This window comes from Streptomyces sp. JHA26 (assembly GCF_002005565.1).
GTDB lineage: Bacteria > Actinomycetota > Actinomycetes > Streptomycetales > Streptomycetaceae > Streptomyces.
Genome location: NZ_BDJC01000008.1, coordinates 114,145 through 162,194 on the forward strand (window position 1 = coordinate 114,145; position 48,050 = coordinate 162,194).

At 74.2% G+C, this 48,050-nt stretch carries 48 protein-coding genes (1 of these 48 running past the window's edge); 20 read left to right on the plus strand and 28 right to left on the minus strand.

The annotated features are described in order from the left end of the window. Nucleotides 1-335, plus strand: partial view of an ABC transporter substrate-binding protein gene (locus tag JHAT_RS07465; protein ID WP_077797240.1) — the end only. Its footprint begins 946 nt before the window's first position; 335 of the gene's 1,281 nt are visible here — the last part of the coding sequence; its start codon lies off the left edge, out of view; its stop codon occupies nt 333-335. Between the two features lie 146 nt (nt 336-481). Then, a complete protein-coding gene (locus JHAT_RS07470; protein ID WP_077797290.1) occupies nt 482-1,300 on the plus strand; it encodes an SAM-dependent methyltransferase in 819 nt (272 codons plus the stop codon). 277 nt (nt 1,301-1,577) lie between these two features. Here the strand turns inward: JHAT_RS07470 and JHAT_RS07475 are convergent, their stop codons facing one another. Both JHAT_RS07475 and JHAT_RS07480 read right to left on the minus strand, forming a co-directional pair. Beyond that, nucleotides 1,578-2,498, minus strand: coding sequence for a helix-turn-helix transcriptional regulator (locus JHAT_RS07475; protein WP_077797291.1), 921 nt, complete (start codon nt 2,496-2,498; stop codon nt 1,578-1,580). Nucleotides 2,499-2,639: 141 nt separating this feature from the next. Beyond that, nucleotides 2,640-2,867, minus strand: a complete 228-nt coding sequence (locus tag JHAT_RS07480; protein ID WP_077797241.1) for a DUF397 domain-containing protein — start codon at nt 2,865-2,867, stop codon at nt 2,640-2,642. Between the two features lie 226 nt (nt 2,868-3,093). Between JHAT_RS07480 and JHAT_RS07485 the strand changes: the two genes are divergently transcribed. From JHAT_RS07485 to JHAT_RS07505, 5 genes are all read left to right on the plus strand, one after another. Further along, complete coding sequence (locus JHAT_RS07485; RefSeq protein ID WP_253195432.1) at nt 3,094-3,618, plus strand: ATP-binding protein; 525 nt, start codon at nt 3,094-3,096, stop codon at nt 3,616-3,618. Nucleotides 3,619-3,646: 28 nt separating this feature from the next. Next, complete coding sequence (locus JHAT_RS07490) at nt 3,647-4,192, plus strand: hypothetical protein (RefSeq protein ID WP_171990788.1); 546 nt, start codon at nt 3,647-3,649, stop codon at nt 4,190-4,192. 158 nt (nt 4,193-4,350) lie between these two features. Then, complete coding sequence (locus JHAT_RS07495) at nt 4,351-6,120, plus strand: ABC transporter ATP-binding protein (protein ID WP_077797243.1); 1,770 nt, start codon at nt 4,351-4,353, stop codon at nt 6,118-6,120. Between the two features lie 167 nt (nt 6,121-6,287). Beyond that, nucleotides 6,288-6,548 carry a DUF5133 domain-containing protein gene (locus JHAT_RS07500; protein ID WP_077797244.1) on the plus strand — a complete coding sequence of 87 codons (261 nt, stop codon included), beginning with the start codon at nt 6,288-6,290 and terminating at the stop codon, nt 6,546-6,548. Between the two features lie 218 nt (nt 6,549-6,766). Then, nucleotides 6,767-6,982, plus strand: coding sequence for a hypothetical protein (locus JHAT_RS07505; RefSeq protein WP_077797245.1), 216 nt, complete (start codon nt 6,767-6,769; stop codon nt 6,980-6,982). 26 nt (nt 6,983-7,008) lie between these two features. Here the strand turns inward: JHAT_RS07505 and tgmB are convergent, their stop codons facing one another. The 3 genes from tgmB to JHAT_RS07520 form a co-directional block, all read right to left on the minus strand. Further along, nucleotides 7,009-7,992 carry an ATP-grasp ribosomal peptide maturase gene (tgmB, locus tag JHAT_RS07510; protein ID WP_077797246.1) on the minus strand — a complete coding sequence of 328 codons (984 nt, stop codon included), beginning with the start codon at nt 7,990-7,992 and terminating at the stop codon, nt 7,009-7,011. 16 nt (nt 7,993-8,008) lie between these two features. Beyond that, a complete protein-coding gene (tgmA, locus tag JHAT_RS07515) occupies nt 8,009-8,200 on the minus strand; it encodes a putative ATP-grasp-modified RiPP (protein WP_031048724.1) in 192 nt (63 codons plus the stop codon). 119 nt (nt 8,201-8,319) lie between these two features. Beyond that, a complete protein-coding gene (locus tag JHAT_RS07520; RefSeq protein WP_077797247.1) occupies nt 8,320-8,625 on the minus strand; it encodes a YkvA family protein in 306 nt (101 codons plus the stop codon). Nucleotides 8,626-8,830: 205 nt separating this feature from the next. On the opposite strand from JHAT_RS07520, the gene JHAT_RS07525 reads away from it, so the two are divergent. Then, complete coding sequence (locus JHAT_RS07525; RefSeq protein WP_107481854.1) at nt 8,831-10,261, plus strand: hypothetical protein; 1,431 nt, start codon at nt 8,831-8,833, stop codon at nt 10,259-10,261. A 59-nt stretch (nt 10,262-10,320) separates the two neighbouring features. Here the strand turns inward: JHAT_RS07525 and JHAT_RS07530 are convergent, their stop codons facing one another. From JHAT_RS07530 to JHAT_RS07545, 4 genes are all read right to left on the minus strand, one after another. Further along, entirely contained in the window at nt 10,321-12,450 is a 2,130-nt protein-coding gene (locus JHAT_RS07530; RefSeq protein WP_077797248.1) for a xanthine dehydrogenase family protein molybdopterin-binding subunit, read from the minus strand. Between the two features lie 25 nt (nt 12,451-12,475). Then, nucleotides 12,476-13,468 (minus strand): xanthine dehydrogenase family protein subunit M, encoded by a 993-nt coding sequence (locus tag JHAT_RS07535; protein ID WP_077797249.1) that lies wholly within the window; start codon nt 13,466-13,468, stop codon nt 12,476-12,478. Next, entirely contained in the window at nt 13,465-14,031 is a 567-nt protein-coding gene (locus JHAT_RS07540) for a (2Fe-2S)-binding protein (protein WP_077797250.1), read from the minus strand. The genes JHAT_RS07535 and JHAT_RS07540 overlap by 4 nt, the downstream gene beginning before the upstream one ends. A 202-nt stretch (nt 14,032-14,233) precedes the next feature. Then, nucleotides 14,234-15,448 carry a hypothetical protein gene (locus tag JHAT_RS07545; RefSeq protein ID WP_077797251.1) on the minus strand — a complete coding sequence of 405 codons (1,215 nt, stop codon included), beginning with the start codon at nt 15,446-15,448 and terminating at the stop codon, nt 14,234-14,236. 194 nt (nt 15,449-15,642) lie between these two features. Between JHAT_RS07545 and JHAT_RS07550 the strand changes: the two genes are divergently transcribed. Then, nucleotides 15,643-16,437: an SDR family NAD(P)-dependent oxidoreductase gene (locus JHAT_RS07550; RefSeq protein WP_077797252.1), complete on the plus strand. Its 795-nt coding sequence runs from the start codon at nt 15,643-15,645 to the stop codon at nt 16,435-16,437. Between the two features lie 46 nt (nt 16,438-16,483). On the opposite strand, the gene JHAT_RS07555 is transcribed toward JHAT_RS07550, so the two are convergent. Both JHAT_RS07555 and JHAT_RS07560 read right to left on the minus strand, forming a co-directional pair. Then, nucleotides 16,484-16,819 carry a hypothetical protein gene (locus tag JHAT_RS07555; protein WP_077797253.1) on the minus strand — a complete coding sequence of 112 codons (336 nt, stop codon included), beginning with the start codon at nt 16,817-16,819 and terminating at the stop codon, nt 16,484-16,486. Nucleotides 16,820-16,857: 38 nt separating this feature from the next. After that, on the minus strand, nt 16,858-17,937 hold the full coding sequence (locus JHAT_RS07560) for a YihY/virulence factor BrkB family protein (protein WP_253195433.1): 1,080 nt from the start codon (nt 17,935-17,937) through the stop codon (nt 16,858-16,860). Nucleotides 17,938-18,305: 368 nt separating this feature from the next. Between JHAT_RS07560 and JHAT_RS07565 the strand changes: the two genes are divergently transcribed. From JHAT_RS07565 to JHAT_RS07580, 4 genes are read left to right on the plus strand one after another with little or no spacing between them, the layout of a single operon-like run. Further along, nucleotides 18,306-18,704, plus strand: coding sequence for a hypothetical protein (locus JHAT_RS07565; RefSeq protein ID WP_077797255.1), 399 nt, complete (start codon nt 18,306-18,308; stop codon nt 18,702-18,704). After that, on the plus strand, nt 18,701-19,486 hold the full coding sequence (locus tag JHAT_RS07570) for a hypothetical protein (RefSeq protein WP_077797256.1): 786 nt from the start codon (nt 18,701-18,703) through the stop codon (nt 19,484-19,486). The genes JHAT_RS07565 and JHAT_RS07570 overlap by 4 nt, the downstream gene beginning before the upstream one ends. A gap of 38 nt (nt 19,487-19,524) precedes the next feature. Further along, nucleotides 19,525-20,055, plus strand: a complete 531-nt coding sequence (locus tag JHAT_RS07575; RefSeq protein WP_077797257.1) for a roadblock/LC7 domain-containing protein — start codon at nt 19,525-19,527, stop codon at nt 20,053-20,055. Nucleotides 20,056-20,099: 44 nt separating this feature from the next. After that, complete coding sequence (locus JHAT_RS07580) at nt 20,100-20,474, plus strand: hypothetical protein (RefSeq protein WP_077797258.1); 375 nt, start codon at nt 20,100-20,102, stop codon at nt 20,472-20,474. Nucleotides 20,475-20,555: 81 nt separating this feature from the next. On the opposite strand, the gene JHAT_RS07585 is transcribed toward JHAT_RS07580, so the two are convergent. Then, nucleotides 20,556-21,920: an FAD-dependent oxidoreductase gene (locus JHAT_RS07585; RefSeq protein WP_077797259.1), complete on the minus strand. Its 1,365-nt coding sequence runs from the start codon at nt 21,918-21,920 to the stop codon at nt 20,556-20,558. A 220-nt stretch (nt 21,921-22,140) separates the two neighbouring features. Here JHAT_RS07585 and JHAT_RS07590 point away from each other — a divergent pair, with 220 nt between their 5' ends. After that, on the plus strand, nt 22,141-23,607 hold the full coding sequence (locus JHAT_RS07590) for an MFS transporter (protein WP_077797260.1): 1,467 nt from the start codon (nt 22,141-22,143) through the stop codon (nt 23,605-23,607). A gap of 10 nt (nt 23,608-23,617) precedes the next feature. Here JHAT_RS07590 and JHAT_RS33780 read toward each other — a convergent pair whose 3' ends face one another. Continuing rightward, nucleotides 23,618-23,764, minus strand: coding sequence for a hypothetical protein (locus JHAT_RS33780; protein WP_107481856.1), 147 nt, complete (start codon nt 23,762-23,764; stop codon nt 23,618-23,620). Between the two features lie 176 nt (nt 23,765-23,940). Here JHAT_RS33780 and JHAT_RS07595 point away from each other — a divergent pair, with 176 nt between their 5' ends. Then, a complete protein-coding gene (locus JHAT_RS07595) occupies nt 23,941-24,114 on the plus strand; it encodes a CsbD family protein (RefSeq protein ID WP_052841170.1) in 174 nt (57 codons plus the stop codon). 85 nt (nt 24,115-24,199) lie between these two features. Here JHAT_RS07595 and JHAT_RS07600 read toward each other — a convergent pair whose 3' ends face one another. Further along, the gene (locus JHAT_RS07600; RefSeq protein WP_077797261.1) at nt 24,200-25,039 is read right to left on the minus strand and encodes a chitosanase; all 840 of its coding nucleotides are present in this window, start codon (nt 25,037-25,039) and stop codon (nt 24,200-24,202) included. A gap of 42 nt (nt 25,040-25,081) precedes the next feature. Next, complete coding sequence (locus JHAT_RS07605) at nt 25,082-27,817, minus strand: SpoIIE family protein phosphatase/ATP-binding protein (RefSeq protein WP_077797262.1); 2,736 nt, start codon at nt 27,815-27,817, stop codon at nt 25,082-25,084. A 339-nt stretch (nt 27,818-28,156) separates the two neighbouring features. On the opposite strand from JHAT_RS07605, the gene JHAT_RS07610 reads away from it, so the two are divergent. Further along, entirely contained in the window at nt 28,157-28,534 is a 378-nt protein-coding gene (locus JHAT_RS07610) for an ATP-binding protein (protein ID WP_253195434.1), read from the plus strand. A 46-nt stretch (nt 28,535-28,580) separates the two neighbouring features. On the opposite strand, the gene JHAT_RS07615 is transcribed toward JHAT_RS07610, so the two are convergent. Beyond that, entirely contained in the window at nt 28,581-28,946 is a 366-nt protein-coding gene (locus JHAT_RS07615) for an STAS domain-containing protein (protein WP_077797264.1), read from the minus strand. Nucleotides 28,947-29,109: 163 nt separating this feature from the next. Between JHAT_RS07615 and JHAT_RS07620 the strand changes: the two genes are divergently transcribed. Then, complete coding sequence (locus JHAT_RS07620; protein ID WP_171990792.1) at nt 29,110-29,388, plus strand: hypothetical protein; 279 nt, start codon at nt 29,110-29,112, stop codon at nt 29,386-29,388. A 202-nt stretch (nt 29,389-29,590) separates the two neighbouring features. Here the strand turns inward: JHAT_RS07620 and JHAT_RS07625 are convergent, their stop codons facing one another. Next, nucleotides 29,591-31,174 carry a glycerol-3-phosphate dehydrogenase/oxidase gene (locus JHAT_RS07625; protein ID WP_077797266.1) on the minus strand — a complete coding sequence of 528 codons (1,584 nt, stop codon included), beginning with the start codon at nt 31,172-31,174 and terminating at the stop codon, nt 29,591-29,593. Further along, entirely contained in the window at nt 31,171-31,788 is a 618-nt protein-coding gene (locus JHAT_RS07630) for a TetR/AcrR family transcriptional regulator (protein ID WP_077797267.1), read from the minus strand. Before JHAT_RS07630 ends, JHAT_RS07625 begins: the two co-directional genes overlap by 4 nt. 71 nt (nt 31,789-31,859) lie before the next feature. Here JHAT_RS07630 and JHAT_RS07635 point away from each other — a divergent pair, with 71 nt between their 5' ends. Both JHAT_RS07635 and JHAT_RS07640 read left to right on the plus strand, forming a co-directional pair. Then, the gene (locus JHAT_RS07635; RefSeq protein ID WP_171990790.1) at nt 31,860-33,455 is read left to right on the plus strand and encodes an FAD-binding oxidoreductase; all 1,596 of its coding nucleotides are present in this window, start codon (nt 31,860-31,862) and stop codon (nt 33,453-33,455) included. A 112-nt stretch (nt 33,456-33,567) separates the two neighbouring features. After that, a complete protein-coding gene (locus JHAT_RS07640; RefSeq protein WP_077797268.1) occupies nt 33,568-34,449 on the plus strand; it encodes a YegS/Rv2252/BmrU family lipid kinase in 882 nt (293 codons plus the stop codon). A 54-nt stretch (nt 34,450-34,503) separates the two neighbouring features. Here JHAT_RS07640 and JHAT_RS07645 read toward each other — a convergent pair whose 3' ends face one another. From JHAT_RS07645 to JHAT_RS07690, 10 genes are all read right to left on the minus strand, one after another. After that, nucleotides 34,504-36,783 carry a catalase gene (locus tag JHAT_RS07645; RefSeq protein ID WP_077797269.1) on the minus strand — a complete coding sequence of 760 codons (2,280 nt, stop codon included), beginning with the start codon at nt 36,781-36,783 and terminating at the stop codon, nt 34,504-34,506. A gap of 322 nt (nt 36,784-37,105) precedes the next feature. Beyond that, nucleotides 37,106-38,995 (minus strand): DUF2264 domain-containing protein, encoded by a 1,890-nt coding sequence (locus JHAT_RS07650; RefSeq protein ID WP_077797270.1) that lies wholly within the window; start codon nt 38,993-38,995, stop codon nt 37,106-37,108. Continuing rightward, nucleotides 38,992-39,972 carry a hydroxyacid dehydrogenase gene (locus JHAT_RS07655; protein ID WP_077797294.1) on the minus strand — a complete coding sequence of 327 codons (981 nt, stop codon included), beginning with the start codon at nt 39,970-39,972 and terminating at the stop codon, nt 38,992-38,994. The genes JHAT_RS07650 and JHAT_RS07655 overlap by 4 nt, the downstream gene beginning before the upstream one ends. Nucleotides 39,973-40,031: 59 nt before the next feature. Next, nucleotides 40,032-40,895 (minus strand): carbohydrate ABC transporter permease, encoded by an 864-nt coding sequence (locus JHAT_RS07660; protein ID WP_077797271.1) that lies wholly within the window; start codon nt 40,893-40,895, stop codon nt 40,032-40,034. After that, on the minus strand, nt 40,892-41,881 hold the full coding sequence (locus JHAT_RS07665; protein WP_077797272.1) for a carbohydrate ABC transporter permease: 990 nt from the start codon (nt 41,879-41,881) through the stop codon (nt 40,892-40,894). Before JHAT_RS07665 ends, JHAT_RS07660 begins: the two co-directional genes overlap by 4 nt. Before the next feature lie 25 nt (nt 41,882-41,906). After that, complete coding sequence (locus tag JHAT_RS07670; RefSeq protein ID WP_077797273.1) at nt 41,907-43,238, minus strand: sugar ABC transporter substrate-binding protein; 1,332 nt, start codon at nt 43,236-43,238, stop codon at nt 41,907-41,909. A 124-nt stretch (nt 43,239-43,362) separates the two neighbouring features. Next, complete coding sequence (locus JHAT_RS07675) at nt 43,363-44,466, minus strand: substrate-binding domain-containing protein (RefSeq protein ID WP_077797274.1); 1,104 nt, start codon at nt 44,464-44,466, stop codon at nt 43,363-43,365. A gap of 171 nt (nt 44,467-44,637) precedes the next feature. Further along, nucleotides 44,638-45,333, minus strand: coding sequence for a bifunctional 2-polyprenyl-6-hydroxyphenol methylase/3-demethylubiquinol 3-O-methyltransferase UbiG (locus JHAT_RS07680; RefSeq protein ID WP_077797275.1), 696 nt, complete (start codon nt 45,331-45,333; stop codon nt 44,638-44,640). Nucleotides 45,334-45,495: 162 nt separating this feature from the next. Next, nucleotides 45,496-45,948: a hypothetical protein gene (locus JHAT_RS07685; protein WP_077797276.1), complete on the minus strand. Its 453-nt coding sequence runs from the start codon at nt 45,946-45,948 to the stop codon at nt 45,496-45,498. 103 nt (nt 45,949-46,051) lie between these two features. Further along, on the minus strand, nt 46,052-46,642 hold the full coding sequence (locus tag JHAT_RS07690) for a TetR/AcrR family transcriptional regulator (RefSeq protein ID WP_077797277.1): 591 nt from the start codon (nt 46,640-46,642) through the stop codon (nt 46,052-46,054). 112 nt (nt 46,643-46,754) lie between these two features. On the opposite strand from JHAT_RS07690, the gene JHAT_RS07695 reads away from it, so the two are divergent. Beyond that, a complete protein-coding gene (locus tag JHAT_RS07695) occupies nt 46,755-47,768 on the plus strand; it encodes a zinc-binding dehydrogenase (RefSeq protein WP_077797278.1) in 1,014 nt (337 codons plus the stop codon). Nucleotides 47,769-48,050 lie beyond the last annotated feature (282 nt).

Here is a 48,050-nt window from a genome sequence, read left to right on the forward strand (position 1 = left end):
AGATGGTCGCCTCCTACGCGAAGAAGTACCCGGGGTCACCGGCCGACTCGGGCGTGCTCTCCGGGTACAACGCCGCCCGGTTGATCGGTGCCGACCTGAAGAAGGCCTGCGAGGGCGGCAGCCTCACCCGCGAGGACGTGGTCGAGGCGCACCGTTCGCAGCACGACGCCGACACCGGCCTCGGCACCCCGCAGGACTTCACGGACGTCTCCGTGCCCGCGAGCCGCTCCACCTACGTGCTGAAGCCCGACGCCGAGGCCGTCGGCGGCCTGGTCGGCGTGGAGGAGGCCCACCAGGCACCCGGCGTCGACGCGTACCTGGCCGCACGCGGCTGACAATGGTGATGGACCGTCAAGTAGCGCCTCACAAAGCCTCCTTGACGGTCCTTCGGCCTGACCCCTGGTTCGCCTGACCACCGGGTCTCTAGGATGTACTCTCTGTCATGCCGGTGCGGTGGGCGCGGTACGGAGCTGGGGGAATGATGCAAGCCGACAAGCAGCTGTCCACGGAGATCGACGCCAACGTGCCAACGGCCGCACGTATGTACGACTACTACCTGGGTGGCAAGGACAACTACGCGGCCGACCGGGCGGCGGTCGAGCAGCTCGACAAGGTCGTCCCCAGCACGCGCCGGCTGGCCCTGAACAACCGGCGTTTCCTGCAGCGCGTCGTCAGGGTCCTCGCGGAGGACTACGGCATACGGCAGTTCCTCGACCACGGGTCCGGCCTGCCCACGCAGGACAACGTCCACACCATCGCGCAGCGCGTCGACCCCGAAGCCCGCGTGGTCTACGTCGACAACGACCCGATGGTGCTGGTCCACGGCCGGGCGCTGCTCGACCAGAACGACCGCACCGCGGTCATACACGCCGACATGCGCTCGACGGAGGAGATCTTCTCCCACCCGGACACGCAGCGTCTGATCGACTTCTCGCAACCGGTGGCGGTGCTGTTCAACTCGGTCTTCCACTGCATCCCGGACAGCGAGACCGACGGGCCGATGGCCGTGGTCCGCCGCGTGACCGAGCGGCTCGTGTCCGGCAGCTACGCCGTGATGTGCCAGCTGGTCAGCGAGGACGCCGAAGTGCGGAAGTCCGTCACGGAGTTCATGGACGAGGCGACGCAGGGCCGCTGGGGCCGTGTCCGCGAGCCGAAGGACGTCGCGGCCTGGTTCGAGGGCATGGACATCCTGGAGCCGGGCCTGGTGGAGGTCTCCACCTGGCGCCCGGACAGCGAGGTGGTTCCCCGCCAGCTCACCGACGAGTGGATCGAGTTCGGCGGCCTCGGCCGCATCCGCTAGGGCCTGTTGCGAAAGTGGCCTCTGCCGCGCGACGCCCGGCACGCACTCTCGCCGCACCGCCCGGAAGCCCGAGTACGCCCAGTACGAGGGCTTCCGGGCGGCACGCCGAGAGCACGCACCGGACGCCGCGCGGCCGCCCTTCGGGCGACGAGGCCACTTTCGCAACAGGCCCTAGCCGGCACGGAACACCGGGCCGTGCACGACGGCGGAAACGCGACGCTCGGCCCCTCCGCGGCCGAGCCCGCCGGGTGTCGTCGCCCCACCCGCCCCCGTACGCTCACCTCGCGGCGTAACGCCCCGACACCGTCTCGCGGAGCATCTCCAGGGACTCGCGCGGAGTCAGCGCCTCGTCGGCCAGGCGGTCCAGGGCGACCCGGTACTCCTCGGTCTCGTCGAGGTCCTCGAGGAAGTTGGCGCTCCTGATGTGCTCCAGGTAGACCACGTCGGGCAGGTCGCTGCCGCCGAAGCGCAGGTACGTCACCGGGATCGCGGGCGCCGACGCGTTGGTCACGTCCAACGGCACGATCTGCAGGGTCACATGGGGCTGCCCGGCCATCGTGATGAGGTGTTCGAGCTGTTCCCGCATGACGTCGCGGCTGCCCAGCACGCGGAGCAGCACCGACTCGTCGATGATCGCCCACAGCTGTGGCGCGTCCGCGCGGTGCAGCAACTCGGCCCGGCGCATCCGCAGTTCGACACGCCGCTGCACCTCGCCGGCCGGGGCGTTCGGCAGGCCGCGCTCGACGACGGCACGGGTGTAGTCCGCGGTCTGGAGCAGTCCGGGAACGTACTGGATCTCGAAGGTGCGGATGGTCGCCGCGGCCTCCTGGAGGCCGACCAGGCGGTCGAACCACTCGGGCATCAGGCGTTTGTCGTACCGCTGCCACCAGCCCGGCTCGCCCGCGCGCTGCAACAGCTTCAGCAGCACCGACGCCTCGTAGGGGTCGGTGCCGTAGAGCTCCAGCAGCGCGCGGACGTCGTTCTCCGTCGGGGGCCTGCGCCCCTTGCCGGACTCGATGCGCGACAGCTTCGCCGGGCTGAACCTCAGCTCCCGCGCCGCCTGGTCCTGGGACAGGCCGGCGTCCTCGCGGTAACCCGCCAGCTGCACGCCGACGAGCATCTTCAGCAGGGTGGGAGCCGGCGCGGTCCGTTCCAGATAGGGTTCGAGACGGGAGATGCGGGGCGGCGCGGCGGACATCCTGACTCCCAGCAGACCGGCAGACTTGATGAACACACTATCTCACCCTTCCGGTCGCCACCGCATGAGCCCGCGAAAATCGGGTAGTTGGCCTCCGCTTCGCCGTCGGCGTGCGCTACGGCGGCCACGGCCCGCCCGTCGTCACAGAAGGTGGTCGAACTCGCCGTCCTTCGCGCCGGCGAGGAAGGCGGCGATCTCCGCGGAGGTGTAGACGAGCGCGGGGCCGTCCGGATCGCGCGAGTTGCGCATCGCGACGCCCCCGTCCACGAGGGCGACCTCGACGCAGTTGCCCTCGGCGTTGCTGTGCCGGCTCTTCTTCCAGCGGACGTCCAGCGAACTGGCGCGCACTCCGTTCCGCACTGGTGGCACCGCAGCCTCCTTGCTGTCCGGGGGAGCGGGCCGCGTCACGTCGGCCCTCACGCGCTCCCGTCCGATTTTTTTCTGCGCAATTTCTCGTGCAATTGCACGCGATCACGTTCTGCGTGGATAATAGCCGTGGCGTCAACCCCCTGGCTGTCGCCCCTCACTGACGTCGCATCAGGGAGATGTCGTGTCGTCACCTGCACACTTAACGCTCCGATCACCCGGCGGACCCGTGCCGGAGACGGAGACGGCGAGCCGGTTCGACGGGCTCCCGCGCACGACACGAGCGGCCGCCCGCCCCGCCGGGCGGCCGTCCCCCACCGCCCACGCGGCACCGCCCGTCCGTCCCGCGCCCGCGGTGCTGCGCATCGCCTGCAGCGGGGAGGGCTTCGCACGTGCCCGGGCGTTCACCCGGGAGACACTGCACCGGTGGTCCCTCGACCACCGCGGTGACGACGCGGTCCTCGTGGTCACCGAACTCGCCGCCAGCGCCGTGGCGCACACGGTGCCGCCGGCCGCGACGGGCCGGCCGGAGATCGGGCCGGCGCTCACCCTGGGCCCCGGCCGTCTGACGCTGAGCGTCTCCGACCCCGGGGGCGGCGCGCCCGTGCGCACCTCACCCGACGACCACGGCCTGCGTGAGCACGGACGCGGTCTGTGCATCCTCGAGGCCCTGGCGGAGGAGTGGGGCTGGACCCCGAGACCTCCGGCGGGCAAGACCGTCTGGGCCGCGTTGTCGACCCACCCCCTGACCTGACCCGACTGCCGCGGAAGGGCCCCACGCCATGCGCAGCGCTCCGACACCTCAGCCGCTCACCCGGCACGCCGACCGCCACACGTCGCCGGCCGGTTCGCTCCGTACCGCGCCCCTCGCCGGTCTGGACCAGGTGCCCTGGAGCGAGATCCAGGACTCCACCGGTTCGGCCACGGCCATCCCCCGACTGCTCGACCAGGTCGCCCGGGGTGACGCCGAGACCGCCCGGGCCGCCCTCGCCGATCTCCGGAAACGGATCTGCCAGTACGGCTTCGTGGTCGAACAGGCCACCGCCGCGACCGTGCCCTTCCTCTGGGAGCTGGCCCAGTGGCCCCAGGTGAACTGCCGGGCGCAGATCATCCAGTTGCTCAAGAACATCGCCGACGCCAGGCAGTGGGAGACCACCGCGGCCGCCTACCCCAAGCTCCTCAACCACCGGGAGAACCCGGTGGCGTGGGAGCGCGCCGCACGCCAGGCCGTCCGCGCCCGGCGGGGCGAGCTGAAGCGGCTGATGGCGGAGGGCGACAGCGAGATCACGCGGGCCAGCACCGAACTGGCCCGCACGCTCGGAGACTGAGACCCGCGCCCTCCACGGGGGAGAAGGCGCGGGTCTCCTCCCGGCGCACGCCTTCCCGGTCCGCGGGACGGTGTGGCGCGGACCCGGCCGAAGAGGTAAGAAAGCGCGATGCGGAAAGCGCTTGCTCCGCCCCTTCGGTCACCAGGAGGACCACGCCGATGGCGTCGTCGTTGGAAAAGCCGCTCGACCACCGCTACCGGGGCGAGCACCCGATACGCACGCTCGTCTACCTGCTGCGCGCCGACCGCCGCCGACTGGCCGGGGCGGTCGTCGTGTTCACCGTCAAGCACAGCCCCGTCTGGCTGCTGCCCCTCATCACCGCGTCCATCATCGACACCGTCGTCCAGCACCGGCCGATCGGCACCCTGTGGACCAGCACCGGGATCATCATGTTCATCCTGGTGGTCAACTACCCGCTGCACCTGCTGTACGTCCGCCTCCTGTACGGCAGCGTCCGCCGCATGGGCACCGCGCTGCGCTCCGCGCTGTGCACACGCATGCAGCAGCTCTCCATCGGCTACCACGCGCGCGTCAGCGCCGGCGTCCTGCAGGCCAAGGTCGTGCGGGACGTGGAGACCGTGGAACAGATGGTGCAGCAGACCGCCGAGACCGGCCTCGGCGCGCTCACCGTCCTCACCGGGGGCCTCGTCATCATCGCCGTCCGCACACCGGAGTTCCTGCCCGTCTTCCTCGTCGTGGTGCCCGCCGCCTCCCTCCTCGTCGCACGCCTGCGCGCCCGGTTGCGCGCCCACAACGAGCACTTCCGGCACGAGGTGGAGACCCTCTCCTCCCGTGTCACGGAGATGACCCGGCTCATCCCGGTCACCCGCGCCCACGGACTGGAGGGCAAGGCGCTGCGCCGCATGGACGGCACCCTGGAGCGGCTGCTCACCTCCGGCATGCGCCTGGACCTGGTCAACGGCCGCTTCGGCTCGCTGTCCTGGGTCGTGCTCAACGTCGTCGGCGTCCTGGTCCTCGCGGGTGCGGCGCTGATCTCGTACTACGACGTGTGGGGCGTGAGCGCCGGCGACGTCGTCATGCTCAGCGCCTTCCTGACCACGCTGACCAACTCCACGACCACGCTGGCGGGCCTCGCCCCGGTCATCACCAAGGGCCTGGAGTCCGTCCGTTCGGTCGGCGAGGTGCTCCAGGCGCCCGAACTGGAGGACAACGAGGGCAAGGCGGAGCTCACCTCCCTGCGCGGGGCCGTCACCTTCGAGAACGTCGGCCACGTCTACGAGGGCGACGGGCGGCCCGCTGTACGCGACTTCATCCTCGCGGTCGAGCCCGGCGAGACCGTCGCGCTGGTCGGCGCGTCCGGGGCGGGCAAGTCCACCGTGCTCAACCTGGTGATCGGCTTCCTGCGCCCCACCAGCGGCCGGCTGCTGCTCGACGGCGCCGACATGGACACCCTGGACCTGCGCACCTACCGGCGCTTCGTCTCGGTGGTGCCGCAGGAGTCGATCCTCTTCGACGGCACGATCCGGGAGAACGTCGCCTACGGCATGGACGACGCCGACGAGGGGACGGTGCGCGCGGCGCTGCGCGACGCCAACGCGCTGGAGTTCGTCGAGAGGCTGCCGCAGGGCCTGGACACCCTGGTCGGGGAGCACGGCGCCCGGCTGTCCGGCGGGCAGCGTCAGCGCCTGGCCATCGCGCGGGCCCTGATCCGCGACCCCAAGGTGCTCGTCCTGGACGAGGCCACCTCCGCCCTGGACACCCGTTCGGAGGCGCTCGTCCAGCAGGCTCTCGCCCGGCTGCTGAAGGGACGGACCACCTTCGTCGTGGCGCACCGGCTGTCCACCGTGCGGGGCGCGGACCGGATCGTGGTGATGGGGGAGGGCCGCATCCTGGAGACCGGCACCCATGAGGAGCTCCTGCGCAGGGGAGGGGCCTACACGGCCCTGCACAGCGGGCAGGTCGCCTGACCGCCACCCCGGAGTTCTGCACCTTTTCCCGCTTGTTGTCGACGTGTCGGGACGCCGGTCGGACACGGACCGAAGGAATTTCGTCAACTGCGGACAGGAGCGCTCACGATGTGAATGTTTCGTCAGGGTTCGGGCATACGCAGCGAAAATCGAGAGAGGGGCGCTTCGTGCTCGAACCGGACCCGAAGGTCGTCAGGGAGTTGCTGACGCGGTACGCGTCACTGCGGATCGCTCAGGCGGAGAGGGAGCGGCCGGCGACGGCGCGCGAACTGGCGGACGTCAGCTACACGCTGTGCGTGATGATGGCGACGACCGGCATCCACGACGCGGTGGCCAAGGCGGACGCGCTGCTCGCCAAGGGGCGGGCCCCGGACGCCGTCCGGACGGCGGACCCGGACGGGGAGAACGGACTGCCGCTGGCCGTGTGACACCGTCGTACGCGGGGCCCGTCCCGCGGGGGGCCGGGTCCGTCGGGTCCCCGCGGGACGGGCCCCGCCGCGTGACCGGCCGGGACGACGGGTGGCCCCCGCCTCCGAACCCCCTGTCCCCTGCTCGGGGGGAAAGCGCACCACCGACGGTCCGGACGCCTAGACTGCACAGTCGCGCCTCCGTACGGGGGCGGACGACACGAAAGGCACGTTGACGGGTGTTCCAGGATTCCCCCATCTACGACCGACTCGTCGCCGAATGCGGTGACGTCCCCACGCAGGTGCGCCGGGAGGCCGAGCGAGTGAACAGGGAACTGGAGGTCGTCATGCGCCCCCTGCGTTCGCCCGGTCACCTGCCCGGCGCGGAGCGCACCCCGTCCCCCGGCGCGGGCTGGCAGCGCACCGCACTCCTGCCCGGCCCGCGCCCGCACTGACGGGGCTCACCCCACGACGACGGGGCTCACCCCACGACCGCCGGATCCGCGCCGTCCGCCGCCTCCGTCTCCGCACCGCCCGGACGGGCCAGCCACTCGGCGATGGTGCGGGCTATCGGCTGGCCCGTGTCCACCTCGACGAAGCCGAACTGGCCCGACTGGTTGCACTCCAGGAACCACCAGGTGCCGTCACCGTCCTCGGCGAAGTCGAAGGCCCCGTACGCCAGGCGCGCCCCGCGCATGTAGGCGAGCACGGCCCCGGCGACGCGGCGCGGCACCTCGGCCGGCCGCCACGGCTCACCGGACGAGGAGAAGCGGACGTCCACCTCCGTGTCCCGGTCGGCGAGGACCGCCCTGCGGGCGGCGAGCAGCCGGTCGCCGACGGCGGTGAGACGGACGTCGGCGCGCTTGGCGACCCGGCGTTGCAGCAGCGTCGGACCGTGGGCGACGGCGGAGAAGTCCGCCTCGGGCGGAACCCGGCTGGTCGGCACCGCCAACGGCGGATCCTGCGGGTGCGCGCCGGAGACGGGCTTGACCACGAGGTCCGGGTAGCGGTCGGCGAACTCGCGTGCCGCCCGCGGGAACGTCGTGATCAGCGTGGCCGGCACGGGCAGCCCGCACTCCTGGGCGAGGCGCAGTTGCCAGGGCTTGTACCGGGCCCGGTGGGCGGCGTCGGGCTGGTTCATCCACCGTGCCCCGCAGCCGCGGAGCATGCCGTAGAGCGCCTGCGCGGACTCCTCGGTCAGCCACGTCGAGGGCTCGGCGGCCCGCGCGGCCGCATCGCCCGGTCTGCGCACCCAGACGGACCGCAGCCCGCCGATGCTCACCAGGCGGCCCCCCGACGAGAGGTGGCCGCGGAAGGAGCCGTGCGCGAACTCGCCGGAGAGTGCGACGGAGCGGGTCAGGTCGGCGGGGTCCAGACGGACCACCGGCACGCCCGACGCGTTCAGGTGCACGACCACCATGTCCGCGGTGACGTCCTCTTCACAGGTCAGGATCAGCACGGTCATTCTCGACGGCCCGTGTTCAGTCGTCGAAGTGAGTCTTCGACCCCGCCGTGGAGGTCGTGGTCCCCAGTTCTCTCAACAGCGCGTGGTCACAGGCGGCCACACGCCCGTCGAGGAGCACGTTCAACTGCAGCCCGGAGTCGTAGACGTACGGAGTGGTGGCCTCCAACTCCACTGCGGGCCGTGCGTAGTCGAGCGCGAACGGTTGCATCGTCTCTCCCTGGTCGGTGCTGCGCCGATCAAGCGATGGTTCCTGTGCGCCGTCGCCTGGTCCGCCGACTTCCTTCGGCTTCCAGAGACTTATACGAGTCGAACGCGTGAATGGTTTCCTCACGCAGCGTAGTCGTGGGGCGGGCCCGCGCCCCGGTCCCGCCGGCCGGGGGAGCCGCGCAGGGAGCGCAGGGCGAGGAGCAGGACGCCGACGTCGTCCAGGTACACCGGATCGGGCACGAGGTCCGCCGGCAGCACGAAGTAGAGGACGGCGCCCCAGAAGACCCACCGGGGGCCGGCGGGCAGCCCCGCCCTCCTGAGGGCCCGTCGGGTGCGGACCAGCCGCACCAGGACGCCGACGGCCACGCAGAGCGCGACGGCCGCGAGCGCCACCGCCGCGGCGATCACCACCGTGGTCGTGTCCACCCCGCCCCTCCTTCCGGTACGCGGCACACGCCTCGTCCGTCGCCTTCCCGCTCGGCGCGGGGACAAGGCCGCCCGCCGGGTTCCTCATCCCCGTGGCCCGCCCGAGTGGCAGCGCGCGGTGGACGCGCCTAGTAATGGCACCACCCATCGCGTGTCGCACGTCGGGGACGCAGGGCGGCCGCACCCCCATCCCACGGAGAAGACCATGACCACCGGCTCCTCATCACCCCGTACACCCGAGTACGCCATATCCGCCGTGGACCCGCCGACCGCGGAGACGACCACGGTCACCGGCACGCACACGGTCCGGTCCTCGGCCGCCCGCTCGCCCGACCCACGGGATCCCGGCCCCCGGGAACCCGTCCCGCGGGGGCGCGGGGCCCGGACGGCCGGCACCCACCCGTCGGCCCTGCACGAGCGGGTCCACGACCTCGACGACGAAGACCTCTTCACCGACGAAGACCTCTTCACCGACGAGGACCTCCTCGCCGACGAATCCGCGGGCCGTGAACCCGCCGGCCACGCGACCCCCGGCCACGGGCCCGCCGCCCGCGGTGACGCGGCGCGGTCGTACGGCGACCCCGTCGGCGACCTGGTGCGCGCCGCCGTGGCGGACCGGCCGCTGGAAGAGGTCGTCGACCTCATCACGATGCTGGAGCAGTCCCCCCGGTACGCGCAGGCCACGGGCGACGCGCTCCGCGCGGTGGGCGTCAACCGCTCGGTGGAGGACGTCACCCGGCTGGTCGGCCTGCTGACCCGGCCGCCCCGCCATCCGGACAGTGCGGACGAGGCGATCCGCGCCGCGGCGGAGCACCGCTCGGTGGAGGACGTGACCCGGCTGATGACCCTGCTGCACCGAACCCCCCTGGAGCCGCACTGCGGGCAGGAGGCCGTACGGGCCGCCGCCACCGGCCGCCCGGTGGAGGACCTGGTCGAACTGATCGGCCGGCTCGCCGAGGAGCAGCGGACGCACGCCGGCCGGCCGGACCCCCGGCTCGCGCAGCCGGTCGCGGAGGACCCGTACGGGACCGGGGCTCCGGCACCCGCCGACGGACCGGTGGCGCCCGCCGGAGCCGGACCCCGCGGCCGCGAACGGCGCCGGTTCCCGCGCCCGGCCCGCAGGGACCGGACCCGCGACCGCACGCCGCGCGGCCGCAGGGCCCAGGACGCACCGCGCGACCGCGACCGCGTCCCCGGGGCCCGACGTGCCGCCCGGCGGGCGCTCTGGCCGGCCTGGCTCACCGTCGTCGCGCTCACCGGCTGCGGTGTGGCCTACTTCCCGCTGCACCACAACGACGCGTCCGTCCGCGGCTACGCGTTCGCGCTCGGGACGTCGGCGCTCTGCCTGGCCGTCGCCCTGCTCCTGACCGTGCGCGCCGCCGTGCCGGTGCTCGCCGTGGCGGTCGTGCTGCCGGCGGCACTCGCCGCGGCCAAGCTCTACGGCACCGTGACCCCCTCGGTGGAGATGTCCCGGACCGTCGACCTCACCCTCGCGCCCACCTGGATCGCCGTGGGGGCCGCCGTACTGGCGTCACTGGTCGCGCTGACGGCCCTGTGCGTACGGGTCGCCTCGCAGGCGCCCGCCAGGAGCCGGCCGGTCCACCCGATCACCGGAGCACGCCGCGTCGCGGACTGACCGTCCCTCCGCCCCCCGGGTCCGCGCCGCACGCCCGCGCGGACCGCGGGGGGCCGCCGTCACGCCCTCAGCATGCCCGCGGGGTGCTCGTGCTCGAGCAGCCCGGACAGCACCCGGTCGGGGGTCAGCGGGAGCTTCCGGAAGCGGATGCCGGTGGCGTGGTGGACCGCGTTGCCGACGGCCGCCGCCGAACCGACGATGCCGATCTCGCCGATCCCCTTGCTGCCCATGGGGTTGAGGTGGGCGTCCTCCTCGTCCACCCAGTACGCCTCCACGGACGCGACGTCGGCGTGCGCGGGCACGTGGTACGACGCCAGGTCGCGCTCGACGAAGTCGCCGGACACCGGGTCCACCGTGCTGCCCTCGGTCAGCGCCATGCCCAGCCCCATCGTCATCCCGCCGACGAACTGCGAGCGCGCCGTACGGGCGTTGAGGATGCGCCCGGCGGCGAAGACGCCCAGCATCCGCCTCACCCGCACCTCCCCGGTCACCGTGTCGACGGCGACCTCGGCGAAGTGCGCCCCGAACGCGTGCCGCGCGTACGGTGTCTCGGCGTCGGCGGTGCCGGTGGTGTCGGCCTCGGCCACGAGGCCCTCGTCGGGCAGCGGACCCACGGGACCCTCCAGACGTCCGGCCAGCCGCGCGCACGCCTCGTGCACGGCCCAGCCCCAGGAGGCGGTGCCGGCCGAGCCGCCCGCCACCGGCGCGAGGCCGAAGTCGCTGTTCGCCACCTCGATGCGGATCCGTTCCAGGGGCACGCCGAGCGCGTCGGCCGCGATCTGCGCGCACACCGTCCGGGCCCCGGTGCCGATGTCCGTGGCGTTGACCCGCACCAGGAAGCCGCCGTCGGGCAGCGCCCGGGCCGAGGCGCGGCAGGGCGCGGCCATCACCGGGTACGTGGCGGCGGCCACCCCGCTGCCCACCAGCAGGGGGCCCTCGGCGCGTGATCCCGGGCGCGGATCGCGCTCCGCCCAGCCGAACCGGCGCGCGCCCTCGCGCAGACACTCCACGAGGTGCCGGCTGCTGAAGGGCCTGCCGCTGTCGGGTTCGGTCTCCGGCTCGTTGCGGATCCGCAGCTCCACCGGGTCGACGCCGAGTTCGGCGGCGAGCTCGTCCATCGCGGACTCCAGCGCGTACATGCCGGGACACTCGCCCGGGGCGCGCATCCAGGACGGCGTGGGCACGTCCAGGGGCGTCACGCGGTGCAGCGTGCGCAGGACCGGAGTGCCGTACATGACGCGCGCGGGGACCGCCGCCTGCTCCACGAACTCCTTCACCCGCGAGGTGTGCGTGGTCGCCTCGTGGGAGAGCGACGTGAGCCGCCCTTCGGTGTCGGCACCCAGGCGCAGCCGGTGCAGGGTCGGCGCGCGGTGGCCGACGGTGGTGGGCAGGTGGCGGCGCGGCAGCGCGACGGTGACGGGCCGGCCGGTGTGCAGCGCCGCCATCACGGCCAGGACCACGTCGGGGCGAGGAGTGCCCTTGGACCCGAAACCGCCGCCCACGTGCTCGGCGAGGACCGTGATCCGCTCCTCGGACAGCCCGAACAGCGCGGCGAGTTCCTTCCGCACGGCGGTGCTGCCCTGGCTGGAGGAGTGCACGGTCAGCCGCTCGCCGTCCCACACCGCGGTGCTGGCGTGCGGCTCCATCGGGTGGTTGTGCAGCGGAGGCACCTCGTACGCGACGTCCACCCGGACCGGCGAGGACGCGAAGGCGCCGTCGGCGTCGCCCCGTTCGGTGACGGCCGGGAAGCCCCCGTTGGCCTTCTCGGGGACGTAGGCCCCGGAGTGGTCGACGGTGAGCGTCACGTCGTGGCCCTCCGTCTCGTAGGTGACGCGGACGGCGGCGGCGCCCGCCCGGGCCGCCTCCGGCGTCTCGCCCACCACCAGGCCCACGGACCAGCCCCGGTGCGGCACGCGCGGGCTCTGCAGCAGGGCGAGCGTGGGATCGTCGGGCTCGCCCAGTCGGGGCGCGTTCTCGTGCGTGAGCACCGCGAGCACGCCGGGCAGCGCGAGCGCGGGCCCGGGGTCGACACCGGTCACCCGGCCGCGTGCGACCGCCGCGGGCACGGGCCGGGCGTGGGCGCGGTCGGGGAACGCGTACTCGGCGGCGTACCGGGCGGTGCCGGTGACCTTCTCCCGTCCCTCCCGGCGCTCGGCGGGAGCGCCCAGGACGGTCTCGGTGCCGGTCATGGAGTCCTCCTCGTGGACGCCGGTGTCAGGTGATGGCCGGCGGCGCCAGCCGGCCCAGTACGTCCAGGGCGAGCCGACGGGCCAGCGGCACCTTGTAGGCGTTGTCCCGCAGCGGCTCGGCCGCCTCCAGCTCCAGGTCGACGGCGTGCTCGAACGCGGCCGTCGTGGGCGCCGCGCCGAGTAGCGCCTCCTCGGCCCGCCGGGCCCGCCAGGGCCGGTGCGCGAGCGCGCCGAACGCGATGCCGGCCCGGTCCACCACACCGTTCTCCATGTGCAGCACGACGGCCACGGAGGCCAGCGCGAAGGCGTACGACGCCCGGTCCCGGGCCTTGCGGTAGGCCGACGGCAGCCCGGCCGTCGCGGCGGGCAGAACCACGCCGGTGATCAGCTCGCCGGGGCGGATCTCGGTGTCCCGCTCGGGGTGCTCGCCGGGCAGCCGGTGGAACTCGGCGGCGGACACGCTCCGGGCGCCCTCGGTGCCGTACAGCTCCACGCGGGCGTCGAGGGCGGCCAGCGCCACCGCCATGTCCGAGGGGTGGGTGGCGATGCAGAGCGCCGAGTGCCCGAGCACCGCGTGGTCGCGGTGCACCCCCTCCAGCGCGCCGCAGCCGGTGCCGGGCTCGCGCTTGTTGCAGGGCTTGGTCACGTCCTGGAAGTAGGGGCAGCGGGTGCGCTGCAGCAGGTTGCCGCCCGTGGTCGCGGCGTTGCGCAGCTGCCCCGAGGCACCCGACAGCAGGGCCTGGGACAGCGCGGGCCAGCGGTCGCGGACGGCGGAATGGGCGGCGAGGTCGCTGTTGCGCACCATCGCGCCGACGCGCAGCGAACCGTCGGGCAGCTCCTCCACCGCATCCAGCGGCAGCCGCGTGACGTCGACGAGCGCGGTGGGCGCCTCCACGCCGAGCTTCATCAGGTCGACCAGGTTGGTGCCGCCGCCCAGGTAGCGGGCGCCGGGGTGGGTGGCGAACGCGTCGGTGGCCTCCTCGACGCTGCCCGCCCGTACGTAGGCGAAGGGCTTCACGGGATCACGTCCTCGACCGCGTCGACGATGCGCGGATACGCCCCGCACCGGCACAGGTTGCCGCTCAGCCGCTCCCGGATCTCGTCCCGGTCCAGCGGCACGGGCTCGCCGGAGGGTGCCGCCGGGTCGGTGACGTGGGAGGGGTGACCGGCCTCGGCCTCGGCGAGCGCGCCGATCGCGGAGCAGATCTGGCCGGGGGTGCAGTAACCGCACTGGAAGGCGTCGCGCTCCAGGAACGTCCGTTGCAGCGGGTGCAGTTCCTCGCCGTTCCCGGCGAGGCCCTCGACCGTGGTGACCTCGCATCCGTCCAGGGCGACGGCCAGTTGGAGGCAGCTGTTGACGCGCCGGCCGTCCACCAGGACCGTGCAGGCGCCGCACTGGCCGTGGTCGCAGCCCTTCTTGGCGCCCGTGAGCCCGAGGTCCTCCCGCAGGAGGTCCAGCAGGACGCGGCGGTGGTCGACGGAGAGGGTGTGGGGTTTGCCGTTGACCCGCAGGGTGGTGTCCGAGCGGGACGACTCGGGCGGGAGGGAGGCGGGGGAGGCGTTCCGGTGCTGGCTGTCCATGGCGTCGGTGACCTTCCGGGACGGGCCGTGCTGCTGTGCAGACCGCGTATCCAGGCTGGGCCGCCTGACACATGGGGGCGCCCTCACCGGGCCACCGCAGGCCGCCGGGGCGCTTTCCCCCTCCGGCCCCCGGCCCCGCTCCGGCCGCTTGCCCTCCACGACCCGGAGCCCGCCCGTCCCGACCGCCTCGGCCGGGCCGTCGTCAGCCGTCGGCCGCGGGCCTGTCCGCCTCTCCCGGCTCGCGTGCCCCGGCGGGTCCGGTCGTCTCTCCCGGCTCGCTCGTGCCCTCCGGCTCCCCGGTGCCCGGGGCCGGCGCGGGCCGGGACACCCTGCCGGGGATCCTGAACCGCTCCAGCGTGCGGCTCAGCTGCCGCAGCGGCGAGACGGCGGGGGAGACGGACGGCGACGGCCGGGCGGGGGCGGCGGCGGACTCCCGGTACGCGGCCAGCGCCTCGGCCGCGCGCTCGGCCGCCTCCCGGTACAGGTCGCGGGACTGCGTCATGGCCTCCAGCGCCTCGGCGTACATGGCCACCAGCTTGCGCTCGCGGGCCAGTTCCTCCTCCAGGGTCAGCAGCCGCCAGTCCTCCCGCAGCGCCGTGAGCGCCTCCTCGGCGCCGTCCGCGAGCGGCCGGGGCAGCGCCGCGAAGGCCGTCACCGCCGCGATGAGATCGGTGGGCTCGGTGCCGTCCAGGAAGACGCTGCGGACGGAGAACTCCCGGGCGTCGTAGTCGGCGGGGGCCGGAGTGCCGGGCAGGATCACCGCGCCGCCGCGCGGCACCTGGACGCCGAAGTCCTCCAGGGCCCAGTTCACGACCCGCAGCTGCTGCGGTGCCGCGCGGTGCTCGACCACGCGGTGGCGCAGGCTCGCGGGCAGCCGCTCCGCCAGCGGCACCCGCCCGCGGTGGTCGGGGGTCATCGCCTCGTGCACGACGACGTGGATGTTCCACGCGCCGCGCCCGGCCTCCTTGATCAGCCGCCGTACGGCCTTGTCGTCGTCCGGCAGCGTGTTGATCCCGCGCAGCCGCAGGCCGGTGGCGACGTCGCGGTCCCAGGTGACGTCGGGATCCTCGGGCCAGAACATGGTGGCGGGCGACGGCCAGGCGGGATCCCAGGCGTCCTCGGCCTCCGCGAGCAGGGTCCACTCCTGTCCGCCCGACGAGCGGGGCGCCAGCGTCAGCCGGGCGCGCACGGTGACGGCACCGCCGGCCTTCCAGCGCGCTTCGAAGATCCGCGCACCGGGCGTGCCGTCCCCGGCCGGGTCGTCGGGCAGTTCCTGGAAGTCGTCGAGGACGTGGCCGTCCTTGAGGCGTCGCAGGGTGCGCCGGACGGTGTCCTCCGCGGCGGATCCGACGTGGCGGCCACGAGCCGGCCACACCGTGGGCGGGATCGTGGGGCGGGCGGTGGGAGAGGTCGGCATGAGTCCATCTGTGAGGCGGGGGTACGGGCGGAAGGCCAGTATCGTCGCCGCGGGCCGTCCGAGATCACCCGGGGTCCGCCGTCCGGGCGTGCCACGCGCCGCGCCCGGCGCGGTCCGCCGGGACCGGAAGCGGGTCGTGGGCGAGGCTGGCGGGAGGACGACGGAAGACCGTACGTACGACAGGGAGTGACCCGATGAACCTCGACCTCGGCGGCCGGACCGCGCTGGTGACCGGCTCCACGCAGGGCATCGGAGCGGCGATCGCCGCCCAGCTGGCCCGGGCCGGTGCCACGGTGGGCGTCAACGGACGTGACGCCGCCCGGCTGGAGGAGAGCGTCGGCGAGCTGAGGGCCGCCGTGCCCGACGGCGAGTTCGTGGCCGTCGCCGCCGACCTCGGCACCGAAGAGGGCGCGGACCGGGCCGTCCGGACGCTGCCCGACGTGGACATCCTGGTCAACAACCTCGGCATCTTCGGCGCCGTACCCGCGCTGGAGATCAGCGACGACGAGTGGCGCCGCTACTTCGAGATCAACGTCCTCGCGGGCGTCAGGCTCACGCGCGCCCACCTCCCCCGGATGAGGGAACGGGGCTGGGGCCGGGTGCTGTACATCGCGAGCGACTCGGCCGTGGCGATCCCGGCGGAGATGATCCACTACGGGGTGTCCAAGACGGCCCTGCTCGCGGTGGGCCGCGGCTTCGCCAAGGAGGCGGCCGGCAGCGGCGTCACGGTGAACTCCGTCATCGCCGGTCCGACCCGCACCGAGGGCGTCGAGGACTTCGTGTACCAGCTGGTCGACCGCGACCTGCCCTGGGAGGAGGCGCAGCGCGTCTTCATGCGCGAGCACCGCCCGCAGTCGCTGCTCCAGCGGCTGATCGAACCCGAGGAGATCGCCAACCTCGTCGTCTACCTGAGCTCGGACCAGGCGTCCGCCACGACGGGCGCGGCGGTCCGCGTCGACGGGGGCTACGTGGACTCCATCCTCCCGTAGCCCGTAGCCCGGGAGGCGGGCCGGGCGGGAGCGGCGCCCGCGGGCGCTACTCCCGGTCGGTGCCGCCGCTGCGGTTCGGGCGGTCGGCACGGGGCTCGCGTCCGCCGACGATGTCGGTGACGCCGGACTCGTCGGCGGTGTCCTCGTGCCGGCGGGGTGTGCTCCGCCCGCCCGCCTGTCCGCCGCCCGTGGTGCCGTAGCCGCCCGGCACGCCGGGCACGCTGTCGGCGTCGGCCTCCTCACGGCTGATGTGCCGGGTGGCGCGCACACCGGCGCGCCGTTCCGGATAGGGGTAGTCGAAGGGGCGGGCCGCGGCGCGCTCCTCCTCACTCCGCTCCGTCCGGTTCCTGTCCTGGGGATCTGGGGTCTTGCCGTCGGTCATGGCCTCCGCGTACCCGTGCGGGGCCGGACCATGTGGCGTCACGCGTCCGGGTCCGCCGCCCGCCGCCGGTCCGCCTCGTCCCAGGCGCGGGTGTCGCGCGGCTCGACGTACGGTTCCTCGTCGGGCGGGTAGCCGCCGTCGATGACGCGCTGCCGGGCCATCTCGGCGTCGAACTCCAGACCGAGCAGGATGGCCAGGTTCGTCACCCAGAGCCAGACCAGGAAGACGATGACGCCCGCCAGGGTGCCGTACGTCTTGTTGTACGAGCCGAAGTTCGCCACGTAGAAGGCGAAGCCGGCGGAGGCCACCATCCAGATCAGCAGGGCGACGATGCTGCCCGGGGTGACCCACTTGAAGCCCCGCACCTTGGCGTTCGGAGTGGCCCAGTACAGAACCGCGATCATGATCGTGACGAGCAGCACCAGCACGGGCCACTTGGCGATCGACCACACCGTCATCGCGGTGTCGCCCACGCCGAGCGCGGTGCCCGCCTGCCGGGCGAGGCTGCCGGTGAAGACGACGATGAGCGCGCTGACCACGGCGAGCACGAGCAGCACGACCGTCAGGATCACCCGCAGCGGCAGCACCTTCCACACCGGCCTGCCCTCCGGCACGTCGTAGACGGCGTTCGCCGCGCGGATGAACGCGGCCACGTAACCGGACGCCGACCAGACGGCGCCGAGCACGCCGACGACCGCCAGCACGGACCCCAGCCCCGCCTTGGCCTGCAACTGCTCCACGGCGTCGGTGATGACGTCGCGCGCCGACCCGGGCGCGAGCTTCTGGATGTTGTCCAGCACCTCCCCGGTGACGGACTGCCCGGCGATCCCCAGCAGGGACACCAGCACCAGCAGGGCCGGGAACAGTGCCAGGATCCCGTAGTACGTCAGGGCGGCGGCGCGGTCGGTGAGCTCGTCGTCCTTGAACTCCGACACCACGCGCCGCAGCAGCGCGCCCCACGAGCGCCTGGGCAGTTCGGTGGGCGAGTCGGGGGCGGCGCGCTCGGTGGAGGCGTCCGGACCGTAGTCCTCGGGCGCCGTGCCGCCCGCCGCGCGGTCCGTGTCCGGTGTGAGCTTGCCTGTGTGCTTGCCGTCGTGGGAAGGGGGCTGTTCGGCCATGGTCACCGGGTAGCCCGTCCCGCTGTCCTCACGCCTGCACGCCCGTGATCCCGCCCTCGGGCCCTCTCCGTACGTGCCCGTGCGTGCCCGGCGCGCGGGGTGCGCGGCCCGCACCCCGAGGCGGCGCCGTTCACCCGTGGCCGAGGGCCGCGGGCGTCCGCACCACGGTCCGCGCGGACGGGCCCCGCCCACCGTCCGCACCGGAGCGCGGGCCTGTCCGCGCCCCCTTCCCCGGCCGAAACGCCGCAGTATGCCGCACCGCGCGCACGTTCCTCTGGAAAATGCCAAAGCGCTCACCGGATGCGCGCACCTTCCGTAGTCTCTTCGTCACGTTCGCGGTACAGCCGTGCAGGGGGAGGGGATCCGGCGTGCCCGGAATCGACGAGAGTCTGCTGGAAGCCATGCGGCTGCCCGGCGCACGGGGCGCTTCGCTGGTCGACTGGATCAGCGGACTCGCCCTCGGCGCGGTGGGCGACGCGCCGGGCGGCGACCCGGAGGCGACGGCCGCGGAGACGGCCGAACTCGCCCGGCACGTCGCGGAGAGCGGATCCCTCGCACCGGCCGGCGCGGCCACCGCGCCGGAGAAGGAACCGCCGGTCGAGGACCTGATCGTCACCACGGCGGACTCCTACCACCTGCTCAGGTTCGTCAGCACCCCCTTCGACAGCACCGTCTTCCTCCACCTCTGGCTGGACCGCAACGACGGAAACCTGGCCCTGGCCCGCATCCGGCTGGCCGAGATGGCGGACCGCCTGGTGCTCGGATGACGACGGCGACGACGGCCTGGGCCGCGCACGGGACGATGTCCGGGGCGCTCGGCACCCTGGCGGCCGAGGGCGCGACCGGCGCCCTGTCGGGCGAACGCGGCGTCGTCTACCTCCTGGAGGGCCGCGTCGTGCACGTGGAGTCGGCCCTCACCCCGGACCTCGGCGCGCTGCTCACCCGCAGCGGCGCCGTCCCGGCGGACGGCTGGTGGGAGGCGGTCGACCGGGGCGGGATCCACCACCGGGTCGGGAACCGGCTGGTGGCCGACGGCCGGCTCGCCGCCGGCGCCCTGGAGGTCTGCCACCTGGGCGCGCTCTTCGACGCCGCGTACTTCGTCCTCGCCCACGACACGCGCCCGCACCGCTTCCGGCCCGACGCGCTGCACTGGCTCGGCGCGGTGCGGTCCGTACCCGTGGACACCGTCGTCCGCGAGTCCGGACGCCGTCGCGCCCTGCTGGAGCGCATCTGGCCGGACCCCGACATCGACGTCGTGCCGCTCACCCGTGTGCCCGGCGCCGACACCGGCGACCTGCCGGCCCGGCGCGGCCGGACCCTGGCCCAGGTCGACGGCGCGCGCACCGCCGCGGACATCGCCGCGTCCCTCGCCTGCCGCACGTACCACACCCTCGTCGAACTGCGCCGCCTGGCCGCCGACGGGCTCGTCACCGCCGCCCCGGGCACGTCGGCGCCGGCCGCCGCGGGCCGGGAGGCGTACCCGGGCACGTGGGACGACCCGGACACGGCACTGCTGCGACGGCTCCGAGACGCCCTGGAGGCCCTGTGATCCGCGCGCGCCGCCGGCGCGACGAAAGGAGACTGCTCATGGCCGTCGAGAGCGACGTGCTGGACGAACTCCACCGACTGCGCAACCGCGTGCCCCAGCTGACCGGGTCGCTCGCGGCCACCGTGGACGGCCTCGTCCTGGCCCACGACGCGCCGGGCACCGAGCCCGAGGGCCTGGCCGCGCTCACCGCGGCCGCCCTCGGCGTCGCGCACCGCACCGCCGAGGCCACCGCGCGCGGCGGCTTCCGCGAACTGCTCCTGCGCGGGGCCGACGGCTACGTCGCCACCTACGCCGCCGGTCCGGCCGCCGTGCTCACCCTGCTCGCCGACGGCCGCGTCAACGTGGGCCGGCTGCACCTGGAGGGCCGGCGCAGCGGTGCCCGCATCGGGGAACTGGTCGGCGCCCATCTCGACCACGAACGCGCCGGCGACCGCCCGGCCGCGGGCGAGCGCGCCACGACGGCGCCCGCCGACCCGGCACGGCCGATCGGCACCCTGCCGGTGCGCACCCCGCAACGGCCCGCACACCCACCGCGTCCCCAGGCCGGCGGCCACAGCCGGCCCATCTGACCCACCGTCAGGTGACCACCGATCACGTACGGAAGGACAACCCCATGGCCAACCTGGAGACCTCGCTCAAGGAATGCCTGAGCTCCATCGACGGAGCGACCGCCGCGGCGCTGGTCGACTACACCAGCGGCATGGCCCTCGGCACGCTGGGCGGGACCAAGGACTTCAACCTGGAGGTCGCCGCCGCCGGCAACACCGACGTCGTGCGGGCCAAGCTGCGCACGATGGAACTGCTCGGCCTGAAGGAGGAGATCGAGGACATCCTGATCACCCTGAACAGCCAGTACCACCTGATCCGCCTGCTCAAGGGCCGCGGCGGCAACGGGCTCTTCCTCTACCTGGTGCTCGACGCAGGCCGCGCCAACCTGGCGATGGCCCGCCACCAGCTGCGCCGGATCGAGGGCGAACTGGAGGTCTGACACCCTCCGGCACGACGGCACGGACGCGGGCGCGGCCCGGCGGGACATCCCGCCGGGCCGCGCCCGGGCGTCGTCCGAGGCTCAGGCGCCGCTCTCGCGGAGCATGTCCTCGCGCTCGACGAGCTTCACGCGCTCGCGGCCCTGCGGCTCGCCCAGCGCCTTCTCCGCGGCGTCGAGCCGGTACCAGCCCTCCCACGTGGTGAAGCGGACGTCGCGCTCGGCGAGGAAGGCGTCCACGGCCTCCGGGCCGGGCGCGGCGGGCGTGTGCAGCCGGCCGTTCGCGTAGTCGTCCAGCAGGTTGGACACCGTCTCGTTGGCGTCGCCCTTGGTGTGACCGATCAGGCCGACCGGACCGCGCCGGATCCAGCCGGTGACGTACGTCGACTGCAGGTGCTCGCCGGACTCCTGGACGACGCGCCCGCCCTCGTCCGGGACCGTGCCCGAGTCGAGGTCCCAGGGCAGCTTGGGGAGCCGGTCGGACAGGTAGCCGACGGCCCGGTAGACCGCCTGGACGTCCCAGTCCTTGAACTCGCCGGTGCCCTTGACGTTGCCGGTGCCGTCCAGCGCGGTGCGCTCGGTGCGCAGACCGACGACCTTGCCGTCCTCGCCGAGGATCTCGGTGGGAGACTCGAAGAAGTGCAGGAACAGCTTGTGCGGCCGGTCGCCGACGTCGCGGATCGCCCAGTTCTCCAGGGTCTTGGCGACCATGTCGGCCTGCTTGTTGCCGCGCCGGGTCGCGATCGAGCCGTCGTCGTAGTCGATGTCCTCGGGGTCGACGATGACCTCGATGTTCGGGGAGTGGTCCAGCTCCCGCAGCTCCATCGGGCTGAACTTCGCCTGTGCCGGGCCGCGGCGGCCGAAGACGTGGATCTCCAGGGCCTTGTTGGCCTTCAGGCCCTCGTAGACGTTCGGCGGGATCTCGGTCGGCAGCAGCTCGTCGGCGGTCTTGGCGAGGATGCGGGCCACGTCGAGGGCCACGTTGCCGACACCGAGGACGGCGACCTTCTCCGCCTCCAGGGGCCAGGTGCGCGGCACGTCCGGGTGGCCGTCGTACCAGGACACGAAGTCGGCGGCGCCGTAGGAGCCGTCGAGGTCGATGCCGGATATGGGCAGCGCCCGGTCGGCCGTGGCGCCCGTGGCGAAGATCACACCGTCGTAGAACGTGCGCAGGTCGTCCAGGCTGATGTCGGTGGGGTAGTCCACATTGCCGAAGAGACGGATCTGCGGCTTGTCGAGCACCTGGTGCAGGGCGGTGATGATGCCCTTGATCCGCGGGTGGTCGGGGGCGACGCCGTAGCGGATGAGCCCGAACGGGGCGGGCATGCGCTCGAAGATGTCGATGGACACGCCGGGTTCGGCGGCCACTTCGGACTTGAGCAGGGCGTCGGCGGCGTAGATCCCGGCCGGGCCGGATCCGACGATGGCTACCCGCAGAGGGCGGGGCATGTTCAGGTTCCCTTCGAGCGGTGACAGATCGACTCTCGGGGAAGCCTAAGCTGAGGCAAGCCTAAGTCGGTACGCGGGTCCGGTCTATGAGCACATAAGGACGACTTATGGGATCCCATGGTCCGGCTTTGTGATCCGGGTTTGAATCCGCGGCCACGGGTGACGCAGGCGTGGGGCGCGGCGAATCACGTGCCTCGTCCACCGCGTGAGGGGAGCGCCCGTGCACCGTCCGGACGACCGCCCGGAACCGAACCGGTGGCGGGCCCTGTGGGTGACCCTGGTCGCCGGTTTCATGAGCCTGCTGGACGTGACGATCGTCGCCGTCGCCCTGCCGTCCCTGCAGCGGGAACTGCACGCCTCCGCGGCGTCCGTGCAGTGGGTCGTCTCCGGCTACGCCCTCACGTTCGCCCTGAGCCTGGTCACGGCCGGCCGGATCGGCGACGCGTTCGGCAGGCGCCGCGTCTTCCTCGCCGCCCTCGCCGCCTTCGTGGTGTTCAGCGCCGCGGCGGGAGCCGCACCCGGCATCGGACTGCTGGTGGCCGCCCGGCTCGCCCAGGGAGTCGCCGCGGGCAGCCTCGCGCCGCAGAACTCGGCGCTGATCCAGCAGCTCTTCCGGGGTGCGGAACGCGGACGGGCGTTCGGCCTCTTCGGCGCCACGGTGGGTGTCTCCAGCGCGGTGGGACCGGTCGTCGGCGGCGCGATCCTCGCGCTGGCCGGCCCGCAGGGCTGGCGGTGGATCTTCTACGTCAACGTGCCCGTCGGCGTGCTCGCGTTCCTGCTCGGCCTGCGCCTGCTGCCGCGGGTCGCTCCCGGCGTCCGGGGCCGCCTGGACCCGGTGGGCGTCGCGCTCCTGGGCGCCGGGATCCTCGCCGTGATGCTGCCGCTGGTGCTCGCCGAGGCGGGCGGGGTGCGCCGTACGTGGTGGCTGTTCCCGGCGGGGCTGCTGATCCTGCTCGCGTTCGCACGGTGGGAGCGCCGCGTCGCCCGCCGTGGCGGGGCGCCGCTGCTGGACCCGGCGCTGCTCACCGAGACCCGCGGTTACGCCGCCGGCGCGGGCCTGGGCGCCCTGTACTTCGTCGGGTTCAGCGGCGTGTGGCTCGTGTTCGCGCTCTTCTTCCAGAACGGACTGGGCTTCTCGCCCCTCATGTCCGGCCTGGCGGTGACCCCGTTCGCCGTGGGCTCCGCCGCCGCGGCGGCCGTCGCGGGCCGGCTGGTGGAGCGGCTGGGCCGGCTGCTGACCGTCTGGGGCCTCGCCGCCGTCATGGCGGGGCTCGGCACGACCGCGCTGGTGCTGTGGCTCGCCCCCTCCGGCCACGCCGCCTGGTTCGCGGCGCCGGCCCTGCTGGTGGGCGGGCTCGGCAGCGGCTGTGTGATCTCCCCGAACATCACGATGACGCTGCGGGACGTGCCGGTGCGGATGGCGGGCGCCGCCGGCGGCGCCCTGCAGACGGGACAGCGGCTCGGCGCCGCCGTGGGCACCGCCGCGCTGCCGGGACTGTTCTACCTGACGCTCGAGGCCACCCACCGCGACTACCACGAGGCCATGGCCCTGTCGGTCGGCTCCGGTGTCGCCGCCATGCTGTGCGCGCTGGCCGTCGCCGTCCTCGACCGGCGCCGGGACCGCGACGGCCGCGGCCGCCGCCCGCCCGAGGCGTCCCACCGGCACACCCACGCGGAGCGGGGCTGAGGGACCGGGCTCAGCGACGCTTGCCGAACTTCCGCAGCATCTCCTGCGCCTGCGCGCGGCGACGGGGGTCCGCGGCGGCACGGCGCACCTGCTCCGCCGCCCGGCGGCCCTGCGGGCTGCGTGCGAACTGCTTGATCCGGTCCAGCATTCCGGCCATGACGTCCTCCGGTCGACGGCTCTGCCGTGTCGTTGCCTGTACGCCGTCCTTGTACCCGGTGATCCACCGATCACCCCGGGGAGCCGTCCCGGTTCCGAGCCGCCGGGTTTGACACCGTCGGGACGGGCGACCCGCAGGACAGCACATCGCAACCCGACGCCGTGAGGAGAACAGTCGTGGCCGGCAACCAGAAGTCCAAGGCCAAGATGGAACAGGCCAAGGGGAAGGCGAAGGAGGCGGCGGGGCGTGCCGTCGGCAACGAGAGGATGACGGCCGAGGGCCGCGCCGAGCAGTCGAAGGGTGACGCACGCCAGGCCAAGGAGAAGGGCAAGGACGCGTTCCGGCACTGACACCGGCAGCGGCGAAGCGGCACCACGCGGGCCGCGGAAGAGGGCGTACGGCCCCTTCCGCGGCCCGTCGCGATGCCCGGCGGGATCAGTCGATGCGGTAGCTGTCGCCGTACACCCGCCAGTGCAGCGGCGGATCGAGGTCGAGGTTGCCCGCGCCCAGGAAGACGCGCTGTGCCGTGTCGACCCGGCTGGTGTCGCTGTGCGCCGCCTCCTGCCGCATCGCCCGCACCCGCGCGTCGAGGAAGGCGTGCAGGTAGGCCGTCTCGTCGCCGCCGAGGGCCGGGGGCCGGGCGTGGCGCAGGGCCCGCTCGCGGATCGCGGGGAAGCCGGCGCTGTCGTCACCGCCGCCGTGCATCACGATCGCGTCGTAGTACGCGAACTGGCCGAGCGTCCGCAACCCGTCCTCCGAGGCCCGCCGGACGGCCGGGCCGAAGTACACGCGGTCGCGTTCGTCGTCCTGCGCCCGGCGGAACTCCCGGTCGCGGGCCGCCCGGCGCCAGTCCCCGGGGAAGTCCGGGTCCAGACCCGCGTGCGAGTCGGTGCCGTTCACCGCGCGCAGCGCGGGCAGGTACCGGGCGAGCGCGTTGCCCGGCCTGCGGTCGGTGTAGAGCTCCACCAGGTCGAGCAGGTCGCCGGTGCCGGAGCAGAAGCCGATGACGCCCGCGGTGTACCCGCGGCCGTCACCGATGTCCTCGACGTACGCGTACTGGGCCCTCCAGTCGAGCGAGGAGTTCTCGGCGCTCGACACCAGGCGCATGGCGATCTCCTTCTTCGCCGGGTCGCCGAGCCCCGCGGGGCGCCCGGACGCCCCGCGCGACGGCCGCGGCGGGGAGAACGCCGTCACCGGCGACGCGGAGGTCAGGGCGAGCAGGGCACGACGCAGGACACCCCGGGGGCGCGCCGGATCGGGGGACGGGTGGTTCACGGACTCTCCCGGTGTTCGGAACGACGGACGGCGCCGGCCCCGTCAGGGCACCGGCTGCTCCGCCCAGATGACCTTGCCGTCCGGTGTGTAGCGGGTGCCCCACCGCTCGGCGAGCTGCGCCACGAGGAACAGACCGCGCCCGCCCTCGTCGGTCATCGCCGCGTAGCGCAGGTGCGGCGAGGTACTGCTGCTGTCGAACACCTCGCAGATCAGGCTGCGGTCGCGCAGCACCCGCACGTGGACGGTCTCACCGCCGTACCGGATCGCGTTGGTGACCAGCTCGCTCAGGATCAGCTCCGTCGTGAACACCAGCTCGTCCAGCCCCCACTCCGCCAGCCGTCGCGTGACCTGCGCACGCACCTCGCCGACCGCGGCCGGGTCGTTCGGCACCCGCCACTCGGCGACCCGGTCCGGACCCAGCACGCGGGTCCGCGCCACGAGCAGGGCGATGTCGTCGCCCGGCCGGTCCGGGAGCCGGGCGTCGAGGACGGTCCGGCAGGTGTCCTCCGGCGACTCGCCCGCCACCTCCAGCGCCCTGCGCAGCTGTTCGAGACCGACGTCGATGTCGTGCTCCCGGTCCTCCACGAGCCCGTCGGTGTACAGCACGAGCCGGCTGCCCTCCGCCAGGCGCAGCTCGGTGGTCTCGAACGGCAGACCGCCCAGGCCCAGCGGGGGACCGGCGGGCACCTCGGGGAACTCCACGCCGCCGTCCGGGTGTACCAGGGCGGGCGGCGGATGACCGGCCCGGGCGATCACACAGGTGCCGGCGACCGGGTCGTAGATCGCGTAGAGGCAGGTCGCGCCGGTGACCGGGGCGCTGTCGTCCTCGGCGGCCTCGTCCTGGTCGATGCGGGCGACCAGCTCGTCCAGGAGGGTGAGCAGCTCGTCGGGCGGCAGGTCCAGCGTGGAGAAGTTGTGCACCGCCGTACGCAGTCGGCCCATGGTGGCCGCGGCGTGCAGGCCGTGGCCGACGACGTCGCCCACCACGAGCGCGACCCGGGCGCCGGAGAGCGGCAGCACGTCGAACCAGTCCCCGCCCACCCCCGCCTGCGCGGGCAGGTAACGGTGGGCGACCTCCAGGGCGTTCTGCTCGGGCATCCTGCGGGGCAGCAGGCTCCGCTGGAGCGTCACCGCCATGCCGTGCTCGCGCGTGTAGCGGCGCGCGTTGTCGATGGAGACCGCGGCGCGCGCGACCAGCTCCTCGGCGAGGGCCAGGTCGTCCCCGTCGAACGGCGCGGGCCGCCGGCAGCGCCAGAAGCTGACCAGTCCGAGCACCAGGGCGCCCGCGCGCAGGGGCACGGTGATCAGCGAGTGGATGCCGTGGTCCAGCACCCGGGCGGCGCGGTCGGGGTCCTGCGCGTGCCACCCCGGGGCGTGCCGGAGGTCCGGTTCCAGGACCGGGCGGCCGGTGGTCAGGGCCCGGCCCTGCGGGGACGAGGCCACGAAGCGGATCTGCCGTCCCACCGGGTAGAGCGGTACGTCCTCGCCGCCGCCGAGCGCGGTGCGGCGCAGCGGGGTCACCGCCTCCGGCCGGCCGCCGCTCAGCACCGCGTCGAACAGGTCGACGGTGGCGTAGTCCGCGAACCGGGGGGCGACCAGCTCCGTCAGCTCCTCGGCGGTCCGGGTGACGTCCAGGCCGGTGCCGATGCCCACCCCGGCGTCGTACAGCAGGTCCAGCCGTTCCCGGGCGGTCTCGGCGCGGCCGGACAGGGCCCGCAGTTCCGTGGAGTCGCGCAGGGTGGCGACGCTGCCGGGCGGGCCGCCCCGCTCGTCCGTGGGCCGCAGGTTGATCGCCAGCAGCCGGTCCTTGACCAGGTGCACCTCGTCCGTGGCGACCCGCCCGGAGTCCAGCAGCCGTGCCGTGTCGGCGGGCAGGCCGAGGTCCAGGACGTGCCGGCCCTCGGCGTCCGCGGGCAGGTCGAGCAGGCGGTGCGCCTCGTCGTTCGCGAGCAGCAGCCTGCCCTCCCCGCCGACGATGAGCACGCCCTCCCGGACGGAGTGCAGGACCGCGTCGTGGTGTTCGTACATCCGGGTCATCTCGTGCGGGCCCAGGCCGTGCGTCTGCCGCAGCAGCCGCCGGCTGACCAGCGCCGTGCCCGCCGTCGCCAGGGCGAGACCGACGCCCGCGGCGATCAGCACCATCGGCAGCTGCCGGTCGGCGACGCCGCCCACGTTCTCCGTGGTGATGCCGGCCGAGACCAGGCCGACGACCTCTCCGCCCGGTGCCTCGACCGGCACCACGGCCTGGACCAGTCGCCCTATGGTGCCGTCGATCTCCTCGGTCACGGTCTGCCCGGCCAGCGCGGGGGCGATGTTCCCCACGAACTCCTTGCCGATGCGGTCGGGCTTGGGATGGGTGTAGCGGATCCCGTCGGTGTCCATGACGACGACGAAGTCCACGCCCGTCGCCTTGCGCGTCGCCTCGGCCCGGGGCTGGAGCACCGCCGTGGGATCGGGGCTGCGCAGCGCCTCCTGGATGCCGGGGGAGTTCGCGAACGTCGCGGCCACGGCGACCGACCGGTTACGCGCCTCCACCGTGCTGTCGTGCTGCACCTGGAGCACGAGCGAGACCGCCGCCACCACCACGAGCAGCAGCACGATGACCACGTTCAGGACGAAGACCTGTCCGGCGACACTGCGCCCGGACAGCGCCGACCGCAGCGCCAGGAACCGGCCCCGCCGCCCCGCCGCCGCTGCCCGCCGTGACCGGTCCGCGTCTCGCTGCCGGGCGAGCGAACCGATGGGACGACGGGGTGACCGCTCTCCCGATCGACCCATCAGTCGGACCATGTGCCCATGTCTACACTGCCGGGCCGCCGGAGGCGAGGGGCATCCGGAGGGACGGCGGTGGCCCCGCACCCACCGGGACTCCCGCGGCCGGCCGGGCGGCCGGTCAGGTCGTCGAACCGCTCCTCGGTCCGCCACGGACCACGGTCCGCCCGGAAAAGGGTGCCGTCCGGCGGAAGTCGGGCAAAGGAAGGGGTGGCACCGGTTCGGTGCGTATCGTGGATCGACGCGGGCCTTCGCTTCCACTCCTGGGCCCCGGACCGGACGGTGAGGCTCTCTATGACTCCGGCGCACGGACCCGACGCCGCGGACGCCCCTGCCGTGTCCGCCGTGGTGGAGTTCAGGGGCGGATCGGCGGTGATCCCCGCCGCCCGCGACGTCGTCCAGGGTTTCGTCGCGCGGCTCGGCGAGGCCGGCGTGAAGACGGCCGACACCTTCCTGGACACCGCCCGCCTGGTCGTCAGCGAACTGGTGACGAACGCGGTCCGGCACGCGCCCGGCCCGTGCCGGCTGGTGCTGACGCTGGTGGGGGACGGCGTGGAGATCGCGGTGCGGGACACGGGGGAGGGCTTCCCCACGTTCCTGCCGAGCGATCCCCTGCGCGTCGGCCGCCACGGCCTGGAGATCGTGACGCGCCTGTGCGGCGAGGTCATCACCAGGCCGCACGCGACCGGCAAGACCGTCTTCGCGCGTCTGCCCCTGCGGTGACCCGCCCGCGCCGGCGGCCCGTGCCGAAGGCCCGGGCGCGCGGCCCTCAGCCGGCCAGGGCCTGCTCGACGGTGGGGTAGCAGGCGATGAGCATGTCGACCCCGACGAGTTGCAGGACGCGCAGGACGGCCTGCTGGGGCGCGGCGAGCCGGAAGAAGACGCCGCGGGTCTCGGCGGCCTGGTGGGTGGATATCAGCACGTTGATGCCGCTGGAGTCCAGGAAGGCGACCTCCGAGAGGTCGACCACCGTGCCCGGCGCCGTCTGCACGCAGGACAGCAGGACGTCGCGGAGCTGATCACTGCCGTCGAGGTCGACCTCTCCGGCGAGGGTGACGACACTGACGTCGCCGCCCGTGGTGGTACGGGTGATCAGCAGCCGCTCGGGTACTGCCGCTCCCTCGATGTCCGCCACGCTTCCCTCACCTCTCGCATATGCCCGGCCGTCGTCGGTGGCCTTGATGTTAAGGCTCTTCGGGGCCCGTGTGGGCCATTTGCGCAGACCGGAGAAGGGGGCCCGGGCCGGTCCGGCGGCTCGACGCGCGCGATGGCCGTCCTCTGACTACCGTCGAGATGTGGTGGCTCACACATTCGAGGAGCTCGTGCAGAAGCGCCGCGCGGCGGACCAGGCACACCACCGGGTCGAGGAGCTGCGCGACTCGTACGGGCCTCCTACGCAGCAACAGTGGACCCGACGGCAGTCGCACACGTACGAGACCGCCGTACGGGCATGGCGCGACCTGGACCGGGACGCGCAGACCGCGATGACGGAGTACGTCAAGGAGGAGGGACAGCCCCGGAACAAGCTCGAGGCGGAGGTCCGCGAGGCCGTCCAGGACGGGCGGCCGGGAACCTGACGCGGCCTGTCGCCCGCCTCGGCACGGACACGGGCGGCCACACGCCCCGCGGCCGCCCGCGTCCGTGCCTGGGGCCAGTGTCCGTATTTGGGGTCCGGGCCCGTGCCCGGGGTCCGCGTCCGTGCCCGGGGTCCGCGTCCATGACCCGGGTCCGGGACGGGCGTGCCGCTCGGGCGGGGGAGTCCTCGGGCCCGCGGCCCGCTCAGCCCCGCCGGTCCGCGGTCTCGCCGACGAGGTCGCGCACGGCGGCCAGCGCCGCGGCCCGGTCCGCGGGCACCAGCCCGATGCGGGTGCGCCGGTCGAGCAGGTCGGCCTCGTCGAGCGCTCCCTCGTGACGCAGCGCCCACACCAGCTCCGCCCCGGTGACGGGATGGCCGGGCAGCACGCGCTCCCCGAGCCGGGGGTCCCGGTCGGCCAGGGCCTGCACGGCCGGTGCCTCCGTGCCGTAGAGCCGCACCAGGCGGCGCGGTGCCCGCAGCGCGGCGAGGACGTGCGGCGCGGCGGCGCCGACCAGCGGCAGCGCGGCGGTGGCGCAGGGTCCGGCGGCGAGGCCGTGGGCGGTGACGGCGGCGTCCACGGCGTCCTCGGCCATGCGCCGGTACGTGGTGAGCTTGCCGCCGACGACGGTGACCACGCCCTCCGGCGAGGTGAGCACGGCGTGCCGGCGGGAGACGTCCGCGGTCCGGGGCCCGGCGCCGGGCCGGTCCCGCGGGGTGGTGTCCAGCAGGGGACGCAGGCCCGCGAAGGCGCCGATCACGTCCTCGCGGTGCACGGGCACGTCCAGGACCGAGCCGAGCACGTCGAGCAGGAAGCCGATGTCGGTCTCCGGCGCCTCGGGGACGTCCGGGACCGGGCCGTCCACGGGCTCGTCGGTCAGCCCCACGTAGACCCGGCCGTCCTCCTGGGGCAGGACGAGGACGAAGCGGTTGGTCTCCCCGGGGACCGGGACGTGCAGTCCCGCGGGCAGCGGGCCGAGGCGGTCCGAGCGCAGCACCAGGTGGGTGCCGCGGGAGGGCCGGATCCGGATGCCGTCCACGAGGCCGCCGGCCCACACCCCGGAGGCGTTGACCACCGCGCGGGCGCGGATCTCGCCCGTCTCGCCGGTGACCTCGTCGCGGATCCGGGCGCCGGACGCGGTGAGCTCCAGTGCCCGCACCCGGGTCAGGATCCGGGCGCCGTGCGCGGCGGCGGTGCGGGCCAGGGCGGTCACCAGCCGGGCGTCGTCGGTGAGCCGGCCGTCCCAGGACAACAGGCCGCCGCGCAGTCCGGCGGGGCGCAGCGCCGGGGCGAGGTGGCGGGTCTCCACGGCGGACAGCCGGCGCGGCGCGGGAAGCGTCGCCCGGGCCGTGCGCGCCGCCAGCCGCAGCGTGTCGCCGGCCCGGAAGCCCGCCCGGGCCAGCGTGGCCTGCGAGCGGGAGACCAGGGGCGTCAGCGGCAGCACGAACGGCTGGGCGCGCACCAGGTGCGGGGCGGTGCGCTCCATCAGCACGCCCCGCTCCACCGCGCTCTCGTGCGCGACGTCCAGCTGGGCGGAGGCGAGGTAGCGCAGGCCGCCGTGGATGAGCTTCGAGCTCCACCGGGAGGTGCCGAAGGCCAGGTCGTGGGCGTCCACGGCGACGACGCCCAGACCCCGGGCCGCGGCGTCCAGGGCGGCGCCGGCGCCGGTCGCGCCGAGGCCGACGACCAGGACGTCGACCACCGGGCCGCCGACGACCTCGGCCAGTTCTCGCGAGCGCCGGGCGGCGGACAGGGAGGCGCCGGCGGCGGGGCTGCTGGTGGGGCTCATGGGGCGAGGGTCCTCTCGAGGATGGACCGCAGCTCCGCGAGGAAGGCCGCGGCGGTCAGGTCGGGGTCGTCCTCGTCGGTCATGGTCCGCAGGGACAGGGCGTAGGACTGCACGACCAGCAGCACGGACCGCGCCTGCCGCTCGGGGGGCGCCGCGCGCACCGAGCCGTCGGCGTGCCCCTCCCGCAGTACGGCGGCCAGCAGCTCCAGGAGGGCCTCCTGGCTCGCCCCGCGCCGGTCCAGGACGTAGGGCAGCAGCAGTTCGGGGTCGACGTCGACGATCTTGCGGAAGAGCGGGTGGGCGCGGAACGCCTCCACCCCCGTCACCATCCCCTCGACGACGCGCGTACGGGTCTCCAGACCGGGCCGGGGCGCGGGGACGGCCCCCGTGGCGACGGCGATCCACTCCCTGGTCATCAGATCGCCGACCAGGGACCGCACGTCCGGCCACCGCCGGTAGAGCGTCATCCGGGAGACCCCGGCGCGGCGGGCCACGTCGGTCATGGTCGTGCGGCGGACGCCGACGGCCAGGACACAGTCGCGTACGGCGTCGAGCACCGTGTCGTTGTCCGAGGAGTTCGGCCGGCTCGCATGGTTGTGACGATTAGGCGTCATGTGTAACAGTGTAACGCCAGTGGGGCCGCGCGGGCGGCATCCCCCGCGACGACCGGTGAGGACGACAGGCGATGGACATGCTGTGGAACGGCTGGGGCGACCCGGCCCGGGCGACGCCGCTGCCCGACACCGTGACGGGGCTGCTGCGCGATCTGCTCGGCGTGGAGGAGAACGGCGCCGCGCCCGTCCGCCTGGCGGAGATCGACCTGCCCGACGTCCTGGACGAGCCGGCCCGCCGGGCGCTGCTCGCCGCCGTCGGCGACCGGGCCGACCGCGTGCGCACCGACGCCGAGTCGCGCGTCCGGCACACCCGCGGCAAGTCCACGCCCGACCTGCTGCGCATGCGCAGCGGAGACGTCCGCGACACCCCGGCCGCCGTCGTCCTGCCCGACAGCCACGAGCAGGTGCTCGCCGTCCTGCGCACCTGCGCCGACAACGGCCTGGCGCTCGTCCCCTTCGGCGGCGGCACCTCCGTCGTCGGCGGCCTCGCCCCCGCCCGGCCGGGCCCCTTCGTCGCCCTCGACCTGCGGCACCTGAACCGCCTGCTCGACCTCGACCCGGTCTCCCGCACCGCCACCCTGCAACCCGGCCTGCGCGCCCCCGAGGCCGAGGCCCTGCTCGCGGAACACGGCTACACGCTCGGCCACTTCCCCCAGTCCTACGAGTGGGCCACCCTCGGCGGCTTCGCCGCGACCCGCTCCAGCGGCCAGGCGTCCGCCGGGTACGGACGCTTCGACGACATGGTGCTGGGCCTGACCCTCGCCACCCCCGAGGGCACCCTCGACACGGGCCGCGCCCCGCGCTCGGCGGCCGGACCCGACCTGCGCCAGCTCGTGCTGGGCTCGGAGGGCGCGTTCGGCGTCATCACCTCCGTGACCGTGCGGATCCGGCCGGTGCCGGACGTCCGCCGCTACGAGGGCTGGCGCTTCGCCTCCTTCGACGAGGGCGCCGCCGCCCTGCGCCGGCTCGCCCAGGACGGACCGCGCCCGACGGTGCTGCGGCTGTCCGACGAGACGGAGACCCTGATCGGCCTGGCCCAGCCCGACGCCATCGGCACCTCCCTCGCCGGGACGAACGCCGGATGCCTCGCGATCGCCGGCTTCGAGGGCACCGAGCGGGACACCGCGCACCGCCGCGAGGAGGCGGCGGCCGTGCTCGCCGGGTGCGGCGGCACGTTCGCCGGCGACGAACCGGGGGAACGGTGGGCGCACGGCCGGTACTCCGCGCCCTACCTGCGCGACTCCCTGCTGGACGCCGGGGCGCTCGCCGAGACCCTGGAGACGGCGGCCTACTGGTCCCGGATCCCCGGGCTGTACACGGCCGTCCGCGACGCGCTCACCGCGACGCTCACCGAGGCCGGCACCCCGCCGCTGGTCATGTGCCACATCTCGCACGTCTACGAGAACGGCGCCTCCCTGTACTTCACCGTCGTCTCCGCCCAGGGCGACGACGCCGTGGCCCACTGGACACGGGCCAAGCACGCCGCCAACGAGGCGATCCTCGCCGCCGGCGGCACCATCACCCACCACCACGCGGTCGGCACCGACCACCGCGACTGGTACCTGAGGGAGGCGGGCCCCCTCGGCATCGAGGCGCTGCGCGCCGTCAAGCGGACGCTGGACCCGGCCGGGCTGCTCAACCCGGGCGTCCTCCTGCCCGGCGACTAGGGCCTGTTGCGAAAGTGGCCTCGTCGCCCGAACGACAGGCCCCCGCCGGCCGGTCACCGGCCGTCCCGTGAGACAACAGTCCGGCACCACCCGTCAGCCCGGAGGCACATCGATGCGACAGTTCACCGCCGTCGTCAACCCCACCGCGGGCGGCGCCACCTCGGCCGCCGCGCTGCTCGGGGTGGCCCGGCTGCTGCGGGAGGCGGGCGCCGGACTGGAGACCGAGTACAGCCGCAGCCTCGCCCACGCCCGCGAACTCGCCCGCGAGGCCGGACAGCGGGGCCGGGTGGTGCTCGCCGTCGGCGGGGACGGCATGGCCGGCGGCATCGGCGGCGCCCTCAGCGGCACCGGCGCCGTGCTGGGCCTCGTCCCGGCCGGCCGCGGCAACGACTTCGCCCGCGCCCTGGGCCTGCCCACCGACCCCGGAGCCCTCGCCGAGCTGCTGCTGCGCGGCGAGCCGCGCCCCGTCGACACCATCGAGGTCACCTCCGCCGTCCACGACCGCACCGTCGTGCTCGGCAGCCTCTACGCCGGCGTCGACGCGCTCGCCAACCGCCACGCCAACCACGCGCGCCTGCTGCGCGGCACCGCCTCCTACTACGTGGGGGCCCTGCGCGCCATCACCACCTGGCGCCCGGCCCGCTACCGGGTCACCGTCGACGGACGGGAACACGCCTTCACCGGTTACACGGTGGTGGCCGCCAACTCCGGCTACTACGGCTCGAACCGCCTCGTCGCCCCCGCCGCCCGGGTCGACGACGGCCTGCTCGAGGTCGTGACGATCCACCACGCGCCGCGCCGGCTCTTCTTCGCCCTCATGAACGAACTCGCCACCGGCGCCCACGTCCACCGCCCCCAGGTGCACGTCCTGCGCGGCAAGGAGGTCCGGATCGAGGCCGACCGGCCCGTACCCTACGGCGCCGACGGCGAGGTGGAGGCCGTCGTCCCCGTGACGGCCAGGGTGCTTCCCGGGGCGCTGCGCGTCCTGCGCTGAACGCGCCGCGGGGCCGGCCGCCGACACCGGCGACCGGCCCCGCGCCCGTACGGATCAGCCCCGGGGCGTGGTGAACCGTTCCCACACCCGGTGCGAGCCCAGCAGCCGCGTCACCTGCTCCAGCGCCGCCGTGCCGGAGTCGGCGACGACCACACCGGGGGCGTCGGCGGGCACACCCGACGCGTCGAGCGCGGCCCCGCCGCCCGCCCAGACACCGATCGCCTTGCCGTGCCGGAACGCCTCCGACAGCAGCAGGCTCACCCGCGGGTCGATCGTCCCCGGCCCCGTGGGCGCCGGAGCCGCCTTGTAGTCCCGCGGCGTGTACGCGTCGCCGCCCATCGCGGGCGTCCCCGCCACCAGCACGGCGTCGAACTCCACGGAGCGCGCGGTGAGATAGCTGCGCTGCACCGTCACGGCCTCCTCGCCCGAGCCGAGGGTGCCGCCGGTCGGCGCCACCACGAGCGGCACCATCCCGGCGTTCAGCACCGCCTCCCGCACGGCCGTCACGCCCTCCAGGTCGGCGCCGCTGGTCACGATGCCGACGACGCGGCCCTCGACCGGCCAGGTCCCGCCGACCTGGGACAGCGCCGGGCTCGGCTCGACGTCGGCCAGCGGCACGGTGGGCGCGGGGGCGGACAGGCCGAGGCCCTCGGCGACGCCCGCGCACAGCTCGGGGTCGATGTTGGCCAGCACCTGCAGCGTCCGCTCCCTGATGGACTGCTCGTAGCACTTGCCCAGTTCGAAGGTGTAGGCGCCGATGATGTGCTCGCGCTCCACCGGGCTCATGCTCAGCCAGAACCGGCGCGGCTGGCTGAAGTGGTCCGCGAACGACTCCGGCGCCTCCCGGACCTTCGACGCCGCCGGGATCCCGACCGGTGCCTCGACGTACGCGCCCGTGTCCGCGCCCGCGGTGAACGGGCAGCCGCCGTCCAGGGAGTTGGGTCGGTAGGGCGCGACACCCCGGTGCACCGCCGTCTGGTGCATCCCGTCCCGCAGCATGTCGTTGACCGGCGCGTGCGGCCGGTTGATCGGCAGCTGCGGGAAGTTGGGGCCGCCCAGGCGCGTGATCTGCGTGTCCAGGTAGGAGAACAGCCGCCCGGCCAGCAGCGGGTCGTCGGTGACGTCGATGCCCGGCACCAGGTGGCCGACGTGGAAGGCGACCTGCTCCGTCTCCGCGAAGAAGTTGGACGGGTTGCGGTTCAGCGTCAGCAGGCCCACCGGCTGCACCGGCGCCAGCTCCTCCGGCACGAGGTTCGTCGGGTCCAGCAGGTCGATGCCCTCGAAGGTCTGCTCCGGGGTGTCCGGGAACGTCTGGATGCCCAGCTCCCACTGCGGGTACGCGCCCGCCTCGATCGCGTCGGCGAGGTCCCGGCGGTGGAAGTCCGGGTCGACGCCGTTGATGATCTGCGCCTCGTCCCACACCAGGGAGTGCACCCCCAGCTTGGGCTTCCAGTGGAACTTCGCCAGCGTCGTCCCACCGGCCTCGTCGACCAGCCGGAAGGTGTGGACGCCGAAGCCCTCCATCATCCGGTAGGAGCGCGGGATGCCGCGGTCGCCCATGAAGAAGATGGTGTGGTGCGTCGCCTCGGTGTGCAGCGACACGAAGTCCCAGAACGTGTCGTGCGCGCTCTGCGCCTGCGGGATCTCCCGGTCCGGGTGCGGCTTCGCCGCGTGCACGACGTCCGGGAACTTGACGGCGTCCTGGATGAAGAAGACCGGGATGTTGTTGCCGACCAGGTCGAAGACGCCCTCGCTGGTGTAGAACTTCGTCGCGAAACCCCGGGTGTCGCGCACGGTGTCCGCGGAGCCCCGGGAGCCGACCACCGTGGAGAACCGCGTGAACACCGGCGTCTCCACGTCCGCGGCGAGGAATCCCGCCTTCGTCACCGAGGCCGCGGTGCCGTAGCTCCGGAACACGCCGTGCGCGCCCGCGCCCCGGGCGTGGACCACGCGTTCCGGGATGCGCTCGTGGTCGAAGTGCATGATCTTCTCGCGCAGGTGGTGGTCCTGCAGCAGCACCGGCCCGCGCGGCCCGGCCTTCAGCGAGTGGTCCGTGTCGTACAACCGCGTGCCCTGCGCGTTCGTCAGGTAACTCCCGGACTGGGCGACCCGGGCCTGGTCGGCACCGGTCGGCTGCCCGGTCGGCGACACCGTGTCCGGGCCGCTCTGGTCCGGCTTCGGGGGCAGCGGGTCGCGGGGAGTGGTGGGTTCGGCGACCGGCGGCGACTCGGGGCCGGGCTTGCCGGGCACCCCGTCCGCCGGTCCACCGTCCTCTCCCCGCAGGGCACCGGTGACCTGGTGGGCTACTCGCTTGAGGGGGTTGGCCTCGCTCATCAGCCTTGTCTCCGTTCTGCGCGGGTCGCTGCACGCGACCGGCCGTCCTCGGGTACCGACCGCAGTGGTGGGCCGTGACCGCGTACCCAGTCACCGCGACTCGAGGCATGCGCGACGGCGGTGGACCCCACCGGGGCGGCGCACAGGACGGACACGACCAGGCGCCCCGAGCACGGCGCGCGACGCCTCGTGCCCGGGACTCCTTCTCGCCGGTGGCCGTACCAGCGTTCCCACCCACGGGGCCGCACGCCACCGGAGGCGGGCGCACGAGGGAGGCCCCGGCCCGGCGGAACGCCGACCGGGGCCTCCCGGAGGCCGTGACTCAGCCGTGCGTGACCCGCACCGGCTCGAACGAGACCCGCGTGCGCGCACCGCCGTCCGCCCAGACCACCTCGACACCCGTGCCGTCGGCCACGACCTGCGTGACGGCGTCCGCCAGCGGTCCGGGTCCCGGTTCACCGGCGAGCGCGGCCAGGCAGACGTGCAGCGAGGTGCCGCCCGCCTCGCCGGACAGCCGGGGCAGCTCCGCCCACGGCGCGTAGGCCGTGCCCTGCGGGGCGCGGACCGTCTCGGGCTCGGCACCCCAGCCGTGCAGGCCCCGCAGCGCGGAGACCAGGGGCTCGTCGGGGCCGACGGCCCACCCCGTGTGCGTCAGCCGCGTCCCCGCCGGGGCGCCCGTCACCCGGTGCACCCGCAGCTCGTACGGCCCCCGCGCCACGGTCACGCTCTCCACCCGCAGCCCCGGCACCATCGGCGGGCCGCCGGCGAAGACGGGCCGGTGCCAGGACGCCGCCCAGCCCCAGCCGTCGCCGTGCCCCGCGCCGAGGGGGTGGATCCGGCGGCGCACACTGCGCCGGCCGTTCACCTCCAGCGACAGGTGGTTGTCCGCGACGTTGCCGGACGCCGTCGGGCCGGTCCGGGTCGAGTACGCCTGCCGGCCGTAGTGCGGGTCGTCCTCGGCGGCCGACTCGCCCTCGTGCGGCCGGACGTGGTCGCTGCCGTGGTTGTGCAGCCGTACGATCCCGTCGCCGCGCGTCGACTGCAGCAGCAGCCCGGGCGCGGACAGGGCCAGCACCCGGTCGGCCTCCTCCACCGGCGCGGCCTCCTCGGTGGCCGTCCACAGCGGGTGGCCGGCGGGCGCGAGGAGCGACACGAACGCCTTGGACGCCCAGTACGGGGAGGCCGGACCCGAGTAGTGCTGCAGCGTCGCCTCGTGCGGACCGTGCCAGCCCAGGCTGAGCAGCCCGTCGTCGGTCAGCGCCCCGCGGTCCAGGAAGTACCGCAGGCTGCCGCTGACCAGCCGCCGCGAGGCGCCCGGCGACAGCGGCGTGTACCCGGTCAGCGCGCCGAGGCCCACGGCGGAGGAGGCGGCGAAGCGGTACGCCAGCGACCGGCCGTAGTGCAGCGGCGCCCCGTCCGCGCCGAACATCAGCCCGAAGCCCTCCAGGTGCGCGCGCAGCCGCTCGCCGTACCGCGCGGCGAGGCCGCCGTCACCGCCGAGGTGGGCGTCGAGCACCGGGTACAGGTGCAGCGCCCAGCCGTTGTAGTGGTCGAAGGCGCGTCCGTCGCCGTCGGCGTACCAGCCCTCGCCCCGGTACCAGCCCTCCAGCAGTTCCAGGGCCCGCTGCCGGGCCGCCGCCGTCTCCGCGTCGCCGCGGCCGACCGACTCCAGGAACCCGGCGACCGTGTAGGGGAACAGGTACCAGTTGTTCGGCGCCGGAACGTGCCGCAGCGCCCCGCGCAGCCACTCCTCGACCCGGTCCTGCACGCCGGCGTCGAGGTCCTTCCACAGCCACGGCGCGGTCAGCCTCAGCCCGAGCGCCACGGACGCCGACTCCACCATCGGCTGGCCCTGCACGTCGTGGTCGAGGATCAGCGGCCAGGACTCGGTGTCCTCGCGCCCGGGCGTCAGGGTGCCCGAGGCGAGACCGCGCGCGTAGCGCTCCAGCCAGCCGTGCGGATCGTCCCCGTCGGCGCCCGCGACCCGGAAGGCGGCGGCGAGGAACGTCCGCGCGAAGCCCTCCAGGCCGTCCGAGCGCACCCCGGAGCCCGACGGCCTGCCCGGCAGGTCGAGCAGCGCGCAGCCCGGTGTGCCCCAGCGCCACGCGGCCCACAGCAGCCCGTCCGCGACGGCCTCCCAGTGGGCGCGGGTACAACCGGTGTACGGGCTCAGCGCACGGTCCTCGGTGGGCAGTTCGAACGGGATGCTCATGCCAGGAATGCCAGCCTTTCGCGTCGTACGGGGTGGAGGAAACCGGCGCCGGACGCCCAGCGGGCCGTCTCGGCGAGGGCGAGGTCGGCCAGGCGGCGCCACTCGTTGCCCTCGGAGCCGGCGAGGTGCGGGGTGATCAGCGCGTTCTCGCAGTCCCACAGCGGGTGGTCCGGCGCCAGCACCTCGGGGTCGGTGACGTCCAGCACGGCCCGGATCCGGCCCGCGAGGACGGCGTCCGTCAGCGCGTCCTGGTCGACGACCGCGCCACGCGCGGTGTTGATCAGCACGGCCCCGGCCGGCATGGAGTCGATGAGGGCACGGCTGACCAGGCCGCGGGTCTCGGGCAGCAGCGGCGTGTGCACGCTGACGGTGTCCGAGCGGGCGAACAGCTCCGCCGGCCCGACCCGTTCGACACCGAGTTCCGCGGCGTCCGCGTCGCTGACGTAGGGGTCGTGCAGCAGGACGTCGATGTCGTGCGGGCGCAGCAGTTCGACGACCCGGCGGCCGATCAGCGACGCCGACAGGATGCCGACCGTGCGCCGGTAGTTGCCGACGGAACGCGGGGTGCGCAGCCAGTTGCCGCGGGAGCGGGCCAGCCGGTAGTCGCGGGCCCGCTCCAGGACCCGCTTGCCGGTGAGCAGGATCATGCCGAGGGTGTACTCGGCCACGGGCAGGGCGTTGGCGGCGGCGGCCGAGGAGACCTCGACACCGCGCTCCCAGCACGCGTCCGTGACGTGCCCGCGGACGGTGCCCGCGGTGTGCACCACGGCCCGCAGCCGCGGCGCGGCCCGCAGCACCCCGGCGTCCAGCGGCGGGCAGCCCCAGCCGGTGATCAGCAGGTCCGCGTCGGCCAGCAGCGACCGGGCGCGCGGGGTGGACAGGTCGTCCAGCGCGGGCAGCGGGGCCAGGTCGCAGACCTCGCGGAAGGCACCGAGCGAGTGGGGGTCGAGGACGGCCGCGGCGGCGTCCCGGGACATGGCCACGACGGCACGGGGCCGGAACCCGGGACCGGGTGCGTCGGGGGCGTGCGGGTGGGTCACTTGACGGCTCCGGCGGTCAGGCCGCTGCGCCAGAAACGCTGGAGCAGCACGAAGGCGAGGATGAGCGGCAGCACGGCCAGCAGCGACCCCATGATGACCACCGGGTAGTACTCCGGCGAGACGGACGCCGAGCTGTTCCACTGGTAGAGGCCGAGGCTGACGGGATACAGGTCCTGGTCGGACAGCATCACCATGGGCAGGAAGAAGTTGTTCCAGATCGCGGTGAGCTGGAACAGGAAGACGGTGACCAGTCCGGGGCCGAGCATCCTGAGCGCCACGCGCACGTACGTGGTCAGCTCGCCGGCGCCGTCCACCCGTGCCGCCTCCAGCACCTCGTCGGGCACGTAGCCCCGGCTGAAGACGCGGCCGAGGTAGACGCCGAACGGGTTGAACAGCACCGGGACGAACACCGCCCAGAAGGTGTTGACCAGGCCGGCCTCGGAGGCCATCAGGTACAGGGGCAGCGCGAGGACGGTCTGCGGCACCATGACCGCCGCCAGCACCAGGCCGAACAGCTTCTCCTTGTGCCGGAAGCGGTACTTGTCGAAGGCGTAGCCGCAGGCCACGCTCAGCAGCGCGCCCAGCGCGGCGCCGAGGACCGCGTACAGCAGGCTGTTGAGGTACCAGCGGCCGTACAGCCCGCCGTCCATCGCGAACAGGTCCCGGAAGTTGCGTACGAAGGAGAAGTCGCTCAGGGACAGCAGGTCGCTGCCGAACAGGGCGTCCCGGTTCTTGGAGGCGGCGAGCACCAGCCACAGCACGGGCAGCAGCGTGTAGAGGACGGAGATCCCGACGACCACGTTGACCGTCGCCCGGCCCAGCAGTCCGGGGCGGAGCAGGGAGCTGTCGGTGGCGCTCATCGGGCCTCCTCGGCGGCGTCGGCGCGGCTGGTGAAGCGGGTGACGCCGTAGGACAGGGCGATGGTGCAGACCAGCAGGACGACCGAGGCGGCCGCCGCGAGGCCGTAGTTGTTGCGGGTGAAGGCCGCGTCGTAGATGTACATGCTCGGCGAGAACCGGGAATTGATCATCGGGGAGGACTGGCTGAGCAGCATCGGCTCGGTGAACAGCTGCAGCGCCCAGATCAGGGTGAAGATCGCGACCATCACGATCGAGGCGCGCACCAGCGGTGTCTTGACCTGGAGCGCGGTGCGCACCGGCCCGGCGCCGTCGACCACCGACGCCTCGATCACCTCGCGCGGCACGGCCTGCAGGGCGGCGTAGAAGACCACCATGTTGTAGCCGAGGTTGCTCCACAGGGCGATGTTCACGATGGACGGGATCACCGTGTGGATGCCGAGGAAGTCGATGGTGACGTCGGCCCGGGCGAACAGCTCGATCACCGGGCTGATGCCCGGGGTGTACAGGTACAGCCAGATCAGGGCGGCGATGATGCCGGGCACGGCGTGCGGCAGGAACAGGCCCATCTGGGCGAAGGCGCGCAGCCGCACCACGCCCGAGTCCAGCAGCAGGGCGAGGGCGAGCGCGCCGACGACCATGAGCGGGATGTAGATCAGGCAGTACAGCGCGACGGTGGCGAGCCCGCCGAGGAAGGTCGGGTCGGTGAGCACGGCCGCGTAGGAGCGCAGTCCGACGAAGACGGTGCGCTCGGGGCCGAAACCGAGGCCGGGCTGGTCGTCGCTGAAGAAGCTGAGGCGGACGGCCGTGCCGACGGGGATCAGGAAGACGGTGACCAGCAGGGCGAAGAACGGTGCCATGAGGACGCCGCAGGCGGTCAGTCGGCGGCGCTTCGCCGCTCTGCGGGCCCGCGGGCCGGTGGCGGAGGGCGCCGGGCCGCCGGCGCGCGCGGTGCCGGCCGGCACCCGTGGTGTGGTGGTCGTGGTCATGGGGTGTCACCTGCCTTTCGTCGGCTCAGGTGCTGTGCTGGGTGGTGGACAGGCCGAGGGCCTCGAGGTCGGGCATGGTGCCCTCCTGCGCGGTGCGCAGGGACTCGACCAGGGAGCCCTGGCCGGCGCCGACGCGGGCGAAGGAGTCCTGCATGACCTTCTGGGTGGCGCTCATCCGAGGGCCCCACAGCCAGTTCTCGCCGATCCGCTCGGCCTCCTGCCGGAACAGGCCGTAGATGTCCTGCCCGCCGTAGTACGACCGGTCGAACGCCTCGCGGCCCACGGCGACCAGCCCGGGTGCGGCCGGGTACTGGCTGCTGGTGCCGCTGGACAGGCGGGCGCGCAGGGCGTCGGGGTGGGAGACCTGCCACTCGATGAACTCCATGGCCGCTTCGGGGTGGCGGCTGTCCTTGGTGATCGCGAAGGTCGAGCCGCCGTGCGTGCCGACGGAGGGGTCGCCGGTGTCCCACTGCGGCAGCGGCGCGATCCGCCACCGGTTCTTCTGTCCGGGCCGCGCGTTCATCTGCGCGCCGGCGTCCCAGGCGCCGCTGAGCCGGGTGAGGACCAGTCCGTTGCCGATCTGGGCGTCGGCCTGCCTGCTCTCGACGGCGTTCACGAAGACGTCGTCCCGGTCGATCAGCCGCTGCCAGTAGTCCGCGACCCGCCGGGACGGCGCGTCGGCGAGGGAGACGTTCCAGGCGCCCTTCGAGGTGTCGAACCACCGGGCGCCCGCCTGCCAGGCGTACGCGGCGAACTGGGTCATGCCGTCGGTCGGGAACAGCACCAGCCGCCGGTCCGGCGCCTTGCGGCGCACGGTCGCGGCCTGCTCGGCGAATTCGTCCCAGGTGCGCGCCACCCGCAGCCCGTAGCGGTCGAACAGGTCGGCGCGGTAGTGCATCACCATGGGTTCGACGTCCAGCGGCACGCTGAACACCCGGCCCTCGAAGGTGGTCAGTCCGAGGGCCTGCGGCAGCAGCCTGCGGCGCAGGCCGTCGCTCACCAGGTCGGTGATGTCGCGGGCGACTCCGTCGATGGCGTACCCCGGGACCTGCGGGTACTCGAGGGTGGCGACGTCGGGCGCGTTGCCGGCCCGGGCGGCGTTGCTCAGCTTGGCGTAGCCGCCCTGCCCGCCGGAGGGGATCTGCTGGAACTCCACCTGGACGGTGCGGTGCGTGCGGTTGAAGGCGTCGACCACCTCCTGGCTGCCGCGCAGGGCGGACCAGAAGGTGATGCGCGTGGTGGTGCCCGTGCGGGCCGACGAGGCCCCGTTCCCCCCGCTGCAGGCGCCCACGGCTCCTGTCAGGGGTACGGCGGTCATCGCGGCGAGCACGGAACGACGGCTGGGCCGTCCGGGCATGGGGCCTCCCGCGGCTCCTGCGTGCCCGCCCCGCGGACACGTCTGGTCGGGACACCCGGAATCCTGAACCGCCTCACGCAAACGGTCAATAGATCGATCAGAAGAAAATAAAACGCTCAAACGCTCATTCGGGTGTGCCGCCCGCCCCGTCCACCCGCCGGGTCGAGCCGCGCACCATCAGCCGCGGCAGCAGCTCGACGCGCCGCGCGGGCCGGCCCCCGACCCCCCGCAGGCGCTCGAGCAGCAGCTCGGCGGCCACCCGGCCGACCTCCGCGCGGGGCGGCGCCACGGCCGTCAGCGGAGGCGTGGCGAGACCCGCGACCACGTCGTCGTACGCCACGACCGAGCAGTCCTCCGGCACGCGCACCGCCTCGTCCGCCAGCCGCTGCACGATCATCAGCGCGTCCACGTCGCCGTGCAGCACGAGCGCGGTCGCCCCCGTCCCGCGCAGCAGCGCCGGCAGCTCGGCCGTCTCGTCCGCGGAATAGGGCCCCTCCTGCCCCGCCCCGGGTGCGCTCAGCGCCCACGCCCACCGCTCCACCAGCGGATGCGCCCCGGCGATCTCGGCGAACGCGGCCCGCAGGGTGCGCGCCGTCGGACTGTCGTCCCGGGTCGCGAACACGATGCGCCGGTGACCGAGTCCCACCAGGTGCTCCACGGCCAGGTGCGCCCCGTACCAGTGGTCCGAGCACACCGAGTCCAGTACGTGCGGCGCGCTGCCGCGCCGGGGCCGCCGCTCCATCAGCACCGTCGGCACGTCCAGCGCCGCCAGCCACCCGTGGTCGGCCTCCTCGGCGGCCAGGCTGCTCCACCGGGGCGCGAGCAGCAGCCCCCGGGCGCCGTCCTCGAGGGCCCGCTCGGCCAGCGGGCGTTCGGCGCCGGCGGCCTGCGGCGCGATGTGCAGCGCGAGGCGCACGCCGGCCTCCTCCAGCACCGTGCGGGCGCCGTGCAGCGTCTCGGTCAGGTACGAGTGCCGCTCCGGCACGACCACGGCGACCCGGTCGCCGTCGGCGAGGCCGCCGGCCGGCACCTCGGGGGCGGGCAGCGTCGAGCGGACGACGCCGTGTCCGCGGCGCAGCCTGCCCTCCCGCGTCAGCTCCTCCACGTCCCGGCGGACCGTCACCACCGAGACCTGCAGCTCGTCGGCGAGGTCGCGCACCCGCGCGGTACCGCGCGCCTGGACCGCCGCCAGGATCCGCTGGCGCCTGACGTCGACCGGCTCCCGCATGAGGACTCCCCACCCACAGATGTTCGTTTGATCGATTCGGCGTCATCATAACGATCGATCGTGGCGGGTGTATCCGTCCCGCGGGGGACGCGACGCTACGGCTCGGGGTGCTCCGGGGCCGCTGCGTCTCGCGCTCACGGGGTGACGCGGAAAGACGCCGGCGGCGGGGGCTCAGGCGCCGGGCGCCGCGGTGTTCCGGCGTCGGCAGTGCAGGAAGAGGTGCGGTTCGGGTCCGGCGTCCGGGTGGGCCGGGGTGAACAGCAGTTCCTCCCGCTCCAGGACCTCCAGTCCCGCGTCCTCGGCCACGGCGACGAGGTCCGGCGCGGTGAAGCTGGTCACGCGCACGGGCTGCCCCATGAAGGTGGCGTCGACGCCCTCCACGTCCAGCGGGACGGTGGCCAGGACCATGTGTCCCGCCGGGGTCAGCGCCCGCGCGAGGCGCCGGACGACGTCCGCCTGCTCCCGCCGGTCCAGCTGGAGCAGCGCGAAGTACACGCAGACCGCGTCGAACGAACCGTCCGCGAGCGGTACGTCACGGATGTCGGCGCACCGGAAGGAGGCGGCCGGCACTTGCCGGGTCGCCAGGTCCACCATGACGGGGGAGACGTCGACGCCCACGACCCGGTGACCGGCGCCGGCGAGGGTCTCGGCCGTGGGCCGCCCGGTTCCGCTGCCCACGTCCAGCACCCGGCTGCCCGGCTCGAGTCGCCCGAGCAGCCACTCCAGCGAGCGGCGGTGCGCGCGCGACCCGGCGAACGCCTTCTCGTAGTCGGCGCCGAGCGCGTCGAACACGTCGGCGGCCGGAGGCCGTTGCCGTCCGTCGGTCACGAGGGTCCCTCCGATGGGGTGAGCCGGTGCCGGGAGCATCGTTCCACCGTACGAGAGCCACCGGCAAGCACTTCTCCGGGCGTTCCGCCGGAAGCCTTCACCCGGCGCCGTCCCCGGTTCCGCCGGACACCCCGGTGGCGAGGGCGAGCGGCCCGCCGCCGTCCGCGCCCACGGGGACCGCCAGGACCGCCGGCCGGCCCTTCAGTGCAGGGCCTGGTACACCGACGCCGTCGTGAAGCCGTACACGACGTGCGGCACGATGTCCGACACCCACGACGTCCGGTCCCACTGCTTGGGGTCGGTCACGCCGAGCGCGGCGGCCGGCACGTCGCTGCCGACCATGGCCGCGGCACCGAGCACCGGTCCGGCCACCCAGTCCGGCAGCGGTCCGCGCCGGCGGCGCAGCACCCCGTAGGCCGCGCCGACCCCGAGGCCGGTGGCATAGCCGAGCAGGGCACCGACGGCCTGTTCGCGGTGGGGCTTCGTCTCCTCGTCGCCGAGCACCAGCCCGACCCGGTCGGCGACCCGGTCCGCGACCTCGGCCGGCATGTCGCTGGATCCCCGGCCGCGCAGCAGCATGTCGCCGTACGTGGTGAGGTTCAGCGCGACGGTCCCCGCCGCGCCGGCGACCAGGCCCTTGATCAGTGACTGCATACCGGCAACTCCCTCGGTACGGGCGCGGTGGCGCACGACGGTCACGACGGGGCCCGGGTTCCCCTCTCGTGGCCGCCTAACAGGACCCCGCGGCGCACGCCCCTCATACGGGACGGGCCCGGGCCCCGTCCAGCGCCAGGTCCACCAGCCCCCGTACGAGCGCGTCGCCCAGCGGCGCCCCGCTGAGCAGGGCCCGGGCGAACAGGGGACCGCTCACCGCCTCGATCAGCAGTCCCGGGTCGGTGTCCGCCGCCAGCTCGCCCCGCTCGACGCCGCGCCGGACCATCACGACGGCGCGGTCGAGGCGGTCGCTCCAGTAGGGCCCGCGGCGGTCGTCGAGGGTGTCGTCGTGCTCGACGCCGATCCGGAGCAGGGCATGGCCCTGGGCGGTGCCGAGCAGCCCGGCCAGCGACGAGAAGAAGGCGAGCAGGTCGTCGCGTACCCGCCCGGTGTCCGGGACCGGCAGCGCGGAGTCCAGTTGTGTGGTCAACGCGTCCAGGATCAGGTTCTCGCGGGTGCCCCAGCGGCGGTAGACCGAGGTCTCGTGCACCCCGGCCGCGCGGGCGACGGCACCGACGGTCGCCCCCGCCAGACCCTGGCTGGACAGCAGTTCCACCGTGGCGGCGAGCACGGCCTGCCGCATCCGCTCCCCGCGGCGGCGCAGCGGCGGGGCGGCGGGTCCCGGAGAGATCATGGCACCACCCTAAAGCAATTCGACTTGCGTTGGATGTACGGTCAACGCAAGACGACCTGCGATGGGCCGATGAGGCCGTCCGGGGTCGCCGCCGCACCGAGGAGGTCATGTCATGGCGCAGATGCTCGCCGCCCGCCTGCACGTCTCGAGCCGCACCCTGCGGCTGGAGGAGGTGCCCCGGCCGCAGCCCGGACCGGGCGAGGTCCTCGTCAAGGTCGAGGCCGCCGGAGTGTGCCTCTCCGACGTCCACCTCATCGACGGCACGCTCACACCGATGCTCCTCCGGGGCGACACCGTCACCCTCGGCCACGAGGTGGCCGGCACGATCGACGAGGTCGGCGAGGGCGTCACCGCCTGGGCACCGGGGCAGCGGGTCGTGCTGCACGCCGGCGAGGTCCGCGACGGCGTCACCTGCACCCGGGGCGTCGACTACGACGGCGGCTGGGCCGAGTACGCGCTGTCCACCGCGACCGCCCTGACCCCGCTGCCCGACGCCATCCCCTTCGACCAGGGCGCGATCATCCCCGACGCCGTGTCCACCCCGTGGGGCGCGATCACCGAGACCGGTGGAGTCCGCCCCGCCGAGGCGGTCGGCGTGTGGGGCGTCGGCGGGCTCGGCGTGCACGCCGTGCGGCTGTTGCGTGCCGTCGGTGCCTGCCCGGTCGTCGCCGTCGACCCGAACCCGGTGGCGCGCGAGCGTGCGCTGGCCGCCGGGGCCGACCTCGCCCTGGACTCCGCCGACCCGGGCCTGCGCGAGGCCGTCGGGGCGGTGACCGGCGGGGCGGGGCTCGCCGCAGCCTTCGACTTCGCGGGTGTGCCGGCCGTGCGCGAACAGGCGCTCTCCGTCCTCGCGCCCAAGGGCCGGCTGGTGCTGGTGGGCCTGACCGACAAGCCGCTCAGCGTCACGGACGGCACTCGTTTCAGCTACCTCCAGCAGCGGATCCTCGGCCACTACGGTTCCGACATGCCGGTGGCCCTGCCCCAGCTGCTGCGGCTGATCCAGGGCGGACGGCTGGACTTCTCCGGGTCCGTCAGCGGGGTCCTGCCCCTGGCCGAGGCCGCCGAGGCGGTCGCCCGGCTGGAGAAGAAGGAGGGCGACCCGATCCGGCTGATCCTGCGCCCGTGAGGTGAGGGACTCCCGGGAATCCGCGAGGCGGTCGAACGCCGGTGCCCCGGCCCCGTATGGAGCCGGGGGCGCTTCACGCCCGGGACCGTCACACCGCATGACGTAGGAGTGCGCCGTGGGACACAACAGGCGCAGACGCCCGACCGGGGCACGGCGCGCGACCTTCTCCGCGGTCGCGCTGATGCTGGGCGAGCCCAGGGCCGCCACCACGCCCGCCGGGGCGCCGGGTGACGCGGGCGGCGCCGCGGCCGCGCCCGGCAGGACGCGGGGGACGGACGCGGG

Bases quoted from the DNA above. Each gene is read 5' to 3' on its own strand.
- JHAT_RS07470 (WP_077797290.1), top strand. From the start codon at position 482: ATGCAAGCCGACAAGCAGCTGTCCACGGAGATCGACGCCAACGTGCCA.
- JHAT_RS33780 (WP_107481856.1), bottom strand. From the start codon at position 23,764: ATGGCCGGAATGCTGGACCGGATCAAGCAGTTCGCACGCAGCCCGCAG.
- JHAT_RS07575 (WP_077797257.1), top strand. From the start codon at position 19,525: ATGGCCGTCGAGAGCGACGTGCTGGACGAACTCCACCGACTGCGCAAC.
- JHAT_RS07670 (WP_077797273.1), bottom strand. From the start codon at position 43,238: ATGCCCGGACGGCCCAGCCGTCGTTCCGTGCTCGCCGCGATGACCGCC.
- JHAT_RS07530 (WP_077797248.1), bottom strand. From the start codon at position 12,450: ATGACCGGCACCGAGACCGTCCTGGGCGCTCCCGCCGAGCGCCGGGAG.
- JHAT_RS07475 (WP_077797291.1), bottom strand. From the start codon at position 2,498: ATGTCCGCCGCGCCGCCCCGCATCTCCCGTCTCGAACCCTATCTGGAA.
- JHAT_RS07685 (WP_077797276.1), bottom strand. From the start codon at position 45,948: ATGCAGTCACTGATCAAGGGCCTGGTCGCCGGCGCGGCGGGGACCGTC.
- JHAT_RS07665 (WP_077797272.1), bottom strand. From the start codon at position 41,881: ATGACCACGACCACCACACCACGGGTGCCGGCCGGCACCGCGCGCGCC.
- JHAT_RS07655 (WP_077797294.1), bottom strand. From the start codon at position 39,972: ATGTCCCGGGACGCCGCCGCGGCCGTCCTCGACCCCCACTCGCTCGGT.
- JHAT_RS07490 (WP_171990788.1), top strand. From the start codon at position 3,647: ATGCGCAGCGCTCCGACACCTCAGCCGCTCACCCGGCACGCCGACCGC.
- JHAT_RS07650 (WP_077797270.1), bottom strand. From the start codon at position 38,995: ATGAGCATCCCGTTCGAACTGCCCACCGAGGACCGTGCGCTGAGCCCG.
- JHAT_RS07560 (WP_253195433.1), bottom strand. From the start codon at position 17,937: ATGGCCGAACAGCCCCCTTCCCACGACGGCAAGCACACAGGCAAGCTC.
- JHAT_RS07495 (WP_077797243.1), top strand. From the start codon at position 4,351: ATGGCGTCGTCGTTGGAAAAGCCGCTCGACCACCGCTACCGGGGCGAG.
- JHAT_RS07640 (WP_077797268.1), top strand. From the start codon at position 33,568: ATGCGACAGTTCACCGCCGTCGTCAACCCCACCGCGGGCGGCGCCACC.
- JHAT_RS07645 (WP_077797269.1), bottom strand. From the start codon at position 36,783: ATGAGCGAGGCCAACCCCCTCAAGCGAGTAGCCCACCAGGTCACCGGT.
- JHAT_RS07690 (WP_077797277.1), bottom strand. From the start codon at position 46,642: ATGATCTCTCCGGGACCCGCCGCCCCGCCGCTGCGCCGCCGCGGGGAG.
- JHAT_RS07635 (WP_171990790.1), top strand. From the start codon at position 31,860: ATGGACATGCTGTGGAACGGCTGGGGCGACCCGGCCCGGGCGACGCCG.
- tgmA (WP_031048724.1), bottom strand. From the start codon at position 8,200: ATGCAACCGTTCGCGCTCGACTACGCACGGCCCGCAGTGGAGTTGGAG.
- JHAT_RS07540 (WP_077797250.1), bottom strand. From the start codon at position 14,031: ATGGACAGCCAGCACCGGAACGCCTCCCCCGCCTCCCTCCCGCCCGAG.
- tgmB (WP_077797246.1), bottom strand. From the start codon at position 7,992: ATGACCGTGCTGATCCTGACCTGTGAAGAGGACGTCACCGCGGACATG.
- JHAT_RS07550 (WP_077797252.1), top strand. From the start codon at position 15,643: ATGAACCTCGACCTCGGCGGCCGGACCGCGCTGGTGACCGGCTCCACG.
- JHAT_RS07695 (WP_077797278.1), top strand. From the start codon at position 46,755: ATGGCGCAGATGCTCGCCGCCCGCCTGCACGTCTCGAGCCGCACCCTG.
- JHAT_RS07585 (WP_077797259.1), bottom strand. From the start codon at position 21,920: ATGCCCCGCCCTCTGCGGGTAGCCATCGTCGGATCCGGCCCGGCCGGG.
- JHAT_RS07680 (WP_077797275.1), bottom strand. From the start codon at position 45,333: ATGCTCCCGGCACCGGCTCACCCCATCGGAGGGACCCTCGTGACCGAC.
- JHAT_RS07660 (WP_077797271.1), bottom strand. From the start codon at position 40,895: ATGAGCGCCACCGACAGCTCCCTGCTCCGCCCCGGACTGCTGGGCCGG.
- JHAT_RS07675 (WP_077797274.1), bottom strand. From the start codon at position 44,466: ATGCGGGAGCCGGTCGACGTCAGGCGCCAGCGGATCCTGGCGGCGGTC.
- JHAT_RS07545 (WP_077797251.1), bottom strand. From the start codon at position 15,448: ATGCCGACCTCTCCCACCGCCCGCCCCACGATCCCGCCCACGGTGTGG.
- JHAT_RS07605 (WP_077797262.1), bottom strand. From the start codon at position 27,817: ATGGGTCGATCGGGAGAGCGGTCACCCCGTCGTCCCATCGGTTCGCTC.
- JHAT_RS07625 (WP_077797266.1), bottom strand. From the start codon at position 31,174: ATGAGCCCCACCAGCAGCCCCGCCGCCGGCGCCTCCCTGTCCGCCGCC.
- JHAT_RS07525 (WP_107481854.1), top strand. From the start codon at position 8,831: ATGACCACCGGCTCCTCATCACCCCGTACACCCGAGTACGCCATATCC.
- JHAT_RS07630 (WP_077797267.1), bottom strand. From the start codon at position 31,788: ATGACGCCTAATCGTCACAACCATGCGAGCCGGCCGAACTCCTCGGAC.
- JHAT_RS07580 (WP_077797258.1), top strand. From the start codon at position 20,100: ATGGCCAACCTGGAGACCTCGCTCAAGGAATGCCTGAGCTCCATCGAC.
- JHAT_RS07570 (WP_077797256.1), top strand. From the start codon at position 18,701: ATGACGACGGCGACGACGGCCTGGGCCGCGCACGGGACGATGTCCGGG.
- JHAT_RS07555 (WP_077797253.1), bottom strand. From the start codon at position 16,819: ATGACCGACGGCAAGACCCCAGATCCCCAGGACAGGAACCGGACGGAG.